50 protein-coding genes, 6 tRNA genes and 4 pseudogenes (1 of these 60 only partly in view) are annotated in these 57,006 nt (G+C 68.1%); 32 read left to right on the forward strand and 28 right to left on the reverse strand.

Annotated elements, in window-relative coordinates; genetic code table 11:
* The 8 genes and pseudogenes from EGT67_RS08890 to EGT67_RS08925 form a co-directional block, all read right to left on the reverse strand.
* Positions 1-166 (reverse strand): annotated as a pseudogene (locus EGT67_RS08890) (pyridoxal 5'-phosphate synthase lyase subunit PdxS); the annotation flags it as partial.
* A gap of 149 nt (positions 167-315) precedes the next feature.
* A complete protein-coding gene (locus tag EGT67_RS08895) occupies positions 316-1,332 on the reverse strand; it encodes an NUDIX hydrolase (protein ID WP_127915724.1) in 1,017 nt (338 codons plus the stop codon).
* Positions 1,329-2,456 carry a glycosyltransferase family 4 protein gene (locus EGT67_RS08900; RefSeq protein WP_127915725.1) on the reverse strand — a complete coding sequence of 376 codons (1,128 nt, stop codon included), beginning with the start codon at positions 2,454-2,456 and terminating at the stop codon, positions 1,329-1,331. Before EGT67_RS08900 ends, EGT67_RS08895 begins: the two co-directional genes overlap by 4 nt.
* A complete protein-coding gene (locus EGT67_RS08905) occupies positions 2,453-3,358 on the reverse strand; it encodes a phosphatidylinositol mannoside acyltransferase (RefSeq protein WP_127915726.1) in 906 nt (301 codons plus the stop codon). Before EGT67_RS08905 ends, EGT67_RS08900 begins: the two co-directional genes overlap by 4 nt.
* Positions 3,355-4,038 (reverse strand): phosphatidylinositol phosphate synthase, encoded by a 684-nt coding sequence (pgsA, locus tag EGT67_RS08910; RefSeq protein ID WP_127915727.1) that lies wholly within the window; start codon positions 4,036-4,038, stop codon positions 3,355-3,357. Before pgsA ends, EGT67_RS08905 begins: the two co-directional genes overlap by 4 nt.
* Positions 4,039-4,132: 94 nt before the next feature.
* Positions 4,133-4,693 carry an ATP adenylyltransferase gene (locus EGT67_RS08915; RefSeq protein WP_127915728.1) on the reverse strand — a complete coding sequence of 187 codons (561 nt, stop codon included), beginning with the start codon at positions 4,691-4,693 and terminating at the stop codon, positions 4,133-4,135.
* Positions 4,690-6,741 carry a threonine--tRNA ligase gene (gene thrS, locus EGT67_RS08920; RefSeq protein WP_127915729.1) on the reverse strand — a complete coding sequence of 684 codons (2,052 nt, stop codon included), beginning with the start codon at positions 6,739-6,741 and terminating at the stop codon, positions 4,690-4,692. The genes EGT67_RS08915 and thrS overlap by 4 nt, the downstream gene beginning before the upstream one ends.
* A 110-nt stretch (positions 6,742-6,851) precedes the next feature.
* Entirely contained in the window at positions 6,852-7,316 is a 465-nt protein-coding gene (locus EGT67_RS08925) for a TIGR02611 family protein (protein ID WP_421958109.1), read from the reverse strand.
* Positions 7,317-7,951: 635 nt separating this feature from the next.
* Between EGT67_RS08925 and EGT67_RS08930 the strand changes: the two genes are divergently transcribed.
* The 9 genes from EGT67_RS08930 to EGT67_RS08965 all read left to right on the forward strand — a co-directional run bounded on the left by EGT67_RS08930 (position 7,952) and on the right by EGT67_RS08965 (position 14,918).
* Positions 7,952-9,106, forward strand: coding sequence for a tyrosine-type recombinase/integrase (locus EGT67_RS08930; protein ID WP_127915730.1), 1,155 nt, complete (start codon positions 7,952-7,954; stop codon positions 9,104-9,106).
* A gap of 194 nt (positions 9,107-9,300) precedes the next feature.
* Entirely contained in the window at positions 9,301-9,522 is a 222-nt protein-coding gene (locus EGT67_RS08935) for a helix-turn-helix domain-containing protein (RefSeq protein WP_127915731.1), read from the forward strand.
* A 100-nt stretch (positions 9,523-9,622) separates the two neighbouring features.
* Entirely contained in the window at positions 9,623-9,769 is a 147-nt protein-coding gene (locus EGT67_RS25040) for a hypothetical protein (RefSeq protein WP_164877509.1), read from the forward strand.
* Positions 9,766-11,571, forward strand: a complete 1,806-nt coding sequence (locus tag EGT67_RS08940) for an AAA family ATPase (RefSeq protein ID WP_127915732.1) — start codon at positions 9,766-9,768, stop codon at positions 11,569-11,571. The genes EGT67_RS25040 and EGT67_RS08940 overlap by 4 nt, the downstream gene beginning before the upstream one ends.
* A 453-nt stretch (positions 11,572-12,024) precedes the next feature.
* Complete coding sequence (locus EGT67_RS08945; protein ID WP_127915733.1) at positions 12,025-12,333, forward strand: hypothetical protein; 309 nt, start codon at positions 12,025-12,027, stop codon at positions 12,331-12,333.
* Positions 12,334-12,378: 45 nt separating this feature from the next.
* A complete protein-coding gene (locus tag EGT67_RS08950) occupies positions 12,379-12,888 on the forward strand; it encodes a hypothetical protein (protein WP_127915734.1) in 510 nt (169 codons plus the stop codon).
* A complete protein-coding gene (locus EGT67_RS08955) occupies positions 12,885-13,550 on the forward strand; it encodes a hypothetical protein (RefSeq protein ID WP_127915735.1) in 666 nt (221 codons plus the stop codon). Before EGT67_RS08950 ends, EGT67_RS08955 begins: the two co-directional genes overlap by 4 nt.
* A gap of 148 nt (positions 13,551-13,698) precedes the next feature.
* Positions 13,699-14,337 carry a DUF4429 domain-containing protein gene (locus EGT67_RS08960; protein WP_127915736.1) on the forward strand — a complete coding sequence of 213 codons (639 nt, stop codon included), beginning with the start codon at positions 13,699-13,701 and terminating at the stop codon, positions 14,335-14,337.
* Between the two features lie 86 nt (positions 14,338-14,423).
* Positions 14,424-14,918 (forward strand): hypothetical protein, encoded by a 495-nt coding sequence (locus EGT67_RS08965; protein ID WP_127915737.1) that lies wholly within the window; start codon positions 14,424-14,426, stop codon positions 14,916-14,918.
* A gap of 151 nt (positions 14,919-15,069) precedes the next feature.
* Here the strand turns inward: EGT67_RS08965 and EGT67_RS08970 are convergent, their stop codons facing one another.
* Positions 15,070-15,705 carry a hypothetical protein gene (locus EGT67_RS08970; RefSeq protein WP_164877510.1) on the reverse strand — a complete coding sequence of 212 codons (636 nt, stop codon included), beginning with the start codon at positions 15,703-15,705 and terminating at the stop codon, positions 15,070-15,072.
* A 179-nt stretch (positions 15,706-15,884) separates the two neighbouring features.
* Positions 15,885-15,956: transfer RNA gene (locus tag EGT67_RS08975), tRNA-Val, on the reverse strand.
* Positions 15,957-16,540: 584 nt separating this feature from the next.
* On the opposite strand from EGT67_RS08975, the gene EGT67_RS08980 reads away from it, so the two are divergent.
* From EGT67_RS08980 to EGT67_RS09000, 5 genes are all read left to right on the forward strand, one after another.
* A tRNA-Gly gene (locus tag EGT67_RS08980) sits at positions 16,541-16,613 on the forward strand.
* 25 nt (positions 16,614-16,638) lie between these two features.
* Positions 16,639-16,709: transfer RNA gene (locus EGT67_RS08985), tRNA-Cys, on the forward strand.
* Between the two features lies 1 nt (position 16,710).
* Positions 16,711-16,785: transfer RNA gene (locus EGT67_RS08990), tRNA-Val, on the forward strand.
* Between the two features lie 44 nt (positions 16,786-16,829).
* A tRNA-Gly gene (locus EGT67_RS08995) sits at positions 16,830-16,905 on the forward strand.
* 64 nt (positions 16,906-16,969) lie between these two features.
* Positions 16,970-17,044 (forward strand) — tRNA-Val (locus EGT67_RS09000).
* A gap of 191 nt (positions 17,045-17,235) precedes the next feature.
* Here the strand turns inward: EGT67_RS09000 and EGT67_RS09005 are convergent.
* Complete coding sequence (locus EGT67_RS09005) at positions 17,236-18,621, reverse strand: GH1 family beta-glucosidase (RefSeq protein ID WP_127915739.1); 1,386 nt, start codon at positions 18,619-18,621, stop codon at positions 17,236-17,238.
* Positions 18,622-18,661: 40 nt separating this feature from the next.
* Here EGT67_RS09005 and EGT67_RS09010 point away from each other — a divergent pair, with 40 nt between their 5' ends.
* Positions 18,662-19,882, forward strand: a complete 1,221-nt coding sequence (locus EGT67_RS09010) for an MFS transporter (protein WP_127915740.1) — start codon at positions 18,662-18,664, stop codon at positions 19,880-19,882.
* A gap of 63 nt (positions 19,883-19,945) precedes the next feature.
* Positions 19,946-20,476, forward strand: a complete 531-nt coding sequence (locus EGT67_RS09015; protein WP_127915741.1) for a GNAT family N-acetyltransferase — start codon at positions 19,946-19,948, stop codon at positions 20,474-20,476.
* 27 nt (positions 20,477-20,503) lie between these two features.
* Here the strand turns inward: EGT67_RS09015 and zapE are convergent, their stop codons facing one another.
* Entirely contained in the window at positions 20,504-21,517 is a 1,014-nt protein-coding gene (gene zapE / locus EGT67_RS09020; protein WP_127915742.1) for a cell division protein ZapE, read from the reverse strand.
* Positions 21,518-21,539: 22 nt separating this feature from the next.
* Between zapE and EGT67_RS09025 the strand changes: the two genes are divergently transcribed.
* The 6 genes from EGT67_RS09025 (at position 21,540) to EGT67_RS09050 (ending at position 26,845) form a co-directional block, all read left to right on the forward strand.
* Positions 21,540-22,337, forward strand: a complete 798-nt coding sequence (locus tag EGT67_RS09025; protein WP_127915743.1) for a pyrimidine reductase family protein — start codon at positions 21,540-21,542, stop codon at positions 22,335-22,337.
* A complete protein-coding gene (locus EGT67_RS09030; protein ID WP_127915744.1) occupies positions 22,330-23,925 on the forward strand; it encodes an alpha/beta fold hydrolase in 1,596 nt (531 codons plus the stop codon). Before EGT67_RS09025 ends, EGT67_RS09030 begins: the two co-directional genes overlap by 8 nt.
* Before the next feature lie 51 nt (positions 23,926-23,976).
* The gene (locus tag EGT67_RS09035; RefSeq protein WP_241565952.1) at positions 23,977-25,227 is read left to right on the forward strand and encodes a glycosyltransferase family 87 protein; all 1,251 of its coding nucleotides are present in this window, start codon (positions 23,977-23,979) and stop codon (positions 25,225-25,227) included.
* A 34-nt stretch (positions 25,228-25,261) separates the two neighbouring features.
* The gene (gene msrB, locus EGT67_RS09040; protein ID WP_127915746.1) at positions 25,262-25,699 is read left to right on the forward strand and encodes a peptide-methionine (R)-S-oxide reductase MsrB; all 438 of its coding nucleotides are present in this window, start codon (positions 25,262-25,264) and stop codon (positions 25,697-25,699) included.
* 91 nt (positions 25,700-25,790) lie between these two features.
* On the forward strand, positions 25,791-26,153 hold the full coding sequence (locus EGT67_RS09045; RefSeq protein ID WP_127915747.1) for a PadR family transcriptional regulator: 363 nt from the start codon (positions 25,791-25,793) through the stop codon (positions 26,151-26,153).
* Positions 26,150-26,845, forward strand: a complete 696-nt coding sequence (locus EGT67_RS09050) for a hypothetical protein (RefSeq protein WP_127915748.1) — start codon at positions 26,150-26,152, stop codon at positions 26,843-26,845. The genes EGT67_RS09045 and EGT67_RS09050 overlap by 4 nt, the downstream gene beginning before the upstream one ends.
* Here the strand turns inward: EGT67_RS09050 and EGT67_RS09055 are convergent.
* Genes EGT67_RS09055 through EGT67_RS09065 form a run of 3 tightly spaced genes read right to left on the reverse strand, consistent with a single transcriptional unit; the run spans position 26,791 to position 30,452 of the window.
* Positions 26,791-27,798, reverse strand: coding sequence for a DUF1648 domain-containing protein (locus tag EGT67_RS09055; protein WP_127915749.1), 1,008 nt, complete (start codon positions 27,796-27,798; stop codon positions 26,791-26,793). The genes EGT67_RS09050 and EGT67_RS09055 overlap by 55 nt on opposite strands.
* The gene (locus EGT67_RS09060; RefSeq protein WP_127915750.1) at positions 27,795-28,145 is read right to left on the reverse strand and encodes a GntR family transcriptional regulator; all 351 of its coding nucleotides are present in this window, start codon (positions 28,143-28,145) and stop codon (positions 27,795-27,797) included. The genes EGT67_RS09055 and EGT67_RS09060 overlap by 4 nt, the downstream gene beginning before the upstream one ends.
* A gap of 36 nt (positions 28,146-28,181) precedes the next feature.
* Positions 28,182-30,452: a molybdopterin guanine dinucleotide-containing S/N-oxide reductase gene (locus EGT67_RS09065; RefSeq protein WP_127916051.1), complete on the reverse strand. Its 2,271-nt coding sequence runs from the start codon at positions 30,450-30,452 to the stop codon at positions 28,182-28,184.
* Between the two features lie 587 nt (positions 30,453-31,039).
* On the opposite strand from EGT67_RS09065, the gene EGT67_RS09070 reads away from it, so the two are divergent.
* The 3 genes and pseudogenes from EGT67_RS09070 to EGT67_RS25265 all read left to right on the forward strand — a co-directional run.
* On the forward strand, positions 31,040-31,555 hold the full coding sequence (locus EGT67_RS09070) for a hypothetical protein (RefSeq protein ID WP_127915751.1): 516 nt from the start codon (positions 31,040-31,042) through the stop codon (positions 31,553-31,555).
* 16 nt (positions 31,556-31,571) lie between these two features.
* Positions 31,572-33,197, forward strand: coding sequence for an ATP-binding protein (locus EGT67_RS09075; protein WP_164877511.1), 1,626 nt, complete (start codon positions 31,572-31,574; stop codon positions 33,195-33,197).
* A 409-nt stretch (positions 33,198-33,606) separates the two neighbouring features.
* A pseudogene (locus EGT67_RS25265) lies at positions 33,607-33,734 on the forward strand (ATP-binding protein); the annotation flags it as partial.
* An 82-nt stretch (positions 33,735-33,816) separates the two neighbouring features.
* Here the strand turns inward: EGT67_RS25265 and EGT67_RS09085 are convergent.
* The 5 genes and pseudogenes from EGT67_RS09085 to hemE form a co-directional block, all read right to left on the reverse strand.
* Positions 33,817-34,005: pseudogene (locus tag EGT67_RS09085) on the reverse strand (chlorite dismutase family protein); the annotation flags it as partial.
* 20 nt (positions 34,006-34,025) lie between these two features.
* On the reverse strand, positions 34,026-35,147 hold the full coding sequence (locus tag EGT67_RS09090) for an endonuclease/exonuclease/phosphatase family protein (RefSeq protein ID WP_164877512.1): 1,122 nt from the start codon (positions 35,145-35,147) through the stop codon (positions 34,026-34,028).
* A 113-nt stretch (positions 35,148-35,260) separates the two neighbouring features.
* The gene (gene hemQ / locus EGT67_RS09095; RefSeq protein WP_127915754.1) at positions 35,261-35,956 is read right to left on the reverse strand and encodes a hydrogen peroxide-dependent heme synthase; all 696 of its coding nucleotides are present in this window, start codon (positions 35,954-35,956) and stop codon (positions 35,261-35,263) included.
* A 4-nt stretch (positions 35,957-35,960) separates the two neighbouring features.
* Complete coding sequence (locus EGT67_RS09100; protein ID WP_127915755.1) at positions 35,961-37,325, reverse strand: protoporphyrinogen oxidase; 1,365 nt, start codon at positions 37,323-37,325, stop codon at positions 35,961-35,963.
* Positions 37,322-38,389 (reverse strand): uroporphyrinogen decarboxylase, encoded by a 1,068-nt coding sequence (gene hemE / locus EGT67_RS09105; RefSeq protein WP_206612329.1) that lies wholly within the window; start codon positions 38,387-38,389, stop codon positions 37,322-37,324. The genes EGT67_RS09100 and hemE overlap by 4 nt, the downstream gene beginning before the upstream one ends.
* Before the next feature lie 118 nt (positions 38,390-38,507).
* On the opposite strand from hemE, the gene EGT67_RS09110 reads away from it, so the two are divergent.
* Together EGT67_RS09110 and EGT67_RS09115 are read left to right on the forward strand one after the other, a co-directional pair.
* Positions 38,508-39,101: a DUF3000 domain-containing protein gene (locus EGT67_RS09110; protein ID WP_127915757.1), complete on the forward strand. Its 594-nt coding sequence runs from the start codon at positions 38,508-38,510 to the stop codon at positions 39,099-39,101.
* A 27-nt stretch (positions 39,102-39,128) separates the two neighbouring features.
* Positions 39,129-40,649, forward strand: coding sequence for a hypothetical protein (locus tag EGT67_RS09115; RefSeq protein WP_127915758.1), 1,521 nt, complete (start codon positions 39,129-39,131; stop codon positions 40,647-40,649).
* Here EGT67_RS09115 and EGT67_RS09120 read toward each other — a convergent pair.
* On the reverse strand, positions 40,646-41,905 hold the full coding sequence (locus EGT67_RS09120) for an alpha/beta hydrolase (protein ID WP_127915759.1): 1,260 nt from the start codon (positions 41,903-41,905) through the stop codon (positions 40,646-40,648). The genes EGT67_RS09115 and EGT67_RS09120 overlap by 4 nt on opposite strands.
* 69 nt (positions 41,906-41,974) lie before the next feature.
* On the opposite strand from EGT67_RS09120, the gene EGT67_RS09125 reads away from it, so the two are divergent.
* On the forward strand, positions 41,975-43,402 hold the full coding sequence (locus EGT67_RS09125; protein WP_164877513.1) for a WS/DGAT/MGAT family O-acyltransferase: 1,428 nt from the start codon (positions 41,975-41,977) through the stop codon (positions 43,400-43,402).
* Here EGT67_RS09125 and EGT67_RS09130 read toward each other — a convergent pair.
* The gene (locus tag EGT67_RS09130; RefSeq protein WP_127915760.1) at positions 43,347-44,198 is read right to left on the reverse strand and encodes an alpha/beta fold hydrolase; all 852 of its coding nucleotides are present in this window, start codon (positions 44,196-44,198) and stop codon (positions 43,347-43,349) included. The genes EGT67_RS09125 and EGT67_RS09130 overlap by 56 nt on opposite strands.
* 162 nt (positions 44,199-44,360) lie before the next feature.
* Here EGT67_RS09130 and EGT67_RS09135 point away from each other — a divergent pair, with 162 nt between their 5' ends.
* From EGT67_RS09135 to EGT67_RS09145, 3 genes are all read left to right on the forward strand, one after another.
* The gene (locus tag EGT67_RS09135) at positions 44,361-45,593 is read left to right on the forward strand and encodes a ribonuclease D (RefSeq protein ID WP_127915761.1); all 1,233 of its coding nucleotides are present in this window, start codon (positions 44,361-44,363) and stop codon (positions 45,591-45,593) included.
* Positions 45,594-45,714: 121 nt separating this feature from the next.
* Entirely contained in the window at positions 45,715-46,941 is a 1,227-nt protein-coding gene (locus EGT67_RS09140; protein WP_127915762.1) for a thiolase family protein, read from the forward strand.
* Complete coding sequence (locus tag EGT67_RS09145; protein ID WP_127915763.1) at positions 46,942-49,047, forward strand: 3-hydroxyacyl-CoA dehydrogenase NAD-binding domain-containing protein; 2,106 nt, start codon at positions 46,942-46,944, stop codon at positions 49,045-49,047. It abuts the gene before it with no gap.
* 192 nt (positions 49,048-49,239) lie between these two features.
* Here EGT67_RS09145 and EGT67_RS09150 read toward each other — a convergent pair.
* The 3 genes and pseudogenes from EGT67_RS09150 to EGT67_RS09160 form a co-directional block, all read right to left on the reverse strand.
* A pseudogene (locus EGT67_RS09150) lies at positions 49,240-51,394 on the reverse strand (MMPL family transporter); the annotation flags it as partial.
* Positions 51,395-51,581: 187 nt separating this feature from the next.
* Positions 51,582-53,033, reverse strand: a complete 1,452-nt coding sequence (locus tag EGT67_RS09155; RefSeq protein ID WP_241565954.1) for a lipase family protein — start codon at positions 53,031-53,033, stop codon at positions 51,582-51,584.
* Positions 53,033-54,316: a hypothetical protein gene (locus EGT67_RS09160; protein WP_421958110.1), complete on the reverse strand. Its 1,284-nt coding sequence runs from the start codon at positions 54,314-54,316 to the stop codon at positions 53,033-53,035. The genes EGT67_RS09155 and EGT67_RS09160 overlap by 1 nt, the downstream gene beginning before the upstream one ends.
* 231 nt (positions 54,317-54,547) lie before the next feature.
* Between EGT67_RS09160 and EGT67_RS09165 the strand changes: the two genes are divergently transcribed.
* Entirely contained in the window at positions 54,548-55,564 is a 1,017-nt protein-coding gene (locus EGT67_RS09165) for an iron-siderophore ABC transporter substrate-binding protein (RefSeq protein ID WP_127915764.1), read from the forward strand.
* Between the two features lie 90 nt (positions 55,565-55,654).
* Here EGT67_RS09165 and EGT67_RS09170 read toward each other — a convergent pair whose 3' ends face one another.
* From EGT67_RS09170 to EGT67_RS09180, 3 genes are all read right to left on the reverse strand, one after another.
* A complete protein-coding gene (locus EGT67_RS09170) occupies positions 55,655-56,353 on the reverse strand; it encodes a hypothetical protein (RefSeq protein WP_127915765.1) in 699 nt (232 codons plus the stop codon).
* A gap of 21 nt (positions 56,354-56,374) precedes the next feature.
* Entirely contained in the window at positions 56,375-56,671 is a 297-nt protein-coding gene (locus EGT67_RS09175) for a hypothetical protein (protein WP_127915766.1), read from the reverse strand.
* Positions 56,672-56,838: 167 nt separating this feature from the next.
* Positions 56,839-57,006, reverse strand: the 3' portion of a protein-coding gene (locus EGT67_RS09180) for a hypothetical protein (protein ID WP_127915767.1). 159 nt of this gene lie beyond the right edge of the window; 168 of the gene's 327 nt are visible here — the last part of the coding sequence; its start codon lies beyond the right edge, outside the window; its stop codon occupies positions 56,839-56,841.

The raw sequence follows: 57,006 nt of genomic DNA on the forward strand, positions 1-57,006 counted from the left end.
CCGGGACCCGCTCGAGGGCCATGACCGCGACGGCGCCGGCGTCCTCGGCGATCTTCGCCTGCTCGGCGGTGACCACGTCCATGATGACGCCGCCCTTGAGCATCTCGGCCATGCCCCGCTTCACGCGTGCAGTGCCGGTAGTGGGGGTGGTGTCGGGGGTGCTCACAGCAAACTCCTGGGTTCTCGCCGGCTTCGGATGATTATCTGGCGCACGCGAGCCTGACGGCACCGCAGCGCATTGGCAATTCTAGGACGACGCCGCAGCAGGCCCGATATCCAGTGCCCGATAGCTGGCCTGCTGTGGCAACCGTCATATCAACGGATCGCCCGGACCTCGGGTTCGTCCACCCGCACCACCGCCAGGTTCGCCTCCTCGAGGAGATCGGGCAGATCCTGCGGGTAGACCGCCTCGCCCGACTGCTGGATCGCGCGGATGTCCGACGCGGCGCACCAGCGGTGCTCGGTGATGACGCGCTGTTCGAATTCGGTGAAACCGCCGCCGTGCGGGACGAACTCGTCGGTACGGACCGCGAAGAACAACTCCTCGGACCGGATGAGCTCACCGGCGAACGGGAAGATCGCGACCCTGCGCCACAACGGGCCGCGCAACGCCTCGGGAGAAACCGTTCTTCCGGTCTCCTCCCGTACCTCACGCACCGCCGCGGCCCGGAGCGTCTCCCCCGTCTCGACGGCGCCACCGATCGTGAACCAGAACGTCGTCTCGGGCGTCGCCGGGTCGTGTCCCCGCATCAGCAGGACGCGGCCGCGCTCGTCGAGAATCACGACCCGCGCGGACGTCCGTACCTCGTCGAGTTGCAGCCCGGACGGCTCGGTCCGCTCCGCGATCTCGAAGTACGTCGGCAGCGGTGCGGTCCCGCCGAGGTGCAGCCACCGGACCGGGCGACGGGTTCGCAGCGCCAGCGTGTCGCGCACGGCATCGTTGTGGAAGCGCCGAGCGATCAGCACCCGGGCCTCGGCGTCGGCCAGTTCGGCCACCAACTGCGGTGGAAGCGTGTGGGTGTCGAGTGTCGTCAACGCACCCGACAGCGCGTTCTCCGCCGTCTCCCGATGCGCGCGGTCGGCCCGCTCGGCCTGGCCCGCGAGGACCGACAGCCGCTTGCTCTCCACCGACGTGGACGCCATCGCCGCCGCGATCGCCCGGACCACGACGGCGCGGCGCGCGAGCGCGGCGTCGAGTGCCTGCCACGACAGGTCGGAGCGCACGTGCAACCGGTCGAGCCGGTTCGCGGTGCCGTACGCCCAGGCCCCGATCGCCGCGATCACAGCCGCGACCAACGCGACGATCAGGATCGTCATTGCGGAGAAGGTCACGAACGCACCTCACGCACACCGGTGGAACCGACCGTAACGGTTTCGTAGACCCGCAAGATCTGCTCGGCGACGACCGGCCAGTCGTACTCGGCCACCACGGCACTCGCGACGTCGGTCAGCGCCCGGCGCCGGTCCTCGTCACCGAGCACCGCGTCGATCGCCTTCGCGAGGCCCGCCGAGTCACCGATCGGCACGAGCAGTCCCGCGGTGCCGTCGCGCAGGACCCGCCGGAAGGCGTCCAGCTCGCTGGCCACGACGGGCGCACCTGCCGCCATCGCCTCGACGAGCACGATGCCGAAACTCTCACCACCCAGGTTGGGCGCGCAGTACACATCGACGCTGCGCAGTGCGGACGCCTTCTCCTCGTCGCTCACCTGACCGAGAAGCCGCAGGTGGCGGGCGTGGCGCCCGGCCTCCTTGAGTAGCTTCTCCTCGTCTCCGCGACCCACCACCAGGATCTCGAGGTCCGGGTACTTCTCCACCAGCGCCGGCAGGGCGCCCAGCAGCACCGCCATGCCCTTCCGAGGCTCGTCGTAGCGCCCGAGGAACAACACCGTCTTGCCGGGGCGCGGATAGCCGGGCAGCGGCTCGGCCGTCGCGAACGCGGAAACGTCGACGCCGTTGGGGATCTCCACCGCGTCCGAGCCGAGCGACTCGACCTGCCAGCGCCGCGCCAACTCGGACACCGCGATCCGCCCGCTGATCTTCTCCAGATACGGCTGCAACACACCCTGGAAGGTGCTCAGTACCAACGATTTCGTCGTGGACGTGTGGAACGTTGCGACGATCGGCCCCTCGGCGATCTTCATGGCCAGCATCGACAGGCTCGGCGCGTTGGGCTCGTGGATGTGCAGGACGTCGAAGTCGTTCTCGGCGATCCAGCGCCGGGTCCGGGCGTACGAGACCGGGCCGAACGTCAGCCGCGCCACCGAACCGTTGTAGGGAATGGCGACGGCCCGACCGGCCGACACCACGAAGTCCGGCAGCTCGGTACCGTCCGACGCCGGCGCGAGAACGCTGACCTTGTGCCCCCGCTCGATGAAGACCTGTGCCAGCTCGACGACGTGCGCCTGCACGCCGCCCGGCACGTCGAAGGAGTACGGGCAGACCATGCCGATCTTCATCGCGACTCCATGCGCGCGCGACGGGCCTCGGACAGGTCGTCGAGCCACAGCGGCTGGAGCATGTGCCAGTCCGCGGGGTGGGCGGCGATGTTGGCCGCGAAGCGATCGGCCAGTGCCTGGGTGGCGCCGTCGACGCCGACCGCGACGTCGATCGGCGCGTCGATCGAGAATCCCCACCCGCCGTCGGTGAACCAGCAGTGGACGGGCAGAAGGGCGGCGCCGGTCTCGATCGCGAGTTTCGCTGGGCCGGCGGGCATCCGGGTGGGTTCGCCGAAGAACGTGACCGGCACGCCCTTGGCCGCCAGGTCACGCTCGCCGAGCAGGCACACGACCTTGTTCGCGCGCAGGCGCTTCGCCAGTTCCCCGAACGGCGGCACCTCGCCGCCGCTGAGGGGGAAGATCTCGAATCCGAGGCTCTCCCGGTAGGCGACGAACCGGCGGTACAGCGACTCGGGCTTCAGTCGTTCGGCGACGGTGGACAGTCCGCCCCACGTCCGCGTGCACCACACCCCCGCCATGTCCCAGTTGCCGCTGTGCGGCAACGCCAGGATCGCGCCCTTACCCTCGCCCATCGCCTTGTCGAGGTGTTCGGTTCCGGTCACCGTGCGGTCGACCTTCGCCTGGGTCTCCGCCAGGTCCATCGACGGCAGGCGGAAGGCCTCGCGCCAGTACCGGGCGTAGGAACGCAGCGAGTCCCGCACGAGGTCGTCGGGCACCTGTTCGGGCGGCACCCCGAGCACGCGAGCGAGGTTGCGGCGCAACTGCTGTGGGCCGCCACCACGCCGCGCCGCGAAGTCCGCGCCCGCATCGAAGATCGCGGTCGCCACCCGGTCCGGCAGCGCCCGCACGACGCGCCATCCGGTGGCGTACCCGAGGTCGGTCACCCGCTCCGAGATGTTCACGACGTCTCCCCCGCACCGTGGTTCTCCGTGGCGCGCGGCGCGATCGGCAGGAGGTCACGCGCGCCGGCCGAGTTGCGGACGGCGAGCACCCGCTGGAACACCGTGATGATGCTCGCGACCGCGAGGATCCACATGGCGACGTACACCGCCCAGTGCAGCCACCCGATGTCGAAATGCCCTGCGATACCGGTGAGCCCGGCGCCCACGAGCACGATGATCAATCGATCCGGACGCTCGATGAGGCCGCCGTCCGCGGACAGGCCGCTGGCCTCCGCACGAGCCTTGGCGTACGAGATCACCTGCGAGGTAACGAGACAGATCAGCGTCGCGACCAGCAGGCTCTTGCTGTTCTCGTGGTAGACGGCCCACCATGCGAGCCCCGCGAAGATCGCGCCGTCGGCGAGCCGATCGCACGTGGCGTCGAGCACCGCGCCGTACCGTGTGCCGCCCCCACGGGCCCGCGCCATCGCGCCGTCGAGCATGTCGAACATGACGAAGAACCAGATCAGCATGGTTCCCCAGAACAGATGCCCGGACGGGAAGAGCGTCAACGCACCCGCGATGCTCGCGACGGTGCCGATGATCGTGACCGCGTCCGGAGTCAGCCCCGTCTTGACCAAGGCGCGGCCCATCGGGGCCGTCACCTTGGACACCGAGGCGCGTCCGAAGAAACTCAGCATCCTGCTCCCCCCTCCCGCATCCGGTCGTGGTGCCGGGTCCTCTCGGACCCGGATACCGATCCTGCCATGGTGTGCCCCCGCCGACGTCGGCGAATCACTCGTTCCAGGCCCCCGCAAGCAGGGCCCGCGTCTCCCGGAGCAGCTGCGGCATCACCTTCGCTCCGCCGAGGATGGTGATGAAGTTCGCGTCACCGCCCCAGCGCGGAACGATGTGCTGATGCAGGTGCTCGGCCAGCGACCCGCCGGCCGCCGCCCCGAGGTTGAGCCCGACGTTGAACCCGTCCGGGCGGGAGACCCGCTTGATGACGCGGATCGCCTGCTGGGTGAACGCCATCAGCTCGGAACTCTCCTCCGGCGTCAGGTCCTCGAGCGCCGCGACGCGGCGGTACGGCACCACCATCAGATGACCCGGGTTGTACGGGTACAGGTTGAGCACCGCGTACACCGACTCGCCGCGTGCGACGATCAGCCCCTCCTCGTCGCTCATCTTCGGGATCTCGCTGAACGGACCCTCGCTCGAGCTCGACGTCTTGGGCGCCTCCGCGATGTACGACATCCGGTGCGGGGACCACAGCCGCTGCAGCCGGTCCGGATCACCCGGCCCGGTGTCCACGAGGGCGCCGTTGTCGTTGCTGCCGTTCACCTGATCGGTCACTGGGCACCGCCGAGTAGTTCGGCCGTGGGCGAGGCGTTGTCGCGCCGCGCGATCCACGACCCGATCGCCTCCACTGCGTCCTTCACGGGCACGCCGTTGATCTGGGTGCCGTCACGGAACCGGAAGCTCACCGCGCCCGCCTCGACGTCCCGCTCGCCCGCGAGGAGCATGAACGGCACCTTCTGCGTGGTGTGGTTCCGGATCTTCTTCTGCATGCGGTCGTCGCTGACGTCCACGTCGGCCCGCACGCCGATCGCCTTGAGCTGCTTGACGACGTCGAACAGGTGATCCTCGAACGCCTCGGCGACCGGGATGCCCACGACCTGGACGGGCGCCAGCCACGCCGGGAACGCGCCCGCGTAGTGCTCGGTGAGGACACCGAAGAACCGCTCGATCGAGCCGAACAGCGCGCGGTGGATCATCACCGGACGCTGCTTGGTGCCGTCGCTGCCGGTGTACTCGAGGTCGAAACGCTCGGGCAGGTTGAAGTCGAGCTGGATCGTCGACATCTGCCAGCTGCGGCCGAGCGCGTCCTGCACCTGCACCGAGATCTTGGGTCCGTAGAACGCGGCTCCGCCCGGATCCGGCACCAGGTTCAGCCCGGACGCCGCACCGACCTCGGCTAGCGTGTTGGTCGCCTCCTCCCAGAGCGCGTCGTCGCCCACGAACTTGTCGGGGTTCTTCGTCGACAGCTCGAGGTAGAAGTCGTCGAGGCCGTAGTCCTTGAGCAGGCCCAGCACGAACTGCAGCGTGGTGGTCAGCTCGTCGCGCATCTGCTCCTTGGTGCAGTAGATGTGCGCGTCGTCCTGCGTCATGCCGCGGACACGGGTCAGACCGTGCACGACGCCGGACTTCTCGTAGCGGTAGACCGAGCCGAACTCGAACAGCCGCAGCGGCAGCTCACGGTAGGAACGACCGCGCGACCCGAAGACCAGGTTGTGCATCGGGCAGTTCATCGGCTTGAGGTAGTAGTCCTGGCCCGGCTTGCGGACGGTGCCGTCCTCGTTCAGCTCCTCGTCGATGTGCATCGCCGGGAACATGCCGTCCTTGTACCAGTCGAGGTGACCGGAGACCTCGTACAGATGGCCCTTGGTGATGTGCGGCGAGTAGACGAACTCGTAGCCCTCCTCGACGTGCCGCTTGCGCGAGTAGTTCTCCATCTCCTGGCGGATGATGCCGCCCTTCGGGTGGAACACCGGCAGGCCCGAGCCGAGCTCGTCGGGGAACGAGAACAGGTCCAGTTCGGCGCCGAGCTTGCGGTGGTCGCGACGCTCGGCCTCAGCCAGCAGCTCGAGGTGCTTGTCGAGCGCCTCGGTCGACTCCCAGGCGGTGCCGTAGATGCGCTGCAGGTCCTCGCGGCTCTGGTCGCCGCGCCAGTAGGCGGCCGAGCTGCGCGTGATCTTGAACGCCGGGATGTACTTGGTGGTCGGAATGTGCGGACCCCGGCACAGGTCCTTCCAGATCACCTCGCCGGTGCGCGGGTTGAGGTTGTCGTAGATCGTCAGCTCACCGCCGCCGACCTCCATCACCTCGGGGTCGTCGATGCCGGACTTGTCGTCGATCAGCTCCAACTTGAACGGCTCGTTCGCCAGTTCGGTTCGAGCGTCGTCGAGGTCCTCGACGACACGACGCGAGAAGCGCTGCGCGTCCTTGACGATCTTCTTCATCCGCTTCTCGAGCTTCGCCAGATCCTCCGGGGTGAACGGGCGTTCCACCTGGAAGTCGTAGTAGAAGCCGTCCTTGATCGGCGGACCGATGCCGAGCTTCGCCTCGGGAAACTCCTGCTGGACGGCCTGCGCCAGGACGTGCGCGGCCGAGTGCCGGATCACGCTGCGGCCGTCCTCGGTGTCGGCGCCGACGGCCTCGACCTCGACGTCGACGTCCGGGGTCCAGGACAGGTCCCTCAGCTGGCCTTCCGCGTCACGGACGACGACGACGGCGTCGGGACCCTTGCCCGGCAGCCCCGCCTCGCGCACGGCCGTGCCCGCAGTAGTCCCGGCGGGCACTTGGACGCGTGCGGCTGGGGTAACGGATGCGGGCGTGGTCACGGCGATGCGCTCCTAGGTATGAGGGTGTGCCCCCGGATGAGGGGCGATCCCATGTTATCGGCACCGCGTCGCCATCAGTGGAGCCGTCCCGCCGTCGCGTCGGCCCGCAGCTACAGGGGGCTCTCCAGCCACGGCTGCTCGAGTCCCACCCACGTCCCGATCAGACCGAAGGTGCCGAGCACCCAGAGCGTCAGCACGACGACCACGGAGGTCAACAACACTCCGGCTCCCTTGACGACGCCGGACTGCCGGGAGAACCACACCATGAACCGGTCGTATCTCGCGCGCGCGAAGTGGAGCAGTCGATGTGCCCACGCGAACTCGGACGCCAGGATTCCCAGACCGGCGAACACGATCAACCAGCCGGGGCCCGGATAGGGAATGGTCACGATCCCGACGGCGAGGACGACGGCACCGATGATCCCGACACCGATTCGGTAGACGAGGTTCAACGAGGTGTTTCCGGCAATCCTCCGTCGCCAGCGGAGCCATCGGTTCTCGACTTCCTCGATCGGGTGGAAGCCGTCCTGGTGCGCCACCGCCGACCCGTCGGCGCCGACCGCACGACCACTCACCCTCCGGTCACCCACAATCTGCACCTGCTGTCGTGTCGACGTTCGTGTCGGTCCGCCGCCGACGATTCCCAGCGTACCGGCGTTCGCCGGCCTGCAACCGGACTCGCGACCTGCCCCGATGCCACTCGGGACGACGTCGTTCGGACGACTCGGGCACCAGGGCACGCGGTACCGCGACAGGGACGCCGGACACTCTCGCCCCTGGGGGTTCAGACGCAGGCGCCGGGCGCGAAGTCCGCACTCGAGTCGAACGCCCAGAAGACCACGGCACTGATCGACGCGTTGAAGGGCCGGGGAACCAACTGCGCGCGCAGGGCGCGGGCCCACGCCGTGCAGCAGCCGCAGGATCAGGCGAAACAGATCGCCGAGGCGGCCGGTGTGGAGCTCGGAGAACAGAGAAGGCCCCGTCCGATTTCTCGGACGGGGCCTTCTCGTGCGTGGTCCCGGCTGGGATCGAACCAGTCGTGAGCAATCCGAGTTCGAGCCTCCAACCTGCTCGGCGAGTGGCCGAAATCCCCGGTGAACGGGGATTATCGAGCATTCAATCGGTTCGATGTGTTCGATGTGTTGGGTACTGTGTTGCACGTAAGTTGCACGCAAGTTGCACGACGCGGCTCGACGACAGGACCCGAGACATGGCACGCACGCCGCAGCGCACACGACGATCGTTCGGACAGCTCCGCCAGCTCCCCTCGGGCCGCTGGCAGGCGAAGTACACCGGCCCCGACCTGGTGGTGCATCGGGCGCCGACGACGTTCGACGCCAAGGACTACGCCGAGGGCTGGCTGGCCGAGCAGCGTAAACAGATCGACCTCGGGACGTGGACCCCGCCGCGGGAGGCCGCGCAGCAGCGGGCCGAGCGGCTGCGGACGTTCGCCGAGTACGCCGAGCCGTGGCTAGAGCACCGACCGATCCGGCCGCGCACCCGCGAGAGCTACCGCTACCTGCTCGACACGCTGATCCTGCCCGTACTCGGCGACCGCGTCCTGAGTCAGATCACCGCCGCCGACGTCCGCGAATGGCACCACGGCCTCGGGACGCAGTACGCGACCCGCAACGCACGCGCCTACGGCGTGCTGACGGCCGTGTTCAACAGTGCCGTGGACGACGAGCTGATCGACCGCTCCCCCGCGCGGATCAAGGGTGCCGGACAGGTGAAGCACCGCCGCGAGATCGACGTCCTGTCCCCCGCCGAGCTGGCCGCGCTCGCCGACGCGATGCCCGACGAGCTGCGCCTGAGCATCCTGCTCGCCGCGTGGTGCGGGCTGCGCCGCGGCGAGACGTTCGAGCTGCGCCGTAAGGACCTGAGCGCCGACCGCTCGGTGCTGAGCATCACGCGCGGCGTGACCTACCGGGACCGGCAGTTCATCGTCGGCCCGCCAAAGACCAAGGAGTCGATCCGCAAGGTGACGATTCCGCCGCACCTGCACGCCGAGATCGAGCGCCACCTGGCCGAGCACGTCGGACCGGGCCGCGATGCCCTGCTGTTCCCTGACCCGGCCGGCGGTCACATGCGGGAGTGGACCTACCGCAAGCGGTTCGACGCCGCGACGGCCGAGATCGGCCGCGACGACCTGCACCTGCACGACCTGCGCCACTTCGGCGGCGTCATGGCCGCGCACGCCGGCGCCACGACCAAGGAGGTGATGGACCGCCTCGGGCACGTCACGTCCTCGGCCGCGATGCGCTACCAGCACACCGCCTCGGGCCGCGCCGAGTTGGTCGCCGACCGCCTGTCGGCACTAGCCGCCGGACAGTCCGAGCCGCGACACCTGCGCGCGGTGCAGTAGCACCAGACCCGAACTCGACGGCCGCCGGACACCAACCTGGCGGCCGTCGCCGTTCCCGCCACAACCCCCGACGATCGGGCAAAGTCGTTGTGTTTCAACGTGTTAGCACTTCTGGACAGCTGCACCCCCGTTCTCTACAGTCGCGGGCAGAACAGGCCGAACACGACGAACAACGAGCACCGCAGGAGGTACAGATGGCCGCGAAGGACTCGGCGCTGACCACGGCCCCGACCTATGTCTCGATGGCCGAGGCGGCCCGGATGATCGGGGTCAGCCGCGTCACGATCCACAAGCGCGTCCGGGATGGCGAACTGCCCGCTTTCCGCGTCGGCACCGGCCGCGGCGCTGCGGTGCGGATCAAGGTCTCCGATCTGGAGGCCCTGCTGCACCCGATCGCCGCGGGCACCGCCGACTGACACAGCCACCGACGGCAAAGACGACGCGGCACTGAGGCCGCGCGTATCGGGATCGAGCCCGCACACGACGTTTCGACGACGAGAGCGGGCGATACCCGAAATGACGACTGAGAACCGGGCCGCTCCCGGCCCGACCAAGGACACCGGGAGCGACCACCGAGGATGGGACGACGACAAGTCCCGCGACGCCGAGCCTAGCGCCGTCGCTGCGGCTGCGGCAGCCCCCGCCGAGGCGGTGACCGCGTGACCACCGACCCGTTCGGCCTCCCGGACGACGAGCTGTCCGCCGGCAGCGCTCCGAGCCGCGCCGATACGTCCCGGGACGACGCCCCCGCCGCGTGGCTCCACGGCGAGCACGTCGCGCACCTGGCCGATCTGGACCCCGACGCCGAGCTGCGCCAGGTGCTCGATACCGAGACCGCCAAGGCGGTCCGCGGATTCTGCCGCCGGTACGACCTCGACCCGCCGGAGACGCTGCGCGACTGCGCGGTGCTCCCGGCCGGGATCATCGAACATCTGATCGACGTCCCGACGCGGCAGGAGGTCGCCGAGGACGCCGCCAACCACGGCGAGGACGACCCGCACGACGTCGCGACCAGCCTGGTCGCCGAGCACGCAGCTCGACGACGTGAGCATGCCCGCGAGCGTGACGACCGCAAGACTGCTGAGAAGCAGCTGCGCCAGCACGCCACGCCGATCGACCCGGCCGCGCGGTTCACTGCCGCGATCCTCGAGCAGTACGCACGGGACGAGCCGGCCGCGGCCGAGTGGGTGCAGCGGGCCGTCGAGCAGATGAGCCACGAGAACAACATGGCTCGGCTACCGGGACCGGGCCGCGACCGCAAGGCGCCGACGCTCGGGTACACCGCGATCGAGTTGGTGCAGCGGTTCGGGGTGACGCCGGAGCAGGTCGCCGCGCTACCGCCCGCGACGCCGGCGGACCTGGCCGAGGCGGTCCGCCGCTACGGCACCGAACGCCGCGCCGAGCAGAACGCCGAGCAGCGCGGCGCCAAGCTGATCGAGGCCGAGCAGGCCGCGGCCGAGATCGAGCTGCCCGAACGGATCAACCTGGCCGAGTTCGTCCCGCCGGACGACCCGTGGCTGATCGACGAGCTGATGCGCCGCGAGTCCACCCTCGGGTTGTTCGCGCAGTTCAAGGCGGGCAAGACGACCGCCGTCCGCGAGATCGTCCGGTCGCTGCTCGACGGCGACAAGGTGTTCGGCCGGTTCCCGGTCAACGTGCCGCCGGGCACCGAGGTCGCGCTGTTCGACTCCGAGATGCCGCTCGACAACCTCAAGGAGGAGTACGAGAGGGCGGGCACGATCGGGCTCGACCGGCTCAACCTGCGCTCGATCAGGGGCGTCGAACGCAGCTTCGACGTCCGGGTGCCCGCGGTGCGGGAGCGGTGGGCGCAGCAGATCGCACCGGGGTCGGTCATCGTGTTCGACTGCCTGTACTCGGTCCTCGCCGCGCTCGGGATCAACGAGAACGACGACACGGTGGCCGCGCTGCTGCTCGGGCTGCGTGCACTGGCGACCGAGTGCCGGGCGCTCGGGACGATCGTGGTGCACCACCTCGGTAAGGACGACGAGCGCGGCGCACGCGGCCACAGCTCGATCGAAGGCTTCGCCGACGTGCTGTGCCGTATCCGCCTCGACGGCCCGCTCGGCTCGGACGCCGAACGCACCTTCACCGCCTACGGACGCGGCGTGGACGTCGAGCAGGGAGTGCTCGTGCTCGGCGACGATCACCGCCTGACGCTCGAGAGTCGGGCCGCGATGAAGGCCGAGAAGTCCGCCGCCCGCCGCACGTCTCGGGACACCGACGACGACGTGGCGGTGCTGGACCTGATTCGCCGCCACAGCGGTCTGACCGTGCGCGGCCTGATCGCCCGCAAGCCGGCGGGCATGTCCGATGCCAGGGTGCGCGCGGCCGTGCCCCGTCTGGAGGCGCAGCGGCTCGCCGAGAACCGCGGTGCCGGGTCCAAGCACGCCTGGCACGTGACCGACGAATCCGTGGACCGAGACCCCTTCTCGGCACCGCTCTGAGAGGGGTTCACAGGTGCCCGCCGAGCAGCGAGTGTGTCAAAACATAGTTGACACGCTATATATGCAGGTCGCAGCGTTTCTGCTGTTTCGGTCGAACCGAGTGTGTCAGCGCGTGTCAGAGCGTGTCGATTCTTCCCTGACACAGTCCCACCGCAGTTCACAGCATGTTTTCGACGCAGCGTGTCAGAGCGTGTCAACTTTTTACCTCCACTCGTGCGAACGAGCGTGTCAGTGTGTCAAACCCCCTATGGGGGTTGACGCATTGACACACGACGGGGCCGTGACACACATCGGCCGATCCGGGACCGAGCTGCGACTGCTGAACCGGCCGTGGCTGCGTGCCCGGCTGCGCCCGAAATAGGACCCGCTCAGCCCGTCTCCCGACGGCCTTACGGGAGACCGAGCCGCGCCCAACCGACCGAGATCGACGACGACGAACCGAGAGGCCCCACGATGACCAGTCCCACGACCGCCGACCCGTTCACTGCTCCCGGCCCGCTTGCGAAGCGGTACCGGATGCACGGATGCCACCGACTGCACCCGACCTACCGCTCGTGGGCGGTGTGCGCATGGCCGAGCGCCGCGTGGATCGCCGGAGAAGGCGGCTACGCCGTCGTGGCGCGGTGTCGCCGCGGTGCGCTGACGGTCACCCTGCACGCCGCCCTGACGGCCGCACAGGCCGCGTTCGACCGTGTCGGGCGTACGGGCTGCGGCGGCGTCTGCTGCGGCCGGCACGACCTGATCCAGATCGTCCACCCGTAACTCAACACACGAGCACTCAACAATCACCGACCCGAGGAGGTCACCATGCCCCGACCTGGACCCGCCGCCACGGCACAGCCCGACGACAGACTGCGACAGCAGCGATGCCTCGAGCTGCGATTGCAGGGCAAGACGTTGCAGGAGATCGCCGACGCCGAGGGATACAACGACCGGAGCGGTCCGCACCGTGCGATCCAGAGCCTGCTCGGCCGCGTCGAGACCGAAAAGGTGTCCGACTACCGCGAACTCGAATCCGCCCGTCTGGACGCACTCCAGGCCGCGCACTGGCCCGCCGCGATCAGCGGCGACGTCAAGGCCGCCGACTTCGTCCTGCGCGTCTCGGCGCGGCGGTCGAAGCTGCTCGGCCTCGACGTGCCCGAGAAGGTGATCGTCGCCGAGGCAAGCGCGATGTCCGATGAGGAGTACGCCGCCACCTTGGTCGGTCTCATGCGTGAGATCGGGGTGCAGCCGCCGGCCGAGTGGGACCGCTCCCACGACATCGACGCCGACGACTGGTGCAACATCGGCACCGAGACCGAGAGGACCGGGCAGTGATCACGACCGAACCGCAGCTGCGCCCGCACGACGTCCGGCAGCTGAGCCTGCCCGACCTCGACACGTTCTCGGTCGTCGATCGACTGGCCGCGATCCTCGGCGACGCCGACGAGAGCACGCGGGCGATCCTGTCCGACCTCGGCCACCTGTCCGTCCACGACGAGCGAGACGGCGCCGCGGCTGCGACCGCCCTCGGATCGCTGCTCGACTTGCTGCACGACCTGGAGGTCACCGCCCGCCGGGCACGCCGCGCGATCGACCAGGCCGAGCGACGCCGGCAGGCGTTCCACGCGGGCATCGAACGCCGCGACACCGAGGCCGAGCAGGCCGCCGCCGAGGCCGAGCAGCGTCGCCGGGAGGAGGCCGCGCAGCGGCAGCAGCTCGACGACCGGATCGCACGGGTGAAGCTGTGCGCGCAGCAGCACGGCCTGATCCTGGAGAAGGTGCCGAGCTACGACGCAATCGGCCCGCAGCTGTGGCGGCTGACGACCGACAACAAGGGCAACCGGTTCCTGCCGGGACCGTTCGACGACGCCGCGTGGCAGCAGGTCGAGACCATCCTGCGCGGCGCGCAGCCGACCCACGTCGTGCCCGGTGGTAGCGGCACCATCGGCCGGATCGAGAAGTGGCTCGAATACCATTGCCCGCCGTTCAAGCCCTGACGGAAGGTAACTTCCCTGGCGGATCGACACGAGCGGGATACCGCGGCCCTTACTGCCGCGGTGTCCCGCGTCCACCAGGGAGGGATCAGATTTGAGCGCATACGAGGGTTTCGGTTGCACGGCGACACTCGATGTCGAGGAGGGCACCGTGACGCTGGTGCACGCAGGTGTCACCGCGCCCAAACACAAGAAGGCAAGTTCGCCGCGGGTAATACCGCTCGGCGCGATCGAGGATGTCGACTACGTGCCCAAGACCCTGCTCAAGCGCGGCTACATCCGCCTACTCCTTCGAGGCCGCGCGGGCTATGACCCGATCGAGATCGAGGACGTGAACACGTTCCTGCTCAAGGGAAAGGGAGCTGATGAGTTCGTCGAGGCGGTCCGCGAGGCCGCTTCGAGCGCGTCCCCGGTCGAAGGGTTCGGTGCACCGGGCACGGATTCCGCGCACGCGCTCTCGGTGCGTGAACGGATGCAGGCGGCGAACGACCGGCTCGGCGAACTCGTCGAAGCCAATGACCGCGAGCGCGAGCTGTCGAAGACCCACAACTTCGCGTCGTTCGGTGTCCGAGAGAACGGGATCTGGCATGACGGCACGCAGTATGAGCTTGCCGGCGTACACGCCCGGATCGACGAGCCAGAGCCTGGCACGGCCGTTCTCGCCGTGCTGTTCCCGAACGGTGCTGTCCTGACGTACCCACTCAAGCCGAAGCAGGTCGAAGACGCCTCGCGTTTCGCCGAGCTGGTGAACGAACTCGCGCTGTCCCGAGAGCAGGCCGGCGCGCAATAGCAGCAAGGACGGGAGACCGAAAGGGTCGGGGATACAACCCGACCCTTTCGCATTCTTCAAGACATACCGTGTGGTTTCATGCCGAAATGTCCATCAAGTCCAAATCCTCAGTAATCGCGACCGCCGCAGTCGCCCTTGCACTGCTCGCGGGATGCTCCAGCAGCACGACCGAGGCGGCGTCCGACCCGACCACGACCACCGCAGCCGCCGCGACCTGCACAGCCACGCCGATCACCGATGAGGCGCTACAGAGCGCGGTCGCCGGGGCTGCTCTGCCCGAGGGCGTCGTTATCGTCTCGGGCGTCAACCAGAAGAACATCGAGCACCCCGGCACGCAGGACATCATCGTGCGCGTGTGTAAGCCCGGCCTGACCGGTAACGCGCTCAAGGACGTCGCCACCGAACTGGCACGCTCGATCAAGGCGTCGCCGCTCCAGGTGCAAACGATGCGGGTCACGAACACCGCCGAGGAGTCCTCGCCCGAGGGCAAGGTGCGCTGCGAGGACTTCCCTGCGCGTACGTTCAGCGCCGAAGCCGACCCCGGAGCTGTCCGGACGTCGTGGAAGTACCCGAGCCAGTAACCTCAACCACAACGGGCGGCACCGCGGTTATCCGCGTGCCGCCCGTTCGCGTTGCGCGATGTCGCCGGCGCTGTACCGATCACAGCCCGCCGTTCACGCCCTGACCACCGACCACACGGCGACGGCCGAGCATCCCGCTCGGCCGTCGTCGTCAGTTCGCGTACCAGTCCTCGGTGCCGTCCCAGGTAGGGAAGTGGCGTCGATCCATGTCGTCGGTCTCGACGCGCTTCCACCGGCCGAGTGGCTTCGGGACGCCACCGCCCCAGAAGGCGAACCTGGTCTGACGCTGCCACCCCTTGCGAAGCTGCGCGAAGCGGTACCAGCGCCAAACCTGAACTTCGTTCCGGCCGAGGTTTGATCGGACGAACTCACTCCGCACGTGATCTTTGTTCGTGGTGCCGGCGACCGAAGTCTCGTTGTAACCGAGCCCGAACCAGACCTGCTCGGCCTCGTCGTCGTAAATCTCGATCTCGCAGCTCAGTCGTCCGCTCGTGTTGTCGAACCGGTCAAGATTCTGCCTCTGGTCCTTCCACTTGAGTTCGACAAGGTCGTCTACCCAGAGGTAGGTCCGAACGTCGTAGCGCATGCCGGGGCCGGTTGCGGCTACTGACGGCGTGAACTTGCGCCGGGGTCGGTCTTGGTTCTCGATCGTGACGGTGCTGGACCGACCGGCTTGGAACATCAGCCCCAGGATGCTTGCGGATCGGCTCTGGCGGTGCTCCCAGATATCTCGGAACAAGGCGATCAGCGCGACGACAAGGGCTGCGAGCGCGACGACGAGCGACACGACCGCCACACCGTTCGTTGTCCCCAACACCTCGACGATCCACGACCCAAGACCCACGCTGCCCCCACCTCCGTCCGAAACGCAGAAATCGCCCCTCAACGAGGGGCGACTTTGCACGCTATTTGCACGAACCCGTGCAACAAGTCCAGGAAACCTACCCTGACCTGCATTTTCTTCTGTGGTCCCGGCTGGGATCGAACCAGCGACCTCCCCGGTGTGAACGGGACGCTCTTCCACTGAGCCACGGGACCGAACCGCGCTAACCACTCGCGGTCGAACGAGACGAAACACTAACACGCACTTGCGCCGAACACGAATCCCCTGGTTGTCATTCGTTTCGCAGGGACTCGGACCCGATCCCCGAGGGCGCGCACGGCAGTACGGCGGACGCTCCCCCACAACGCGTCCCCACTCGTCCACGCGCAAGAAGCGTCCCGAACCGAGCGCTCACGAATCGAGCGTCGGGGGGCCCGCGGCCGAACCACACTGCCGAGCGTGAGTACGGGCGATCCCGTAAGAGGCGGTCGCGGACGTCTCCACCACCGTCGCCGGCGTCTCGGATCCACGACGTTCGCGAGCACCGACGCCTGTGGGCACCTGGGAGCGCATCGAATCCTTCCGCTCGTGTTCATCGAGAGGCGAGGCCGACGCCGCCGAAACGACAGGTTTCGGCCCGACAGGTCGGTTATCGCAAGCAGTTGCCCCGAAATCAGCCTGGATACACCCGTCGGAGATCTTGGTTTTCGGCTCTGACCTGGCGATTTGTGCCTTTCTCAAATGGTCCGCTAATGTTCTCACCGCACCGGGGAAGCGGAAACGCCCCGCCGGAGCAAATGCGGATGTAGCGCAGCTGGTAGCGCATCACCTTGCCAAGGTGAGGGTCGCGGGTTCGAATCCCGTCATCCGCTCGAGAGGTTGGACTCGACCTTTTATGGTGGAGTGGCCGAGTGGTGAGGCAACGGCCTGCAAAGCCGTGCACACGGGTTCGATTCCCGTCTCCACCTCGCGCGATTAGCTCAGCGGGAGAGCGCTTCCCTGACACGGAAGAGGTCACTGGTTCAATCCCAGTATCGCGCACCAAGTTTCGAGGCAGTATGCTGCTGAAGAACTTGAGTGTTACACATGCGGATGTAGCGCAGCTGGTAGCGCATCACCTTGCCAAGGTGAGGGTCGCGGGTTCGAATCCCGTCATCCGCTCCACGATCGGCCCCTGTGGCCGGTCAGGAAACCCCGAGGACACTCGGGGTTTCCGATCTGAAGGCCCGCGCGATTAGCTCAGCGGGAGAGCGCTTCCCTGACACGGAAGAGGTCACTGGTTCAATCCCAGTATCGCGCACCACCGAGAAGAGGCACCTCCACACGGAGGTGCCTCTTCTCGTATTTCACGGCCGGTTCGTCCCGTCCGCTCGATTCGAACATGAGGGAATCCTCAGGTATCGTCGTTCCTGCCATCCCCCCGATGGTGTCGAGCCCCAGCCATGACCCCCCATCCACGGCTGGGGCTCCTTAATTTCCGCGGGTCCCGCGTCCTCAGTTCCGCTTTCGGGCGGCAAGCAATTCCTGGAACCAGAGGTACGAGTCCTTCGGCGTTCGCGCGAGGGTGTCGTAGTCCACATGGACGAGGCCGAAACGCTCCCGGTATCCGGCCGCCCACTCGAAGTTGTCGAGGATCGACCACACGAAGTAGCCCCGGACGTCGACGCCGGCATCCATCGCCGCTCGAACCGCGGCAAGGTGGTCGGCGTGGTACGCGATGCGACTCTCGTCACGAACGCGCCCCGAGGTGTCCGGGTCCGGGTCGTGGAACGAGCACCCGCTCTCGGTGATGTAGACCGGCGGCAATGCCGCGCCGAACCGGTCACGGAAGATAGTGAGGATCTCGCGCAGCCCGTCGGGGACGATCGGCCAGCCGAAGTCCGTCATCGGATACCCCTCCAGCGGGACCGGCGCGAACGGCATCCCCGGCGGCAGGTCGACCTCGAGGACACCGGCCGTCCCCTCCCCCTCCCGGGGCGCGGCGATGATGGTGGGCTCGTAGTAGTTGATCCCGAACCAGTCCAGAGGCTGCGTGATCACCCGCAGGTCGTCGTCGACCGGGCCGGTCAGCAGCGCCGCGAGCTCGTCGGCCGGGTACTTGCCGAGCAGGACGGGGTCCGCGAACGTCCAGTTCACGATGTGGTCGTAGATGTCCGCGGCCTCCACGTCCGCGTCGGCCTCAGTGGCGGCGTGCACCGGCGCGTGATTCGACGCGATGCCGATGTTGCCGCAGCCGGCGGACCGGAGCGCCTGCACGGACAGCCCGTGTCCGAGCAACTGGTGGTGCGCCGCCTGCAGCGCACCGAATCCGAGGGACAACCCGGGCGCGTGAACACCCAGGGCATGGCCGTAGAGCGTGTGGACGACGGGTTCGTTGAGCGGCATCCACATGCCGACCCTGTCGCCGAGCCGCTCCCCCACGATCGCGGCGTACTCCGCCAGGCGATACGACGTCTCCCTGTTCAGCCAGCCGCCCTCGTCCTGGAGCGTCTGCGGCAGGTCCCAGTGGAACAGGGTGACCGCCGGCGAGATGCCGGCGGAACACAGTTCGTCGATCAGCCGGTCGTAGAAGTCGAGGCCGGCGGCGTTGACGGCGCCCTTGCCGTCGGGCTGGATCCGGGGCCACGCCACCGAGAGCCGGTAGGAGTCGATGCCGAGGTCGCGCATCAGCGCGACGTCCTCGCGATAGCGGTGGTAGTGGTCGATCGCGACGTCGCCGGTCTCCCCACCGACGACCTTCCCGGGAACGGAACAGAATTCGTCCCAGATGGAACGGCCCCTGCCGTCCTCGGTCACCGCCCCCTCCACCTGGTACGCCGCTGCCGCGACACCGAAAAGGAAATCGTCAGGAAACTCTGGAATCGATCGCTGTACCGCCATGATGAGCAGTGAAGCAGAGAACGCCACGAAACGGAGCAGAATGTTGGACACTCGTCCAGTGATTCGAAACACGAAAACCCTTAGCGGGGCACGAGTCTCGGCCGCGGTCGCCTTCGGGCTCCAGGGATTCATGCTCGCAGCTCTGCTCACTCAGCTTCCGCAGTTCAAGGACGACCTCGGTTTCAGCGACAGCCTGGTGGTCGGCGCCGTCGTCGGGGTGTCCGTCGTGGCCGGCGTGGGCAGCGTGCTCGCGGAGCAACTCGCGAAGGCCACCTCGAGCCGAACGACCCTGCGCACCGGCCTTTTCGTCATCGCCGTAGCCGCGCTCGTGATCGCCCTCGCGTCGTCGACGGGCGCCTTCCTCGCCGCCTTCGCCTTCTACGGAATCGGGCTCGGCATGGTCGATGCGGCCGCCAACATGCAGGCGGTGTCGATCCAGCACGCGTACGGGCGGGTGATCCTGTCGTCGTTCCACGCGGCCTGGAGTGTCGGCGCGATCATCGGCGCGTTGTTCGTGTCCGCGTGTTCGGGTCTGAACCTGTCCGTCGAGACATGCGTGCTGATCGCGGCGGTGGTCGTCGCGGTGGGCTGCACGGCGATCGGGCCGCGCCTGCTGCGCACCGGCCACCAGCAGGCGGCCGAGACCTCGGCCACCCCGCTCGCGGTCCCGCTGTGGCCGTTCCTGGCGCTCGGTGCCGCGATGGTGCTGTTCTATGCGATCGATTTCGGGATCGGCAACTGGTCGGCGATGTATCTCAAGGAGGTGTTGCTGTCCGACGCGAGCACCGCCGCCCTCGCGATGGCCGCCTACCAGATCACCGCTCTGATCTCCCGTCTCACCGGGGACTACTGGGTGCGCCGGTTCGGCGAGATCACCGTGGTCCGCGCGGGCGCGGCGATCAGCGTCGTCGGACTGCTGGTGGTCGTGCTGGCGCAGACACCGGCCGTCGCCATCGCCGGGTTCTTCGTGGTGGGCCTCGGCGCGCCGGTCGTCGCGCCGATGTGTTTCAGCGCGGCCGGGCGACTGGCGCCGCCGGACCAGACCGACGCCGTCATCGCGCGGATCAACCTCTTCAACTACGCCGGAACCGTGATCGGCGGTGCGGTGATCGGCGGCATCGCGTGGGCCACCGATCTGCGGATCGGGTTCATCGCACCCCTGGTGTTCGCGGTGGGATTGTTCCTGCTCGCGCCCGCTTTCGCGCCGCGTCGCGTGTCGTCCGACAGCACCCCGACCGCGTCGGCGCCCACCGCCTCCTGATCGCGTCCGTCCCGGACAGTGGTGTACTTACCGGGACGGACACGACCTACGCGAGGTGAAGCTGTGACCATTTCCGTGGACCGCGCCGGACTGTGGGACGCCGAGGCGCTCGCCGACGTCGCGGCGGTGACCTTCCCGCTCGCGTGCCCGCCGCACGCGACCAAGGAGGACATCGCGGCCTTCATCGACGAGGTGCTCTCCGCGGAACGGTTCAGCGAGTACCTCACGGATCCGACGCGGACGGTCCTCAAGGCCACCCTGGGCGGCGAGATCGTCGGCTACGTGATGCTGGTCGACGGCGCGCCCGAGGACGACGAGGTCCGGTCCGCGGTCTCGCTGCACCCGACCACGGAGATCAGCAAGCTCTACGTGCTGCCGGATCGACACGGCTCGGGGGTGTCGGCGGCACTGATGGCCGCCGCCGTCGATCACGCCCGCAATGCGAACTGCGCGGGCGTGTGGCTCGGCGTGAACCAGTTGAACGAACGTGCGCAGCGGTTCTACGTCAAGAACGGCTTCGAGAAGGTCGGCACGAAGACCTTCCGGGTGGGCGGCCAGACCCACCACGACTTCGTGATGCAGCGCAGCGTCTGACCTGCCGCGCTGCATCACGGACGTGTGTCAGGCAGCGACCTCGAAGCGCGACAGTGCGAGCAGGCGGGACGTGGCGCGCAGGTACTTCTTGCGGTAGCCGCCGGCCACCATCTCGGGGGTGAAGATCTCGTCGAGCTTCGCGCCCGACACGGTCACCGGGATGCTGGCGTCGTACAGGCGGTCGGCCAGGACCACCAGGCGCAGGGCGACGGACTGGTCCGCGGCCGGGTGGACGCCCTTGATGAACACGGCGGGCACGCCCTCGACGAGCTTGCCGTAGCGGGAGGGGTGCAGCGTGCTCAGGTGCGCGCACAGCTCGTCGAAGTCGTCGAGCGTGGCGCCCTCGATCGCGTCGGCGCGCTCGAGCAGGTCGGCGTCGTCGGTCGGCTCGGGGGCGGGCGGCAGGTCGCGGTGACGGTAGTCGGGGCCGTCGACGCGGATGGTCTCGAAGATCGAGCCGAGCTTCTTGATCTCGCGCAGGAAGTCCTGCGCGGCGAAGCGGCCCTCGCCGAGCTGGCCGGGCAGGGTGTTCGACGTCGCGACGATCGACACCCCACGCGCCGACAGCTCGGTCAGCAGGCGGGACACCAGCATGGTGTCGCCCGGATCGTCGAGCTCGAACTCGTCGATGCACAGCACGCTGTGCGACGACAGCTCCTCGACCGCGCGGTTGAAGCCGAGCGCGCCGACGACGTGCGTCAGCTCGACGAACGTGCCGAACGCCTTGGGCGACGGGGAGCTGTGGAAGATCGAGGCGAGCAGGTGGGTCTTGCCGACACCGAATCCGCCGTCGAGGTACAGGCCGGCGCCCGTGGAGGGCGCCTTCTTGCCGAACAGGCCGCGGCGGCCACCGCCACGGATCTTGGCGACCTTCTGGGAGAACTCCTCGGCCTTGCGCACAGCGGCGGCCTGGCTGGGTTCCTTGGGGTCGGGAATGTAGGACGCGAAGCTGACCTCGTCGAACATCGCCGGGGGCACCATTTGAGCAATCAATTGATCGGCCGGCACCACCGGGTTGCGATCGACAAGACGTGCATGCATGCACTGAGCGTATCGACGTGCTGTGATCGAACACGTGCACCGTCTGGATTTTGCGACCTACCTCACACGCGACGCGGGCAGTGCCGGTCGGCCGCCGGAGTTGAGCGACGACGACCTGCGTTCACTGTACGGCTATCCGGCCGCGCTGGACCGCCCGTGGGTCCGTGTCAACTTCGTCTCGAGCATCGACGGTGCGGTGGCCGTCGACGGCGCCTCCGCCGGCCTCGGCACACCCGCGGACAAGCGGGTGTTCACGGTGCTGCGCGAACTCGCCGACGTGATCCTCGTGGGAGCCGGCACGGCGCGCACCGAGAACTACGGCGGCGCCCGCACCGACCCGACCCTGGCCCGTCGCCGACTCGGATCCGGGCTCTCCGAGGTCCCGCCGATCGCCGTCGTCACCGCGAGTGGTCGTGTCGACCCGACGTCGCGGCTGCTGACCGACACCGCCGTCCCGCCGCTGGTGCTCACCTCCACCCGCGCCGACGCCGATAACCTCGCCCGCCTGCGTGACGCGGGCGCCCGCGTCGAGATCGTCTCCGACGGCGACGTCACGGGAACCGCCGTCGTGGCGGCTCTGCGGCGCCGGGGGCTGCACCGGGTCCTGTGCGAGGGCGGGCCGGGCCTGTTCGGCACCCTGACCGCGGACGGCGCCGTCGACGAACTGTGCCTGACGACGTCCCCGCAGCTGGTGGCCGGCCGGAGCGGGCGGATCGCGGTCTCCCCCAACGCGAATCCGACGCCGATGACCCGCGCGCACGTGCTCGGCGACGACGACGGGACCCTCCTCACTCGCTGGGTGCGCACCCCCGATGAGTGACCGACCTGGCAGGCTGTCCGGCATGCAGTCGCGTGTGAGCAGGATCGGTGTCGCAGCGATCGCCGGGGCCGTTCTCGCCGCCGGCACGGCGTGCGGCGCCGGACCGTCCGACCGACCCGACATCGCGGTGGTCGAGCACGGTGGCGGTTCCGCGCCGACGTCCGACGCGGCGGACCGGATCCCGCCGCTGCAGACGCCGGTCCGGGACCTCGACTGGGTGGACTGCAAGGACACCACGCTCAGGGCGCTCGGGCTCGGATCGGGCCCGGAGGGGCTCTCGTTCGAGTGCGCCAGCCTGCTGGCGCCGATCGACAGCGTCAGCGGCGCGGCCGGCCCGATCGAGATCGGCGCCGCCCGGGCCAAGCTGCCGCAGACCCCCGCGGAAGCTGCTCCCCTGGTCCTGACGTCGGGATCCGACGTCGCGTCGACGAACACGCTGGCCGCGTTGGCGACCGGTCCGAGTTCGGGGCTGCTCGAACGACAGCCGATCGTCGCGGTGGACCGGCGCGGCATCGGCGCGTCGACGCCGATCGACTGTGGCCGGACGGCCGACCGCAGCGGCCTCGCCGATCTCGGACAGTTCACGCCCGGTGACGCGTCCGGCGTCGACGAGGTGGCCGCGCTGAGCCGCGACGTGACCGTGGCGTGCACCGACGCACTGCAGCCTCAGGAGTTGGCGTTCGACACCGCGCACGCCGCCGACGACCTCGAACAGCTGCGAAAGCTGTGGCAGGTGAACAGCCTCGGGCTGCTGGGCACCGGCAACGGCGCCGCGGTCGCGCTGGCGTACGCCGCGAAGTACCCGAGCGGCGTGGGCCGGCTGGTGCTGGACTCGCCCGCCGCGACCACCGCCGACGCGTCGACCGCCGCCGAGCAGCGCCTCCAGGGCCAGGAGGCGGCCCTCGCCGACTTCAGCCGCCGCTGCGCCGCGTTGGAGTGTTCGCTGGGTCCGGATCCGTCCGCGGCGATCGTGGCGTTGCGGGACCGCGCGGCCGCGGGTCAGCTCGGGACGGTGTCGTCGAGCGCGCTACTGGGCGCCGTCTCGGCGTTCCTCGGATCGCCGCGCGGCGACCAGGTGGACCGCGTGCGGGAACTGTCCGACGTGCTGGCCGCGGCCGGACGCGGCGACCTCGCACCTCTGCAGGGCCTGATCGGCGCGACGCGGGCAGCGGTCGGCACCGACGGCCAGTTCGTGGCGCGCTGCAGCGACGGCCAGCAGTGGCCGGGACCGGGGCGCGCCAAGGAACTGCAGCGGACCTGGGCCGACCGGTACCCGGTGTTCGGCGCCGACGCCGCCGTCGGGCTCATGCGGTGCTCGGCGTGGCCGACGATGTCGCCGCCGCCGCTCCCCAGCACCGTCCCGGTGCCGGTCCTCGTGTTCAACGGTGCCGCCGATCCCGTGGTCGGCAATGCCGGCGTCGCCACGGTCACCGGCACCCTCACGAGCGCGGACACCACGTGGTCGAACGTGGCATGGGCGGGTTACGGGCATCCGGTCACGACGCATTCGGACTGTGCGCGCCAATCCCTCGGCCGCTACCTGGATTCGGCGTCGTTGCCGGCGAACGGGAGCGTCTGCCCGGCGTGACGCTCGGGGTGGCCGCCCCGTCCGGACACCCCCGCGGTGTACCGTGCCGTAGTGTTCCTTCGACGATTCGAGCCGCGTACCGGCCGCACCACCGCCGAGGTCATCAACTTCGCGCTCTGGCCCCTCGCCGTGATGACGGTGATCCACCGAGTAGTCATCAAGGCGGTCAACGGATCCGTCACCGACGACTTCTCGCCCGTGTACCAGGCCGCGCTGGCGTTCCTCAATCGTCGTGAGGTCTACACCGCCAACTTCAATTCGGTGGATCCGCACTACCTGTATCCGCCGAGCGGAACGTTGCTCATGGCGCCGATCGCCATCATCGATCCCGAGAAGTCCCGCTGGCTGTTCATCCTCGTCAACGCGATCGCCGTCATCATCGCGCTGTACCTGCTGCTGAAGATGTTCAACCTGGCGCTGAACTCGATCGCCGCACCCATCCTGCTGTTCGCCGCGTTCTCCACCGAGACCGTGTCCAACACGCTGATCTTCTCCAACATCAACGGCCTCGTCCTGCTCGGCGAGATCGCGTTCCTGCTGCTGCTGTTGCGCCGCAAGGACCTGTGGTCGGGTGCCGCGATCGGCCTGACCTTCGCGGTGAAACCCATTCTCGCGCCGCTGCTGTTGCTGCCGCTGGTGCGCGGCCAGTGGAAGGTGTTCGTCACCGCGATCGGCATTCCGCTGATCCTGATGGCCGTGGCGTGGCCGCTGTCGGCAGACCCGATGGATTTCGTCCACCACACGCTGCCGTACCTGATGGAGTCGCGCGACTACTTCAACAGCTCGATCGTCGGCAACGGCACCTATTACGGCCTGCCCGTCGCGCTGATCTGGGCGCTGCGGATCGCATTCGCCGCCATGGTCGCGGTGTCGCTGTGGCTGCTGTACCGGTACTACCGCAACGACGAACTGTTCTTCGTCGCGACCGCGTCCGGTGTGCTGCTGGCGGGTTCCTTCCTGATCGGCTCCCTCGGCCAGCTGTACTACTCGATGCTGCTCTTCCCGCTCGTCATGACGGTCGTGCTGCGCAACTCGGTGATGCGCAACTGGCCGGCCTGGCTTGCCGTCTACGGGTTCCTCAGTGCCGACGACTGGATCTCGCACCGGTTCGTGGAGGCCGGACGCACCGCCGAGTACCTCAAGCCCACGATGGGCTGGAGCCTGCTGCTCATCGTCGTGTTCGCGGTGCTGGTCAACCGGTACCTCACCGCGAAGCGGGAGGGCCGCCTGGACCAGGGCATCGACCCGGACTTCCTCGTCGCCGACCGGGCCGCACCGGCCCCGACGCCGGCGAAGGTGTGACACGGATGCGGCCGCGTCGTACTAGCGTGGTGGCATGAGTTCCACACAGGATTCCGGTCTCCCCGAACCGAAGTTCCGCCTGGGCGACGGCGAGTGGCGCGCGCACCTGACGCCCGAGGAGTACCACGTGCTCCGTCAGGCCGGGACCGAGCCACCTCACGTCGGTGAGTACACGAACACCACGACCGAGGGCGTGTACTCGTGCCGGGCCTGCGGCGCCGAACTGTTCCGCAGCACCGAGAAGTTCGAATCGCACTGCGGGTGGCCGTCGTTCTTCGATCCGGCCGACTCCGACGCGGTGATCCTGCGCGCCGACGACTCGCTGGGCATGCGCCGCGTCGAGGTCCTGTGCAGCAACTGCCACAGCCACCTCGGCCACGTCTTCGAGGGCGAGGGCTACCCCACGCCGACGGACAAGCGCTACTGCATCAACAGCATCTCGCTCACGCTCCAGCCGGCCGACGGCTCCTAGAACGGAGGATTGCCCCGGCGACGCCGCCAGTCGCCGGGGCAGTTTCTCGTTTCACTACCTTGCTCACCAAGATACTGCTACCTTGCTGTGCATGAGTCCATCGGTCGAACGCCGCAGCCTGATCCTCCGGGGCGTGCTCGATATCTGCCTGCTCGCCCTGCTCCGGGAACAACCCGTCTACGGCTACGAACTCACCGAGAGACTGGCCGAGCGGGACCTACTGGTCGCGGGAGGTTCGTCCTACCCACTGCTCGCCCGCCTCGAGAAGGCCGGATTGGTCGAATCCGAGAGTCGCCGATCCGAATCGGGCCCGCCGAGGAAGTACTACTCGTTGTCCGCCGCCGGCCGCGAAGCCCTCGCGGAGGGCACCGCCGAATGGTTCACGGTGGCCAAGAGCGTCGCCGCACTACTTGATCCGATCTCGGAAACCACATCAGGGGAGGAATCAGCATGATCGAGGCAAGCATCGAACACACGGAACCGTCAGCGCCGGAAGACGGTCCGAAGATCCTGCGGGATGCCAAGCGCATCTGGCGCAGAGCGGGGGTTCGACGCGCCGACCGCCGCGCCCTGCTCACCGAACTGTCGGACGAACTCACCGCCGCCGACGCCGACGGCCTACCCACGAGCGCGGTGGTCGGCGAGAATCCGGAAGAGACGCTGCGGGCCTGGGCCGACGAGCGCGGGCTGTCCGGACGGGCCCTGCGACTCGGCGTCGTCCTGCCGGTAGCGTTCACCGGCATCGCCCTCGGTTTCGCGCTCCTAGCCGTGTTCCTGTTCATCGGGTTCACGAGGAAGAACGTCGCCATCGAACCCCCATACCTGATCCTCGGCCTGTATGCAGTGACGGCGCTGCTCGCGTATCTGCTCGCCGTCACAGGCACGTTCATCGTCCTGCGACAGGTAGGCGATCCGCGGTCGGGAAGCACCGCCCGGTGGCTCGCCGCCACCCTGCCCGCCGGCGCCGCGGTGGCAACGGCGGCGGGTGTCGGCGTCGCACGCCTTCTCGGATTCACGACCGAACCGGAAACGTTCGTCGCGACGATCGGCATCGTCTGCGTCGCGCTCGCCGTGACCGCAACCGTTGCCCGCTACTTGGCTACCCGCCCGCGCGCGGCGAGCGAGTTGAGCACGGCTGCCGCCTGATCCGCGCCGTCGACGGTGACGGTGAACTTGGATCCGTCACCGCGAGTCACGCGCAGCGCCGCGCCGGGGCGCACGAGCAGACCGACACCGTCGGGACCGACGCGGTAGCCGATGCCGCCGAAGCGGTTGATCAGCCCGATCTTCACGACGTCGGCGCGGGCGATCTCGTCGAGCGGGATCCGCCTGCGCCCGCCGGTGAGGACGTAGCGTGTCTCGAGCCCGCGGCCGTCCACCACGACGTGCACGGGCGCGAGGGCTAGCCCCATCAGCAGCGCGCCGACGACCGCGGCGACGAGCAGCATCGGCACCGCGTCCTCGGACGACGCCCAGACGACGGACACCACGATGACGATCGGCACCAGCGCGAGCACCACGGCGAGCCATCGCGGCATGGCCGCCGTTCCCGTCCACACGACGGTCTCCGTGTCGGCGAGATTCATCCGTGCCGCATCCGACGGCGGGGCCACTGCGACCGCCCCCACCGGATCGGGGCGCCCGACCAGAGCGGACCCGGCAACCGCCGCGACGATTCCGACGAGCACCGCCGGCACCAGCCACCATCCGGCGAACGAGGCCTCGGCCGCGTCGGTGAGTCCGCGCTGGGCGGCGAGCATGCCGACCGGCAGCACCGCGACCGCGGTGCCGGTACCGGACGCGATCGCGGCCCCCATCCGGGCCGCACGCACGTCGCGCCGCGTGAGCAGCAACAGAATTCCGCCGAGGAGCACCGCAAAGGCCAGACCCATCAGTGGCGACCACTGCGCCGCGGCGCGTGAGGCGAAACCGTCCGCGGCCCCACCCGGCCCGAAGTGGACGGCGACCGGATCGGGCAGGTCACCGGCCCATGCCGTGAGCACGGCGATCGCACCCGCCGCCGCCACGAGGGGCGCGCCCATCGCACCCGCGAACCCCCGCAACCACGAAACCCTCTGCGCCGGAATCGAGTCGGTCATGTCATCTCCCTCTTCACCAGGTCGAGCAGGTCGGCCGCGCTCATGCCGTGCCGCTTCGCTTCCGTGACGAGTCCACGGACCGCGTCCAGCAACCGACTCGTGGCGGAGGCGTCCGCGGCCACCACGGCGCCGCGACCGCGTCGCAGTTCGATCAGCCCCTCGTCGCGCAGCAGTTGGTACCCGCGGAGCACGGTGTGGACGTTGACGTCCAGCGACGCCGCTAGGTCGCGCGCGGAGGGCAACCGCTCCCCTGCCGTGACGGAACCGTCGGCGATCGCGCCGCGCACGGACGCGGCGAACTGCTCGTACAGCGGCACGGCGGACGACTGATCGATACGGATGAGCACACACCCACCATATTGTTCTAGTTCAAATAGAACAAGTCAGAGCGGAGGGTCGAACGCCTTGATCGGGGGCAGCGCGCCGTCGAAGTGCTCGATCTGCACCAGCACGTGCTGGCCGGTACAGCCGTGCGACAGCCGCGAACTCCCGATGTCGGCGGTGAGCACGTTGGGGTTGCCGTGCACGCACATCGAGTCGGGGTCGGACGGGTCGAGCGGGTCGTACCAGGCTCCGGTCGACAACTGCACCACCCCGGGGCGGACGCCGTCGTCGAGCACGACGCCGGCGAGGCAGGCTCCGCGGTCGTTGAACACCCGGACCACGTCGCCGGCCGCGAGACCCCGATCGGCGGCATCGTCGGGATGTATGCGGATCGGTTCGCGCCCGCGGATCTTCGACGCCTGACTGGTCGCGCCGTGGTCGAGTTGTCCGTGGAGGCGGGTCCGAGGTTGGTTCGCGATCAGGTGCAGCGGAAACTGCTGCGCGCGCTGCCCGCCCAGCCACTCGTCGGGTTCGTACCAGCGCGGGTGTCCGGCGCAGTCGTCGTAGCCGAACTGGTCGATGTCGGCTGAGAAGATCTCGATGCGCCCGCTCGGCGTGGTCAGGGGATTGCGCCGCGGGTCGTCCCGGAACTCCGAGAACAGCGACAGCCCGTCCTCGGTGCGCATCCGCACATGTCCGCGCCGCCAGAACTCGCCGAACGAGGGCGCCTCCAGGTGCGCCGGGTCCGTCCGCACGAATCCGCGCCACTGCTCGTACAGGTGCTCGATCCACTGCTGCGCGGTGCGGCCCTCGGTGAAGCGTTCCCCGAATCCCAACCGGTGCGCGAGCGCCGAAAACGTGTCGTAGTCGTCGCGCGCGTCGGCGTGCCGGGGCGCCGCCTGGTGCATGGCGACCAGCAGCGGATCGTTGCGGGTGCACGCGAGATCGTTGCGTTCGAGCGACGTGGTCGACGGGATCACGATGTCGGCGTGCCGGGCCATCGGCGTCCAGTACGGCTCGTGCACGACGATCGTGTCCGGTCGAGCCAGCGCCCGCCGCAGCCGGGCCAGGTCCTGGTGGTGGTGGAACGGATTGCCGCCGGCCCAGTAGACCAGGCGGGTGTCCGGGAAGGTGAGGCGCCGGCCGTCGAAGTCGAACTCCTCCCCCGGGTGCAGCAGCAGATCCGCGATCGCGGCCACCGGGATGAGGTCGGGCACCGGGTTGCTGCCCTGGAACAGCGTCGGCAGCGGGTACGGCACCGGGGCCAGTCCGGGCTCGTTCATCGACCCGTAGCCGTGGCCGAATCCGCCTCCGGGAAGCCCGATCTGGCCGAGCATCGCGGCGAGCGTCACACCCATCCACGGAGCCTGCTCGCCGTACCGGACGCGCTGCAGCGACCAGGTCACGGTGACCATCGTGCGACTGGCAGCCATCCGGCGGGCCAACGCGGTGATCTGCTCCGCCGGCACCCCCGACAGCGCCGACGCCCACTCCGGCGACTTGGGGACGCCGTCGTCGTCCCCGAGCAGGTAGCGCTCGAACCGGTCGTAGCCGACGCAGTACCGGTCGAGGAAGTCCTTGTCGTGCAGCCCCTCCGAGGCCAGGACGTGCGCGAGGCCGAGCATGATCGCGACGTCGGATCCCGGGATCGGCGCGATCCACTCGCACCGCCCGTGCACGTCGTCGCGCAGGGGGCTGATCGAGACCACCTCGCCGCCCCGCTCACGCAGCCGGTCGAGACCGCTGCGGGTCGGGTGTTCACTGGTACCGCCGCCGTTGACTGCGGTGTTCTTCAGCGGCACTCCGCCGAAGCACACCATCAGATCGGTGTGGGCGGCGATGACGTCCCAGTTGGTGGAGCGGGCGAACAGCTTCCAGTGCGTGCCCACGACGCGCGGCATGATCACGCCGGTCGCGCCGAGCGAATAGGTGTGCACCGAGCGGGTGTAGCCGCCGAGCATGTTGAGGAACCGGTGCACCTGACTCTGCGCGTGGTGGAACCGGCCCGCGCTGGCCCAGCCGTAGGAGCCGCCGAAGATCGCGCGGTTGCCGTGCTCATCGACGACGCGGCGAAGTTCCCGCGCCAGCAGGTCCAGCAGTTCGTCCCACGACACGGCCACGAACTCGTCGGCGCCGCGCAGGTCGGACGGGCCGGGGCCGGATTCGAGCCAGCCCCGCCGGACCGCCGGTCCGGTGATGCGGGAGCGGTGCCGCACCGACCCGGGCAGATTCCCCAGGATCGGCGACGGATCGGAGTCCCCCGCGTACGGATGTACGGCGCTCACGTCACCGTCGACGGACTCCACCTCGAACATGCCCCAGTGCGCCATGTGCTGGTACCGGCCCTCAGAACTCACGGGCACAAGTCTGCCAGCGGGACGCGGAGGCACGAGAAGAACGCCAACTCAGGCTATCGCCTGGCCTTCCGCCGTCGTGGGCGGCGGTTACTGGTCCGGTCTCGGTGAATGCACTGGCCGACTCGGCATACAGAATGGTGACGGTTCCCTACACGCCGGTCCCGACATTTCTCCAGTGCACCCGGCCCTTCCGTCAGTCCACCAATCGACAGGAACACCCACATGCGGAGCCGTGGGCTCCGACGCAAGCCGACCTCCCCGGGCAGTCTCTCACTGCCGAACACCGGAAGCGCTGCCGAAACAACCGATCCGATGTAGCCTAGGCCGACACGCCAGACGCGTGCAGAATCGACGCTAGGCACTTCTGGCTGATCACGCCAAGGCCCTCAGGGCGACACGTTAGAGCACTAACTGACATACACGATTTGCCGCCCGCACGCCCGGAGAAACATGTGGACCCATGCTGAAATCTGGGCGCTGCACATCCCGCGAACGATGCTGGTGTAAGTTCCCGTAGCGGCGCCGCGTCGGCGGTGCTGGACTTGAGAATCGGGGAGGGTATGCCGACGCTGTCGACCGCGGATGAACTGCTCTTGAGCATTGCTGGCGCAAAGTCAACCGCAATTTCAAGCATTCCGAACTTCATTGGAAAAGGATTCAATTCGGCCAAGCTAATCTCGCAGGTCACTTCAGACAGGTTCGACCTAGCGGGCGAGCACCTTCGGATCGGCGACTACTTCTTTAGGCAGGGGGAGTTCAGGGCTTCAATCAGCCGACATTACTACGCAATGTACCATTCCGCTCGAGCGGTGGTGTTTGCAGTAGTTCAGGGCGATGATTTTCAGCAGCACTCAGTTCTTCCAAACAATCTGCCCGGGGACTTACCCCCGTCGAAAGCTGCGGCGCCCTGGCGGGATGAGCTGACAAAGGCTCGGCTCACTCGAAATCAGGCGGACTACGACCTGTATCCACTATCGAAAGAAAAATGGGAGCACGACGCGCGAAATCTGGCTGCGATCGCCCCACTCTTCGTATCAGCATTTTCAGACTACGCATTGGATAAGGGTTTGGTTTAATATGTCAAGCAACTCGATGGATCTGATACGGCCGACACTCGACGGTGCCGGCATCGTCGCTTTGGAAATTCAGGAACGAGAGTTCCCAGGCGAGCACTGGGTAATTATTACGGTTGACCCCAAGTCAGTTGCACTCGGCCAAAGTCTTGCGGGAGAATTGGAAAAGCGACTTCTCCGTGGCGACGAATCATCGATTACCGTATTGTTCCGAGGGGCTATCCACGACTCTACCGATGCGGAAGATTCACAGTCTGGCGGTAAGCTGGCCGATCCTGCAGTCGATCGCCTAATTCAGCTTCTCGAAGCGCGTTCGCGCACCTCCGATGCTGTCCCCAGTTTGAAGTACATGGAGGACCCAAGGGCGAGTTTGCCGGCAATCGGATCTTCTAGACATCACCTTATCTATGGACGTCGCGGCGTGGGCAAGACTGCGCTCTTGCTTGAAGTTAAGCGGCAAGCCGAAGAAGCCGGCCATGTTGTGGTCTGGCTCAATTCACATACCATTCGGCGCCTAAATGCCGATGAGGCATTTTCGGTAGTCGTCGAATCGATTCTTGAGGCAGTGGTTATTCGAGCTGGCTCAAGTGAATCGTCGGCAATTTCCGTGTTGGACCAACTGCGGCAAACAATATCCGAATCCACCGATTCGGGGGCGACCGCCGTTAGCAAGATTCCCGAGATGAATCGAACCCTGCGCAGGGTGCTAAGAACTGATCTGCTGAGGCTGTTCGTCTTCCTGGATGATTTCTACTTGTTGGATTCGACAGTCCAGCCGTATCTACTGGACCACGTTGCTAGCGTATTGCGCGATTGTGATGCATGGATGAAAATCGCAAGCATCGAGCGTTTGACGCGCCCCTTCGAAGTATCGACTAAAGTCGGAATTGAATCGCCTCATGATGCACTGATTGTGGATCTCGACGTCACATTGGAGAACCCCAGCACTGCGCAAAACTTCCTTGAATCAGTACTTGAGTCGTACCTTTCCACTGCCGGCATTAAGTCGGCTAGGAAGATTGCAAAGATCCAGGCCCTGGGACGGCTGGTCCTCGCGTCGGGTGGCGTACCTCGAGACTACCTGAACCTGTTTTCTGCTTCGATTCTTGCTGCTCGCGACCGCAGCTCACAGGCGGCGGAAATCGGGAAAGAAGATGTTGCGGTTGCTGCAGGAAGGTACTCAAGAAGTAAGAAGCGCGACCTTGAACAGGATGTTATGGAAGAGAGTTCAGCGATCATCATCTCCGCTCTGGAGGATGTGAAATCTCAGGCGAAGGACTCGGGAACCACGTATTTCAAGGTTGATATTGCACAAAAGACGCATCCGGGGTATGAGATATTGGCCGATCTTGTGGATCTGAGATTTGCACACTTGGTTCAGTCATCGATTTCTGATCAGCATCGCGCTGGCGTGAAGTATGAGGCATATGTGCTTGCATTGAGTGAGTACACCGAGGTTAGACTTCATCGCGGCCTGGACATTCTCGATATCGAAAATGGGCAGTGGCTGTGGCAGAAGACAGGAAAGGCGGGTACGTCTACAAAACTTACAGCCACAAATTTTCGCGACAAGTTGCGCCTCGCTCCACTCCTCGATCTTGACCGACTTGCGAAGTTCGCTAATACCGTCGAAGAATCTCCGTAGTGGGGCTCTTCAAGAGTTGGAGCGAAGTTCACGGCGCGCGACTCCACCGCAGATCCGGACGGGTGTCGCTGCCCGGGGTGCGGCGCAGTCGGCCGGGATCGGCACACGATCGTGCGGGTAGTGACGGACCTGCCCGTGGTTGGACTCCCACCAATCCTACTGGTTAAGGCTCCAGCCTTCCACTGCGCGCATGCTTGGTGTGAGCGAGAAGCGTTCCCTTACAACACAGATCGGCTCGCCTCCACTGGGGCGTCGACCTCTCGGCGATATGTTCGTTATGTGCTGCGGCGGTTGATGGTCGACCGCACGTCGTCGCCGCTGTCGTCGCCAGGGAGCCCGGTGCGTCCTTGGACACATTCGACACGATCATGGTCGACGCCACCACAAGGATCGTCGGCATCCGCCCTGTTTTCAGGTTGTGGCGCAGTGCTATCTGAAGACCTCGATCGTGATCACTACCAACCGCGGCGTCGGCGAATGGAGCGACGTCCTCGGCGACACCACCGCGCTGCGGCCACGCTCGACCGACTCCCGCACGGTTGCGGACACCGACGAGTACCGCTGTACATACGAAAACACCCCACACCTCTCCGGTGCGGGGTGTTTTCGTATCGGATGAGGGCAGCGATTTGACCAACTGCTCGACGCTCACGCGTGGACCGCTGAAGAACGGGATCTCCTCGCGCACGTGCATGCGGGCCTCGGTGGCGCGCAGATCGCGCATGAGGTCGACGATGCGGTCCAGCTCGGAAGCCTCGAACGCGAGGATCCACTCGTAGTCGCCGAGCGTGAACGCGGGCACCGTGTCCCCGGTGGCCCCACCGGCCGCTACTTGAGCTTGAGCTCTGCCACCACACCGGCGTGATCCGACGCCCACAGCGGTGCTGGCGCCCCACGGAACGGGTTCGCGCCGACTTGCGTCGCCTTCTTGGCCTGCCAGTCACCCTTGGTCAACACCAGGTCGATTCGGGTGGCGTTCTCCGAGACCGGGTTGGTCAGCAGCTCGTTCTGGCAGCAGGTCGGCCCGGGCGCGTTGCGAGTGGCCGCGGGCCAGGCGTCGACGAGACCCCCGGCGACCAGGTTCGCGTAGGTCGGTGTGGTCGATCCGCCTGCGTCGGAGTTGAAGTCACCGACGGCGATCACCGGCAGCGGACTCGTGTTGACGATGGCCAGCGCCTCGGACCCCTGCGCGACCTGGATCGCCGGCGCCGGGGACTCGGTTTCGAGGTGGGTGTTGAAGAAACGGAACGACGCACCGTTGACGGTCGCGTCGACCGATGTCCAGCCGCGAGTGAACGTGACCGGCTGACCGGTCACCGTCGGCACGGTGAGCTGGGCGGCGTAGCGGCCGTCGGCCGGGTTCGAGGTAGTGACGCCGGCGCGCGCCAGGATCACGTCCCGGTCGGTGAGCCGGATGTCCGACAGCGGCAGCCCCACCGCCGGATTGACCGGCGCGGCCGGGTCCAGGTAGGGCGCCTCGACGTCCGCGTTCGTGGATGTCGAGACCACCGTGTAGTTCAGGCCGCGTTCGGCCAGCTCGCCCTGCAGGATCGTGAGGAAGTCCTGGAACACCGTGGTGGCGTTGGGGCCGGTGAGATCGGAGGGTGTCTGCGTCCGCCAGAGCGAGACCTCCTGCAGGCCAACCAGGTCCGGGCCGTTCGCGGCAATCTCGTCGGCCAGCGCCTCGGCACGGGCCGGGAAGTCAGTGGCGATCACGTTGGCCCGGGCCTGGGTGACGGCCTCGACGAACTGCTGGAAGGTCGTCGAGGTCACGATGTCGGTCAGTCCCGTACCCAGGTACAGGTTCCGGGTCATGACGGTGACCTTCTTGTTGTTCGGTTCGCCGCCCGGTTTCGCTCCCGCCGCGGGCAGTGCGACGCCGGCGAACAGGGCCAGGAACGCAAAAAGGACGGCGAGACGCCGTCCTGTGCTGGTGATGCGATTCGACATACTGGGTCCTCCCGTGCTGGTCGGTGACCTGAACATCACGAGGAGGTTCTCACATCGCGGGCGGTCGACGACCGGAAACGGATCGATCACGATCCGGCCGCCGACCGACGCGATCAGGGCAGGGAGTTCACCAGCTGCTCGACGCTCACGCGCGGACCCGTGAAGAACGGGGTCTCTTCGCGCACGTGCATGCGGGCCTCGGTGGCGCGCAGGTCGCGCATCAGGTCGACGATGCGGTCGAGCTTGGGGGCCTCGAACGCGAGGATCCACTCGTAGTCGCCGAGCGCGAACGCCGGGACGGTGTTGGCGCGGACGTCCGGGTAGGTGCGGCCGGCCATGCCGTGATCGGCGAGCATCTTGCGGCGGTCGGCGTCGGGCAGCAGGTACCACTCGTACGAGCGCACGAACGGGTACACGCAGATGTAGTCGCCCGGCTCCTCGCCGGCGATGAACGCCGGGACGTGGCTCTTGTTGAATTCGGCGGGACGGTGCAGCGCGACGTTGGACCACACCGGGTCGCTGGCCTGGCCGAGGTCGGTGGTACGGCGGAAGTCCGCGTACAGCTTCTGCAGATCCTCGAGGCGTTCCGCGTGCGTCCAGATCATGTAGTCGGCGTCGGCGCGGACACCCGCGACGTCGTAGATGCCGCGGACGACGGTGTCGGTGTCCTCGTAGGACGCGAAGAAGTCCTGCGCGTTCTTCACCGCGGCGGCGCGGTCCTCACCGAGGACGCCGGGCTGTGCCTGGAAGACCGAGAACATCGCGTAGCGAAGGGTGGAATTGAGCTTGTCGAAATCGAGGCGTGCCATGGCCTCATCCTGCCACTCGTGCCGCGAGCCGTGTCGCGGCCGTCGTCGCCGCCGCGACGCAGGCCGGAACCCCGACCCCGTGCAGGTAGGCGCCCGCCACCTCGAGGCCGTCGACGTCGGCGACCGCATCCTCGATCGCCGCGACCCGATCCAGGTGACCGGGCGCGTACTGCGGCAGCCCGCCGTGCCAGCGCTGGACGAACACGTCCACCGGTTCGGTCGACACACCGGTCACCGTCTCGAGGTCGGCGCGGGCCATGGCGATCAGGTCGGCATCCGGTGCGTCGACGACGGCGGCGTCCCCGAAGCGGCCGTACGACGCCCGTACCAGCGTGACTTCCCGCTCGGCCAGGTGCGGCCACTTGCGACTGGACAGCGTGAACGCCTTGGCACCCAGCGACTCCCCCGTCGCGACGAGGATGCCGGAGTTCTCCGGAACCCCGGTCTCGTCCGGCAACGCGAGTGCGACGACCGCGGACGAGGCGAGTTCGATGTCGCGCGCGGCGGCGGCCAGGTGCGGCGCCGCGTCGGCCACCAGGCCGACCATCTCCGGGGCGGGGGCGGCGACCACCACGCCGTCGACGTGTCCGACCGGGTCGAGCCACCAGCCGTCGCCGTCACGGCGCAGCCCGGTCGCCGGCGCGTCGAGGATGGTGCGCGGGTGGGCCGCCTCGCGCAGCGCCTCGAGCAGGGCGCCGTACCCGTCGCGCAGGGTCCCGAACACGGGGCCGGGCGACGGTGTCGGCAGCGCGGCCGTGACCGCGGCCGTGAGGCTGGTCGCGCCCGCGTCGAGCGCGGCGGCCAGTGCCGGCAGCGCGGCCCGGACGCCGATCGAATCGGACAGCCCCGAGTACACGCCGCCGAGCAGCGGGTCGACGCTCCGGCGCACCACCTGCTCGCCGAATCGGCCGCCGACGAGCGTCGCGACGTCGAGGTCCGCGGACGGATCCCAGTCCAGCGGCACCGACGGCTCGGCCGTGATGCGCGCGAGGGTGTCGGCGTCGACGAGTCCGGCCACGGACTGCGCGGTCGACGGGATGCCCATGAGCGTGCGGGTGGGCAGCGGGTGCAGCGCGCCCTCCGACCAGATGAGCGGCTGGCGCCCGGCGGGATGGACCAGCTGGTCCTCGAGCCCCAGTTCGACGATCAGGTCCGCGACCTCGGGCCGGCGGGCGATGAACGCCTCGGCGCCCACGTCGACCGGGCCGTCACCCAGGGGCACCGTCCGCAGCTTGCCGCCCAACCGGGACCCCGCCTCGACGACGGTGATCTCGGCGTCGGCACCGAGCTGCTGCCGCAGGCGGTACGCGGCGACCAGACCGGTGACGCCGCCACCGACGACCGCTACCGACACGCGCCGAGATGTCACAACGAATGCACCAGCTCCACCACATCGGTCAGGACGGCCGGATCGGTCTCCGGGAGCACGCCGTGTCCGAGGTTGAAGATGTGTCCGGTCGCGCCGGCCGCGACCGCGGCGTCCGCCTCGCGGCAGATGCGACGGACCTGCTTCTCGATCGCGTCCCAGCCCGCGAACAGCACCGCCGGGTCCAGGTTGCCCTGCAGCGCCTTGCCCGGTCCGACGCGGCGCGCGGCCACGTCGAGCGGAATGCGCCAGTCCACACCGACGACGTCGGCGCCGGCCTCGCCCATCGCGCCGAGCAGCTCGCCGGTGCCGACACCGAAGTGGATGCGTGGCACGCCCGCCGACTCGACCTCGACGAAGACGCGCTCGGAGTGTGGCAGCACGAACTCGCGGTACTCGGCCAGCGACAGCGCGCCCGCCCAGGAGTCGAACAGCTGCAATGCGTCGACACCCGCGTGCAGCTGCGCCTGCAGGAACCCGATCGTGATGTCGGTGATCCGGCCCAGGAGCGTGTGCCACGTCTTGGGGTCGGCGTGCATGAGCGCCTTGGTGCGCTCGTGGTTGCGGCTCGGGCCGCCCTCGACGAGGTACGACGCGAGCGTGAACGGCGCACCGGCGAAACCGATCAACGCCGTCTCGCCGAGTTCCGCGGTGAGCAGGCGCACGGCCTGCGCGACGGCACCGACCTCGTCGGGCACCAGCCGCGGCAGCGCCTCGACGTCGGACACCGTCCGCACCGGGTTCGCCACGACGGGGCCCACCCCCGCCACGATGTCGAGGTCGATACCGGCCGCCTTGAGCGGAACGACGATGTCGGAGAAAAGGATCGCCGCGTCGACCTTGTGCCGCCGGACAGGCTGCATCGTGATCTCGCAGACGAGCTCGGGGTCGAAGCAGGATTCGAGCATCCCGATTCCTGCCCGGATCTCCCGGTACTCCGGCAACGAGCGTCCGGCCTGACGCATGAACCACACGGGTCGATGCTTCACCGGACGGCCGGTGGCCGCCGCCAACAACGGTGCGTCGTCGAGCACCCGCCGAGCGGGGTATTCCGCGCGCCCGGTCATCCCTGCATTCGTATCTTCCAAGCCGCTCATCGGGCTCCATGCTGCCACGAGTTGGACGCCCCGCAGAATCGGCGCGCCTCCGACGCGCTACCAGGTGCGGCGTCTAACGTCCGCAGTTGTGACGACCCCGGGATTGCCGAAAGAACCAGCCCAGTTCCGCGCCGCTGTCGACGCGATGAACTCGGCTGCGGTTCACCCGGATATCGAACTCGGTCCCATCCGCCCGCCGCAACGACTCGCGCCCTTCAGCTACGCGCTCGGCGCCGAGGTGCGCCACGCCGAGACCGGCGCCGTCGCCGAGCACTCCGAGGGGGACGCGTTCGGCCGCCTGATCCTGCTGTACGACCCGGACGGCGACGAGGCGTGGAACGGCACCATGCGGCTGGTCGCGTACATCCAGGCAGACCTCGAGCCCGCGCTCGCCGCCGATCCGCTGCTACCGGAGGTCGCGTGGAGCTGGCTCGTCGACGCGCTCGACGAGAAGGCAAACGAGATCCTCGCGCTGGGCGGCACCGTCACCGCCACCAGTTCGGTGCGGTACGGCGACATCGCGGGCCCACCGCACGCGCACCAACTCGAGCTGCGGGCGTCGTGGACCGCGACGTCGACGGCCCTGGCCTCCCACGTCGAGGCGTTCTGCGACGTGCTCGCCTACGCGGCGGGCCTTCCGCCCGCGGGGATCACCAAACTCGGTCGTCGACCGAGGTCCTGAGGGACGCCCGCTCCGCCCTCGACCCCGATGCCGAACCGAACTCTCACCGTGTACGTCCCCGGTTGGATCATCGAGGACAGGTCGCTCGACCCGCCGTCGGTGGGGGCGGTGATGTCGGCACTCCTCCAGTTCGATCGGCGGCATCCGCGAGCTCCGCGCGAGGCTACGAGCGAACTCGTCGCGCTGGCGCGGCCCGTGTTCGGTAGGAATCCCGTCGTGTACCCCGACGGGACGACGCGCTGGCCGACGATCCTCCGAGGCGACGGGTGGAGCGCCGAGTGGGCGGCCGATCGACCGATGACCGGGTACGTGCGGCTGGCCGGAACGCTGTTCGCGCAACTCGATCTCACGGACACGCTCGCCGACCAAGGCGATCCGGTACGCGGCCTCGTCACCCGGGTCCGTGTGATCACTCGTCCGGACGATGGCCGCGAGCACGGCTACCTCGACGTCGACGTCTCACCGTCCCGGTTCGACGGGCACGACACGACCGGCGTACTGGTCGACCTCGACCTGGGCGCCGTTCCCAACCCGCCTCTACGACCAGCGCTGATACCCGCTTCGGTCAGCGCGCACGGAACCGACGTCTGGGTCCTGGACCGGGACCTGCCCGTACTCGTGCGCCTCGCGAACGCCACCACGAACCCCGTCGCCACCGAGCACGCACTGCCGGCGGCCATCCTGCGGCCGTCGGCGCCTCGCATGCGCCGGGTGCACGCCGACCGGACCGGCTGCTGGGTCACCGGCGCCGACGGGATCCTCCGGTGCACCCTCGAAGCCGACGGGTCGCTGTCGACCGCGTGGGTCGACGAAGGCGACGCCCGTACGTCGGACGGGTGTGACGACACAGTGTTGGCGATCGGACCGACACACCCCGGCATGCGTCTGGACCGCGACGCCGGCGTCGTCCCCATCGACCTGCCGAGCGAACCGGCTCGCCTCGTCCGTCCCGGATCGCTGCCGGTACCCGTCGCGCTGCCGCCGGGATCGGTCCAATCGACGACGTCGACCGCAGGCGGGTTCGCCCTCCTCATGTGGCGGTCGAAGGAGCGGGACTATCGGATCGTCACTGTCACACTCGACGGCACCGTGACGACCGGGGAACGACTCGTTTTCGACGAGGCGCATCCCTTCCCTCGCTTCGCGGGATCGGAGCACCTGGTCACCCGGAACGGCCTGTGGCGGGTCGACCGTGCCGGGGTCGAGAGGATCCGCCGGTTGGCGGCGATGCCACCGTCGTGCGGCGTAGCCGGAGACGCCCTGTGGCTGGTGATCGACCGCCGCCACCCGGGGCACGACGAAGCGGCGTGGCCGCTCGACCGGTCGACCGACGTACCGCCGCGTGGCGCGGGGCAGTACCTCCTCGCCATCGTCGACAAGGCCACGCTCGAGGTGCGGGTCAGCGTCCCGCGTGAGCACACGGATCCCGAACTCGCCGCCACCGACGACGGCACCCTGTGGATGGCGGGCGATGCGTTGGAGAAGGTCTCGGTGTCCGGGACAGTCGAGAAGCTTGATCTCGCAACCCTTCTCGCCTCGCCGGGCTAGCCCGCCGCCTCGGTGGAGGCCGCTTCACCCGAGTGCTGGCGGGCCCGCGTCCAGTCCAGGAAGTCGGCAACGCCTCGGGCGACGGCGGCGCTGCGGATCGACGGGAAGATGTCGAACGCGTGCTGAGCCCCGCGCAGTTCCGCGTAGGCGACGGCGTTCTCCGACACCTCGCGCAGCCGCCGGACGAACTCGCGCGCCTCGGCGACGGGGATGAACGAGTCGCTGGCCCCATGGACGACGAAGAACGGTGGCGCATCCGGCCGCAGATGGTTCAGCGGCGACGCCGCCTCGTAGTCCTCGGGGAACCGCGCGTTCTTGCCGAGCACCATCGGCATCAGCCCGGACTCCACCCGCTGGCGCGTGGCCTTGATCCCCGTCTCCCCCGCGAAGTCGTAGACGCCGTAGTGCGGGGCGCAGGCCTGGACCGAGGTGTCGGCGTCCTCGAACCCCGGTTGCAGGGTCGGGTCGCCCGCCGTGAGGGCGAGCATCGCCGCCAGATGGCCCCCGGCCGATCCGCCGGTGACGGCGACGAACCCGGGATCGCCGCCGTAGATCGACGCGTTGTCCCGCAGCCAGGCCACCGCCTGCTTGATCGCGATCAGGTGCGCCGGCCACACCGCCTTCGGCGAGAGCGGGTAGTTGACCGCGGCGCATACCCAGCCGCGCGAGGCCATCTCCAGCATGAGCGGGATCCCCTGGTGGTCCTTGCTGCCGATGACCCAGCCGCCGCCGTGGATCTGCAGGAGGATCGGCGCATTCACCGGGACGTCGCGGCGGTGGTAGACGTCGATCAGGAACCGTCGGCCGCCCGGCGCGTACTCGAGGTTCGGCACCCGCACGACGTCGGCGTGACGCATCCGGAACGGCAGCGCCAGCTGCTGCCACGGCACCCCGGCGACGGTCTCCGCCCGGCCGGCCACGGACCTGTAGTCGGATCCGAGGGCCGACGTGAGCGCGGCCTCGACCTCCGATCGCGCACCGCGCCCGGTCGCGATCACCGCGGCGAGACCCGCGGCCGACAACCCCGCGGCGGCGACGGCGGCGACGTCGCCGCCGGTGCGAACTCCCCGCCGCGCCACGTGGATTGCCGTGTCGGCCAGCGTGGCCGCGAGCAACTGTGGAGCAAGCTCGGCGGTGAGCCAACCGGAGACGAACGTCGGGACGGAGAGCGGCATCCCGGGGATCGGCCGCAGCGCATTCGCCGCCAATGCCGCAGTTGCTACTTGCCGTAACAGGAACCGGTTTCTGAACGTCATTAACCAATTCAACCATGACTTTTGTCACACGGCCTGCATCAATCTAGAACAGGTTCTACCGTTAGCTGCATGGAGAGACTAAGTGGAATGGACGCCAGCTTCCTCTACCTCGAGACCCCCACCCAGATGCTCCACGTGTGCGGCCTGATCATCCTCGACGGGTCCACGATCCCCGGTGGCTATTCTTTCGCGAAGTTGCGCGACGAACTCGCGATTCGCGTAAAAGCGATGCCGAGCTTCAAGCGACGCCTCAAGGACACCCGGTTCAACCTCGACCACCCGGTGTGGGTGGACGACACCGATTTCGACATCGAACGCCACTTCCACCGGATCGCCGTCCCCGCCCCCGGCGGCCGCGACGAGCTGTCGGAGTTGTGCAGCTCGATCGCCAGCCAGCCCATGGACCGGTCCCGCCCGCTGTGGGAGATGTTCGTCATCGAGGGCCTCGACGACGGCTCCGTCGCCGTCATGTCGAAGATGCATCACGCGAACGTCGACGGCGTCACCGGCTCGAATCTGATGTCCCAGCTGTGCGGCCTCGAACCCGACGCCCCCCGGCCCGAGTTCGACCAGCTCCCCGAAGGCGCCGGCCGCGCCAGTTCGCTCGACATCGCCGTCAACGGCCTGATGGAGTTCGCGTCGCGCCCGCTCAAGATGGTGAAGCTGCTGCCGGACAGCGTTGCGCTGCTCCCCCGGTGGATCGGCCGGGCCCGCAAGGGCGAGGCGATGCCGACTCCGTTCACTGCGCCGCGCACGTCGTTCAACGGTGCGATCACCGGTCGCCGCACCCTCGCGTACACCGAGCTGAGCCTCGACGACATCAAGTTCGTGAAGAACACGTTCGGCGTCAAGGTGAACGACGTCGTGCTGACGTTGTGCGCCGGGGCGCTCCGCCGGTATCTCGAGGACCGCGACGAACTCCCCGACACGTCACTCGTCGCGACGGTGCCGGTCTCCGTGCACGACAAGTCGGACCGGCCGGGGACCAATCAGATCTCGGTGATGTTCACCCAGATGGGTACCGACATCGCCGATCCGGTCGAGCGGCTGCACACCATCTCCGAGCTGAACACCATCAACAAGGACCACCACAACGAGGCGCTCGGCGCCACGCTGCTGCAGGACTGGGCGCAGTTCGCAGCGCCCGCCACGTTCGGCAGCGCGATGCGGGTGTACTCCAAGCTGAAGCTGGCCGAGCGTCACCCTGTGGTGCACAACCTGGTGGTCTCGAACGTGCCCGGCCCGCCGTTCCCGCTCTACTTCCTCGGCGCGCGCATCAAGCAGATGTACCCGCTGGGACCGGTCTTCCACGGCGCCGGACTGAACGTGACGGTGATGTCGCTCGAGAACCGCGTCGACGTCGGCCTCGTCTCGTGCAAGGAACTCGCCCCGCACCTGTGGGATCTCGCGGACGCGTTCCCCGAGGCCCTCGCCGAGCTCGTCAAGGCCGCACGCGCGCAAGCACGGAAGAAGAAGCAGCCAGCAGTCCCTCGGTGAACGGTCCGGCGTTCATGACGCACGACGCGTGACCGCAGTCCACCTCGTACGTTGCGGCACCGGCGATCTGGCGGGCGAGCCAGCGCTGGCGCCGCGGCGGGATGATCATGTCCCTGGTGGGCACCACGACGGCGGTCGGGACGTCGATGTCGCCCACCCAGGCGGTGGAGTCGAACTTGCCGATCTCGGCGGTCGCCCGGCCGATCGCGCCGTAGCTCGTCTCCCTGAACTGTGAGTAGGCCCATACCCGGTCGCCGCCGAGGACGGGACCACCGACCGGCACCGGACCGGGCCGCGGCTTGAGCGCGCCCAAGCTGTAACTGAGCGACTCGAGTGCGACCCGTTCCCGCGAGTTCCGCTTGAAATGCGCCGCGCCCGCGCACAGGACGAGGCCGGCGACCCGGTCGCGGTGCCGCTTCCACACGAGCTGCGAGACGAGCGAGCCCATCGAGTACCCGACCGGCACGACCTGGTCGATGCCCAGCACGTCGGCGAGCGCGACGACGTCGTCGGCGCAGTCCTCGAGGGTGAATCGCCGGGACCGGATCCCCCGCCCGTGCCACCGCTGGTCGAGAATCACCACCCGCGCCTTCCGGGCGAGCTTGTCGATCGCGGGGTACCACGTCAGCGTCCCGGTGCAGGCGAGCGCATGCAGGAGCACCAGTGTCGGCTTGCCCTCATGCTCCAGGGAGTCGCCGGTGTCGATGACGTACGTGGAGCCGCGGCCGGGCAGTTCCACCATCGATCCGACCGGGACTGCACCGACGGGAGCGACGGCGGGCGCGAGATTGAGCATCGAATTCCCCCATTCAGATCCGATCGTCGAGACGAGTGCCACCAGCGACGCCTCACGTGGCCTTGGTCACTTGTCCAACATTTGACACAATTGCCGGAATCCTCCCGAATGTCAACGCGAGATCGCATCCAGACCCCGCCCCCACCAGTAGAGTTGCGCCCTATGCCAGATACCCCCGAGCCCGCCTCCGCCCCCGTACCCCTCCTGGTCCCCGCCGACGGAGTTCCGCCGGTGATCGAGACCGCCGAGGGCGTGCGCGACGCGGCGGAGCGACTCGCCGCGGGCAGCGGTCCCCTCGCGGTGGACGCCGAGCGCGCATCAGGGTTCCGCTACTCCTCGCGCGCCTACCTCGTGCAGTTGCGCCGCGCCGGGGCCGGTTCGTTCCTGCTCGATCCCATCCCGACCGTCGACGACCTCGAGCCGCTGCGCGACGCGATCAACGACCTCGAGTGGGTACTGCACTCCGCCGACCAGGACCTTCCGTGCCTGGCCGAACTGGGACTCGCGCCCGCCAAGTTGTTCGACACCGAACTGGCCGGACGCCTGGCAGGCTTCGAGCGCGTGGGGCTGGCGGCGATCGTCGAGCGCACGCTCGGGCTGGAGCTGCGCAAGGGCCACGGTGCGGCCGACTGGTCCACCCGGCCTCTCCCGGACGCGTGGCTCAACTACGCCGCCCTGGACGTCGAGGTTCTCCTCGAACTGCGCGAGGCGATGGCGAAAGAGCTTGCCGCGCAGGGCAAGACCGAGTGGGCGGCACAGGAGTTCGAGCACGTCCGGTCGGCCGGCCCGCCCCAGCCCAAGCCCGACCGGTGGCGCCGCACCTCGCAGATCCACAGCCTCAAGAGTCCCCGCCAGCTCGCGGCGGTCCGCGAACTGTGGACCGCGCGCGACGAGGTGGCCCGCAAGCGCGACATCTCCCCCAGCCGGATCCTGCCCGACTCGGCGATCGTCGCGGCCGCGAGTGCCGACCCCAAGAGCATCGACACGCTGCGGGCGCTGCCCGTGTTCGGCGGCCCACGCCAGCGCCGGTCGTCACGGCTGTGGCTCTCGGCCCTCGAACGCGCCCGCACGCTGCCGCAGAGCGAGCTTCCGCCGGTGAACCAGCCGTTCACCGGACCGCCGCCGCCGAGTCGCTGGGCCAAGCGCGACCCCGAGGCCGCCGCCCGACTGACCGCGGCGAAGACGGGTATTGCCGACCTGAGCGAGCGGGTCCATGTGCCCGTCGAGAACCTGCTCAGCCCGGATCTGGTGCGCCGCGTGTGCTGGGAGCCGCCGGCCGCCGACGTGGACTCGGGGCCGGCGATCGACGGCCTTCTCGCCGCGACGGGCGCGCGCCCGTGGCAGCGCGAACTGACGGTGCCGATCCTCGCGGAGGCCGTCCACGCGCAGCCGTGAGCAGCGGAAACCCTCCGTCGGCCGCCCCATATGTTACTGGCGGGTAATTAGCGCTACAGTGGTGCCTGTCGGGTCTTGGCACCCGCCGTGACCGCATCTTTCCCGCCAGGAGGAATCCAGCGTGGCTGCTTCCGCTAATCAGAGAAACGTCGTCTTCGTCGACGGCATCCGCACGCCGTTCGGCAAGGCCGGCCCGAAGGGGATCTACGCCGAGACCCGCGCCGACGACCTGGTCGTCAAGGCCATCCGCGAGCTGCTGCGCCGCAACCCCCAGCTCGATCCCGCCAAGGTCGACGAGGTCGCGATCGCCGCGACCACGCAGACCGGCGACCAGGGGCTGACCATCGGCCGCACGTCGGCGATCCTCGCGGGCCTGCCCGAGACGGTCCCCGGCTTCGCGATCGACCGCATGTGCGCCGGCGCGATGACCGCCGTGACCACCACCGCGTCGGGCATCGGCTTCGGCCAGTACGACGTCGTCATCGCCGGCGGCGTCGAGCACATGGGTCGGCACCCGATGGGCCAGGGCGCCGACCCGAACCCGCGCTTCCTGGCCGACCGCCTGGTCGACCCGAGCGCGCTGGTGATGGGCAACACCGCCGAGAACCTGCACGACCGGTTCCCGTCGATCACGAAGGAGCGCACCGACGCCTACGCCGTCGCGTCGCAGAACAAGTACGAGGCCGCCAAGAAGGCCGGCTACATCGCCGACACCCTGGTGCCGGTCGCGACCCGCTCGGAGGCGGGTTGGGGCCTGGCCACCGAGGACGAGCCGCCGCGCCCGGGCACCACGCTCGAGGACCTCGCCAAGCTCAAGACCCCGTTCCGCCCCGCCGGCCGTATCACCGCCGGTAACGCCGCGGGCCTCAACGACGGTGCCACCGCCGCGATCCTCGCCGGTGAGGACACCGCCACCGAGCTGGGCCTGCCGATCGGCATGCGCATGGTCGGCTTCGCCTTCCAGGGCGTCGACCCCGCGGTCATGGGCATCGGCCCGGTCCCGGCCACCGAGAAGCTGCTGGCCCGGACGGGTCTGAAGATCGAGGACATCGGGCTGTTCGAGATCAACGAGGCGTTCGCCGTGCAGGTGCTCGCCTTCCTCGAGCACTTCGGCATCGCCGACGACGACCCCCGGGTCAACCAGTGGGGCGGCGCAATCGCGTGCGGCCACCCGCTCGCGTCGTCGGGCGTGCGCCTCATGACGCAGCTGTCGCGCCAGTTCGCGCAGAACCCGGGCGTCCGCTACGGCCTGACCACGATGTGCATCGGCCTCGGCATGGGCGGAACTGTCATCTGGGAGAACCCCAATCACAAGGACTACGCAGCTCACGAAGCGGGGGCCAAGTAAATGAGCGACATCGCAAACGCTTTCGCCGACGAGGTTGTCACGAACGCCTACACCAAGCTGATCTCGGTTCCCGGGATCGACGGCCCGGTCGCGCTGATCACCCTCGACAACGGCTTCGATCACACCAAGCCGAACTCGTTCGGCCCGCGCGGCCTGCACGCGTTCGACAAGGCCCTCGACGAGGCGTTCGCGGCCAACCCGGCCGCGGTCGCCGTCACCGGCAAGCCGTTCATCTTCGCGGCCGGCGCCGACCTCAAGGGCGTCCCGTCGATCACGTCCCGCGAGCAGGGTGTCGAGCTCGGTCAGCTGGGGCACAAGGTGTTCCGCCGCCTGCGCGAGTCCGAGGTGCCGACGTTCGCGTTCGTGAACGGCGTCGCGCTCGGCGGCGGCCTCGAGGTGGGTCTGCACTGCCACTACCGCACCTACGCGGACAACGTCGGCGCCCTCGGCCTGCCCGAGGCGATGCTGGGCCTGGTACCCGGCTGGGGCGGAACCCAGTTGCTGCCCAACCTGATCGGGCCGTCGAACGCCGTCACTGTCGCGATCGAGAACCCGCTCAACAACGGCAAGGTCGTCAACTCGAAGAAGGCACTCGAGCTCGGCATCGCCGACGTGGTGCTCGGTTCCGCCGACTTCATCGAGCAGTCCCTCGCGTGGGCGGCGAAGGTGATCGCCGGGGACATCACCCCGGCCCGCCCCGAGATCGACCGCGGCGCCGGCTGGGACGAGGCCATCGCCCGCGCCAAGGCGATCATCGAGGGCAAGACCAAGAACAACGCGCCGGGCGCGGTCCGCACGGTCGAGCTGCTCGAGCTGGCCCGCACCACGGACATCTCCGACTCGAAGTCCCTCGACGCCGGTTTCGCCGCCGAGGACGACGCGCTCGCCGACCTGCTGATGACCGACGAGCTGCGTGCCGGCCTGTACGCGTTCGACCTGGTGAACCGGCGGGCCAAGCGGCCGGCCGGCGCACCGGACAAGTCGCTGGCGCGCAAGATCTCCGGCGTCGGCATCGTCGGCGCGGGCCTGATGGCGAGCCAGTTGGCGATGCTGTTCGTCAAGCAGCTCAAGGTGCCGGTGATCCTCACCGACATCGACCAGGAGCGCATCGACAAGGGTGTCGGCTACGTCCACGGCGAGATCGACAAGCTGCTCGCGAAGGGCCGGCTGTCGCCGGACGGCGCGAACCGCCTCAAGGCACTCGTGTCCGGCTCGCTCGACAAGGCCGCGTTCGCGAAGACCGACTTCGTCATCGAGGCCGTCTTCGAGAACATGGACGTCAAGAAGAAGGTGTTCGCCGAGCTCGAGGAGCACATCTCCCCCGAGACCGTGCTGGCCACCAACACCTCGTCGCTGTCGATCACCGAGATGGCCGCGGACCTGAAGCACCCCGAGCGGGTGGTGGGCTTCCACTTCTTCAACCCGGTCGCGGTGCTCCCTCTGCTCGAGGTCATCAAGGGTGGGCAGACGGACGACGCCACGCTCGCAACGGCGTTCGCGACGGCGAAGGCGCTCAAGAAGTCGGCCGTCGGCTCCGCCGACCTGCCCGGCTTCGTCTTCAACCGCCTGCTCATCCGCGCCCTCGGCGAGGTCATGAACGCGGTCGACGAGGGCACCCCGTTCGACGTCGCCGACAACGCGATCGCCGAACTCGGCATGCCGATGACGCCGTTCACGCTGCTCGCGCTCGTCGGACCGGCCATCGCGCTGCACACCGGCGAGACCCTCAACGCCGCCTACCCGGAGCGGTTCAAGCCGTCGCCGGGACTCGAGGCGATCGTCGAGGCCCGCAAGCCCGGCGTGTGGACCTGGACCGACAAGGGCCAGGTCGTCGACCCCGATGTCGCCGCGCTGTGGCAGCAGGGTGACAAGCCGTCGACCTCCGAGGAGGTGCTCGAGCGCACCCGTCGTGCGTTCGCCGAGGAGATCCGGATCATGCTCGAGGAAGGCGTCGTCGCCGCCCCCGAGGACATCGATCTGTGCCTGATCCTGGGTGGTGGCTTCGGCTTCTGGAACGGCGGCATCACGCCGTACCTGGACCGCACCGGCACGTCGGAGGCCGTGAACGGCAAGCCGTTCCTGGCGAAGGGTGTCGCGAGCGTCTGACGCGACCCGCCGATCCGCGAAAAGGAGCGCGCCCCCGGATTTCCGGTGGCGTGCTCCTTTTCGCATCGACGGGTACCGGTCAGGGGATCGCATCCTCGGCTAGCGGCTCCCGTGTACGGGCCACTTCCGACGGGGAGGAATCCGCCGCGTCGACGGCGTCGGGGGCCGCCGGATCGCGCACGTCGTCCACAACCAGTTCGGACTCGAGGACCGGCTCACCGAGCCCGATCTTCTTCTGAATGCGCTTCATCCACGCCGGGGCCCACCAGCAGTCGTCGCCGAGGAGCGTCATCACCGCCGGGACGAGGAACATGCGGATCAGCGTCGCGTCGATGATGAGCGCCGCGATCATGCCGTACGCGATGTACTTCATCATCACCAGATCGGAGAACCCGAACGCGCCGGTGACCACGATCAGGATCAGAGCTGCAGCGGTGATGATGCGACCCGTGTGCGCGGTGCCGACTCGGATGGCCTCCGTCGTACTCGCTCCCCGCGCCCTGGCTTCGACCATGCGGGAGAGCAGGAACACCTCGTAGTCGATCGACAGGCCGTAGATGATCGCGACGATGAGGACGAGCATCGGTGATGTGATCGGCCCGGGGGTGAAATTCAACGCTCCGGCGCCGTGACCGTCGATGAAGATCCAGGTCAGGATGCCGAGCGTCGCGCCGAGTCCCAGCGCGCTCATCAGCACGGCCTTGATCGGCAGCACGAGCGACCCGAACGCCAGGAACATCAACAGGGTCGTCAGGGTCACGACCGTCACCACCATCAGCGGGAGGTTGTCGAGCAGGGCGCTGATGCTGTCCTGTTCGATCGCGGGTGTGCCGCCGACGAGGACCTGCACGCCGTCGGGGATGTCCATCGACCGCAGGTAGTCGATGGTCTCGGCGGAGTCGTTGCGGTCCACCAGGCCCGCCTTGAGGACCTGGACGCCGTTCTTCGCCGGTCCGGTGAGAGAGAACTTCTCGACCAGACCCGGTGCGCCGCTTGCCGCTTTGATGATCTGGCCCACCTGCGTGCCCTCGGCGTCTCGGATCACCAGCTTGACCGGCTCGGTGCGGCTGCCCGGGAACAGTTCGTCGAACTGCTCCTGCGCCACGCGGGTCGGGTTGTCGCTCGGCAGATACTCCTCGTTGATGCCACCGAACTTGATGCCCGTCAGCGGGGTCATCAGCAGCAACAGCCCGATCACGATGGGGATGGTGACCTTGAGCGGGTTGCGCATCACCCAGACCGTCAGCCGGCCCCACATGCCGGCCTCGATCTCGTCCGTGGACTTGATCTGACCGAATCGCCGGAGCCCGAACTTGTCGATCCAGCGGCCCAGGATGCCGAGGATCGCCGGCAGCACCGTCACCGACGCGAACGCCGCCAACAGCACCGTCGCGATCGCGCCGTATGCCATCGACTTCAGGAATCCCTGCGGGAACAACAGCAGCCCGCCGAGACTCGCGACGATCATCGTCGCGGAGAACAGCACCGTCCGGCCGGCCGTCATCACGGTTCGTCGAACGGCCGTGCGGGTGTCGTAGCCGTCGCCCAACTCCTCACGGAAACGACTCACGATGAACAGGCCGTAGTCGATCGCAAGACCCAGACCGATCAACGACACCACCGACTCGACGAACGAGTTGACCTCGGTGAAGTGCGTGAGGACCCGCACGATGCCGGTGGCGCCGACGATGGTCAGGCCGCCGACGATCAGCGGGAGCGCGGCAGCGATGACGCCACCGAACACGAAGAACAGCAGCACCGCGACCGCCGGGATCGCGAGAATCTCCATGCGGTGGATGTCACTCGCGATCGTGTCGTTGATGGCGCTCGCGACCGGCTGCATGCCGGCGAGCTGGACCTCGACGCCGTCGATGTGGAACGCGTCCCGGACCTCCCGGAAGTTGTTGGTGATCGCGGTGTCGTTGTCGCCTCTCAGCGCGATGCTCGCGAGCGCATGCGTGCGGTCCGCCGTCGCGAACGCCGGCAGTCGCGGCGTGTTCGGCACAGGAACGTAGCTGCCGTTGATCTTCGCGACCTGATCCGGATGATCCTGCAGCAGTCGCTGCAGACTGTCGGCGACCTTCGCTTGGAAGGCGGGATCGTCCACCGTCGTCCCGGCGGGAGCGGTGTACATCGCGACGACGTCACCCGTGGCGTCGCGGCCGAACGTGCCGTCCGCAAGCCGCGCCGCCGCTACCGACTCCGAACCGGGATCCTCCAGACCGCTCTGGCTGAGATGGGCACCCAGGCCGGAACCGTAGGCACCCAACGCCAACAGCCCGGCCACCATCACCGCGAGAACGGTGAAACGGGCCCGGTAGACCAGATCTCCCCAGCGAGCGAACACTAGTAACTCCTCAGCGCCCGAGATCGACGCAGACGGTGGACAACCGAGAACTCTCGGTCAGGAACCGAAGATGCGTCCGAAGGCTTCGAGAAATGCAACGGGCCCCAGGGAGAACATGTAGCTGCTCCCGGTGAACATGGCATCGATCACGTCGGTCACCTCCTCCCGTTCTCGTGGCGTGCGCGACTCATTCGGTGAAGTTCCGTTCGATCCAGTCGATGGTCTGCATCCCGAACAGGTCGGTGCCCCACCCGTAGAGGTCGGTGAGCATCCTCACCATGCCGCAGTCACTCGGCGCGTACGTCACGTCGGTTCCCCCGGCCCGATACTTGTCGGCGAGTTCCCGTGAGTCCTTCGCCGGCACAAGGGACATCGGTGAGTCGTCCTTGGCGCACGACGTGATGAGGACCTTCGACTTCGGAGCCTTGGTCCCGAGCAGGTTGTCGTCGTAGACGGGCTGGAAATCGGGGATGTCGGCCGGGCTCTGTCCACCGACGAACAACGTCTCGAGGGGGACGAACGGCGCCGTGAAGTACGCGGGCGTCTGGCACTGCGTTCGATACGCGGCCGCCAGCGCCTTGCCGACGGGGTTCAGCTTCTCGTCGATCCGCATCTGCGGGTACTTCGGCTCCAGGCCGAGCAGCGTGGCGAAGGCGAACCCGGAACCGATCGAACCGTCGGCCGTGCGCATGAAGTTGCGCTGGTTGACCACCATGCCCTCGAGGACGGTGGACCGGACGTTCAACTCCGGGGCGTACTGCGCCTGCGCCTCGGCCGCGAAGCCCGCACCGACGCCGCCCCCCGCGATGCCGAACAGCGAGACCGGGGCGTTTGCATCCAGGCCCGTGCTCGGGGTCGACAGGGCGGCTCGGACCGCGTCGATTTGGGCGTGGCCGGCGTACTTGCCGGCGAAGACGCCGTGCGGGTCCGGATCGGCGTCGTTGCCGACGTCGGAGATGACGACCGCGTAGCCCTTGCCGAACATCAGTGCCAAGGGCCCGAGCGCGGACCACGCGGACCCGTCGAGCGGATTTCGGCCCGTCCACTGGGTGCTCGGATGACAGTAGGCGCCGACGCTGTCGTTGGCCTCCTGGTAGCTGATCACCTTCTTCGCCGACGCGGGTGTGCCGTCGACCGGGATCATCACGATGCCGGTGCTGATCTCGGGGGTGGTCCCGTCGAGGCCGGTCGTCACGTACATCAACTTGTAGGCGTCGATCCGGCCCGGCTTGTAGCCGAGGAACATCACGTCGACCGGCTTGACCTTCAGCACGGTGCCGGGCGTCTCCGTTCCGGTCAACGGTGGTTCGGCGTAGAAGGGATCGCGCGCCGTCAGCGCCTGGAACGCCTCGACTCGCGATGCAGCCGTTCCGGCATCGAGTGCGCCGACGACGAATCCGTTGAACACCTCGTCGAGACGCGGGGTCCGCATGTCGGACTGGCCGTCTCCCGACGACGAGCTGCCGGCCGACGACGGCCCGTCAGCCGACAGCGACCCACCGGCCGATGACGACCCGTCGGCCGATTGGGCGGACGCGCCGACGGGGGCGACCATGATCGCGGCGGTGGCCACCGCCGCGCAGGACAGGACTCGTGTGGCGGCGCGGAGCCGGCGACGAAGCGTCACGCTGGATGCCATCAGGACACCGTCACTCTCGTGTTGAGCAGAGCGGACTGCATGATCTGGGGAACGTTGAGCAGCGGTCGATGCGTTTCGAGCTGCGTGTCGTAGGGCACACGAAGCTCGGATTCCAGTTGCGGCCAGTTGTTCTCGACCATGTTCTTGTACTTCGGCAGCAACTGGGTGGTGATGTAGTCCCACCGCTCCTCGTAGACGGACCAGTTCCATGCCGGCAGCGGGCTGGTGAGGGTGGCGGTGCGGCCGTCGGGCAGGCGCGTGCTGACCTCGATCGGACGGAACGAGCGTGGCGGCAGCACCCCGGCAACCGACGGCGATCCGGCGACGGTGGACAGATACGTGATGGCCCGGCCGACGGTGTCCTTGTAGTTGCGGACGGTGTCCCACTGCTCCCGGATGATGACCCCCTGCTCGCGCTGCAACAGCGCACCGTTGCCCCGCGCCATCCGGTCGGGGTCGTTCGACGCGATATCGCGCCACGCAGCCATGATGTCGTCACCGAAGAGCCCCGCGTGCTGCATCTCCTCGAGGGCGGGGAGCCCGCCGGTGACGTAGGCGCGGTGCATCGGCATCAGGTCGGAGAAGATGTTCTTCTGCATCACCATGATCATTCCGAGGATGAAATGCAGGTCCTCGCTGGTGATTTCGCTGCCGGCCTCGGCCAGCGCGCGCAGCCCGTCGGGGAGCGAGTCGACGATCCCCGGCCCCGCGATGTCGGTGGCGGTCGCGACGACGGCCCGGGCGGACTGCTGGAGTTGCGGGAAGTCGTAGGCGTCGGTCATGAGTTCGAAATCGATCAGCCCGCCGCCGAAGTCGGCTCCGACCATGCCGCCCATTCCCGCCCACTGCAGTTCCCGGCGCTCCAGTTGCAGGTCCTCGTAGAGGCGGTACGACTTGACCAGGTTCTCCCGGTTCACCGCCACCCCGGCACGCGGATCCCATTGGGCCAGATCGATTCCCGCGACGTCGGTGGCCTCCACCAGCCAGTACTGGAACAGCAAAGCCTGGTATTCGTGGGGCGCTGCGCCGCTCGCGCGGGCCTCGTCCAGGATTCGGGTGAGCGTCGCGCGATCGGTGGGCAGCGCCGGATTGACGCCACCCGGGCCGTGCGCGGCATCCCGGTTGATCATCGGTAGGTTCAGATATTGGTCGACGCCCGTCTCGGACGCGACCGCTGGTGTCGTCACCGCTCCCCCGATCGTCATCGCCGTTGCCGCCAGCACCCCCACCACGCCTGCGACGGACGCACGCGAAGTCCAGCGTTTCCCCAATCCAGCACTCATGTCGCCCCCACGGCTCACTCGAAAATGGCCACCCCGACATGCTCGATCTGCAGCGACAATACTTACCGGCCGGTTCGAATCGCCGGGAATCGTCGATACGCCCCGGCACAATCGGCCGGGTTCGCGACAAAGAGGACGAGTGCCCCACCCTGGTGCCCCACGCGGCCTCATTCACCATCGAGACTCGAATAGGTTAGGCTCACCTATCACTCGACCTCGAAGGAGTTCTCAGTGTTCGCTCTCACCACCCGCCGCAAGCTTGTGACGGCCGTCGCCGCCCTCGGCGCGACGGCACTGCTGGCGTCGTGCTCGTCGTCCGACTCGGACGCGTCGGCAGCGTCGTCGTCCGACGGCGCCTTCCCGGTCACGATCGCGAACACGTTCGGGTCCACCACCATCGAGTCGGCGCCCGAACGCCTCGTCACACTGGGCTGGAACGCGCAGGACGTCGTCTACGCGCTCGGCGAGACGCCCGTCGGCATGCCGAAGTACACCTACGGCGCCGAGGCCAACGGCGTGATGCCGTGGCTCCAGGGCAAGTTCGACCCGAGCCAGACCACGCTGCTCGACGCCGCGACGTCCACGCCGGTCGAGGCCATCGCAACCCTCTCGCCGGACGTGGTCCTCGCGCCCTACGAGGGCTTCGACAAGGCCACCTACGATCAGCTGTCCGCCGTCGCCCCGACCGTCGCCTACCCCGACAAGGCGTGGCAGACCACCTGGCAGGACCAGACCACGCTGATCGGCCAGGCGCTGGGCAAGTCCGACGAGGCCACCGAGCTGATCGACGGCATGAACACGATGTTGGCCGACACCGCGGCCGCCCACCCCGAGTACGCGGGCAAGACGTTGTCGGTGATCAACCTCGACACCACGAACGGCCAGGTCAATGTCTACAAGCCAACCGATCCGCGCGTCCAGATCCTCACCCAGCTGGGCTTCGTGAACTCCCCCGGCGTCGAGAAGCTGGCCGCGTCCAGCGACCCCGACAACTTCTTCGTCGACATCTCGTCCGAGCGGATCTCCGAGGTCGACGCCGACGTGGTCGTGGTGTTCGTGTCCGACACGGCCGAGGCCGAGAAGAACCCCGCCTACGCCTCCCTCGGCGCGGTCAAGCGCGGCACCGCGGTGGCCCTGTCCGATACCAAGATCATCGCCGGCCTGAGCCAGACCAGCGTCCTGGCGACCCCGTGGGTAATCGACCAGCTCACCCCCCAGCTGACGGCGGCGGCGAACAAGGTCGTGTAACGCCCCGCTTTCAACCGCCCAGCGGCACACCGTCAACCGATCGCCGGCACCGGATCCGATCCGGGGCCGGCGATCGGCCGTCGGATCGACCTACGGTGCCGTCCCTCCGTCGGACATCCAGCGTTCGACACCCGATTGAATCGCGTCGAGAGCCTGCTCGGCCGCATAGACATCGGTACCGACGACCCGATCGTCGAACGACCCGAACCCCCGAACGAGCATCGCGCCCTCGAGAACGAGCGGACAGAAATGCCGGACCAACGAGTTGCCGTCGGCAGAATCCCGGCGAACCCCTTCGATCAGTTGCTCGAGTTCATCGAGTGCGAATTCCTGGGGCAACAGAAGGCACACGGCTGGGCGGTCCCGACTGACCTCCACGGCCGCACCAAGATTGGCCGTGTCGGTCGTCAACCAGCCACCGAACTGCAGCAGGTCGTCCTCCCGATCCAACTGGAAGTCGTGCCGTTCTCCGGGCGGCAGCACTGCGCCATCCTTCTCCCATCGCTTCCATAGGGATTCACGTCTCATCGTGAGATCACCGAGTCGGTTGAGCGGAGCAAGGGGCTGAGATACCCCGACGAGGACCAGTCGACCCGCCAAAGCACAGGGAGCAGCGTGGCTCAGTGCGTTGGCGGAGACAGCGACCGCGGCGGGAATCGACTGTGATCCCCCTCGACGGACCTCGATACTTACAACACCGATCCGTGGACGGCGCTGAGCAAGATCAGCGAGAGCAGGGACGAATTCGGCCGACTCCCGATTCAGTGAGATTCTCTCGCCAGTAGTCATGATGATCGCCGTTGCTCTCTTCTAGATCTCTGTCGGGTACACCCGAGCACAGCCACCGACCACGCGAATCGACTCTCGTGCGACACCTGCATCGTGCGGGTTCGCGAGTTCGACCATCACGATCCCGGGATGCAGGTCCAGGATCAGGACCCCGTCAGCCGTAGTGTCCACAGCCTTGCCGACGAGCGTGGTTTGCCCGCCGACGGATTCGATCGAGATGGCCTCGTTCGAATCCGTCTCCCGGAGCGCGACAACCGAACCCGGCACCTCCACCTCCACGTCCAGCACCGCCCCGGACGCGATCGGATCGTCACCCATCCAGATGGCCTGGAAGGCACCCCGGGCACTGGATACCTCGATGCGATCGCCTTGGATACCACCGGCTTTCACGGCCACCTGCATCACTGCTCGCCCCTCGAAAGTGCGTCCCGAAGCGGACGCGCGCCCTGTAGATCACCAATTCAAGCCGGCCGATACAGCCACGATCAGGAAATCAACCTGAACAGTCCTTCGCTGTAATACTCGACTTTGGATCCACCCGACACCCCTTCAGCGATCTTGGAGGCGAGGATTCTCCCCTCCCGGTCCAACCGCTGGATCGCAGCCACCGAATCGGGATCGCGCCTGGCCTCGGCGGACAACTGGATGATCGA

Origin of the sequence: Prescottella agglutinans (assembly GCF_004011865.1) — a bacterium.
Lineage (GTDB): Bacteria > Actinomycetota > Actinomycetes > Mycobacteriales > Mycobacteriaceae > Prescottella > Prescottella agglutinans.

Bases quoted from the DNA above. Each gene is read 5' to 3' on its own strand.
- EGT67_RS09030 (WP_127915744.1), top strand. From the start codon at position 22,330: ATGAGTGACCGACCTGGCAGGCTGTCCGGCATGCAGTCGCGTGTGAGC.
- EGT67_RS09135 (WP_127915761.1), top strand. From the start codon at position 44,361: ATGCCAGATACCCCCGAGCCCGCCTCCGCCCCCGTACCCCTCCTGGTC.
- EGT67_RS08900 (WP_127915725.1), bottom strand. From the start codon at position 2,456: ATGAAGATCGGCATGGTCTGCCCGTACTCCTTCGACGTGCCGGGCGGC.
- zapE (WP_127915742.1), bottom strand. From the start codon at position 21,517: ATGCATGCACGTCTTGTCGATCGCAACCCGGTGGTGCCGGCCGATCAA.
- EGT67_RS09050 (WP_127915748.1), top strand. From the start codon at position 26,150: ATGATCGAGGCAAGCATCGAACACACGGAACCGTCAGCGCCGGAAGAC.
- hemE (WP_206612329.1), bottom strand. From the start codon at position 38,389: ATGACCGGGCGCGCGGAATACCCCGCTCGGCGGGTGCTCGACGACGCA.
- EGT67_RS09130 (WP_127915760.1), bottom strand. From the start codon at position 44,198: ATGCTCAATCTCGCGCCCGCCGTCGCTCCCGTCGGTGCAGTCCCGGTC.
- EGT67_RS09120 (WP_127915759.1), bottom strand. From the start codon at position 41,905: ATGACGTTCAGAAACCGGTTCCTGTTACGGCAAGTAGCAACTGCGGCA.
- EGT67_RS09090 (WP_164877512.1), bottom strand. From the start codon at position 35,147: ATGTCGAATCGCATCACCAGCACAGGACGGCGTCTCGCCGTCCTTTTT.
- EGT67_RS09075 (WP_164877511.1), top strand. From the start codon at position 31,572: ATGGATCTGATACGGCCGACACTCGACGGTGCCGGCATCGTCGCTTTG.
- EGT67_RS25040 (WP_164877509.1), top strand. From the start codon at position 9,623: ATGACGACTGAGAACCGGGCCGCTCCCGGCCCGACCAAGGACACCGGG.
- EGT67_RS08965 (WP_127915737.1), top strand. From the start codon at position 14,424: ATGTCCATCAAGTCCAAATCCTCAGTAATCGCGACCGCCGCAGTCGCC.
- hemQ (WP_127915754.1), bottom strand. From the start codon at position 35,956: ATGGCACGCCTCGATTTCGACAAGCTCAATTCCACCCTTCGCTACGCG.
- EGT67_RS09125 (WP_164877513.1), top strand. From the start codon at position 41,975: ATGGAGAGACTAAGTGGAATGGACGCCAGCTTCCTCTACCTCGAGACC.
- EGT67_RS09145 (WP_127915763.1), top strand. From the start codon at position 46,942: ATGAGCGACATCGCAAACGCTTTCGCCGACGAGGTTGTCACGAACGCC.
- EGT67_RS09160 (WP_421958110.1), bottom strand. From the start codon at position 54,316: ATGAGTGCTGGATTGGGGAAACGCTGGACTTCGCGTGCGTCCGTCGCA.
- EGT67_RS09055 (WP_127915749.1), bottom strand. From the start codon at position 27,798: ATGACCGACTCGATTCCGGCGCAGAGGGTTTCGTGGTTGCGGGGGTTC.
- EGT67_RS09115 (WP_127915758.1), top strand. From the start codon at position 39,129: ATGCCGAACCGAACTCTCACCGTGTACGTCCCCGGTTGGATCATCGAG.
- EGT67_RS08945 (WP_127915733.1), top strand. From the start codon at position 12,025: ATGACCAGTCCCACGACCGCCGACCCGTTCACTGCTCCCGGCCCGCTT.
- EGT67_RS09065 (WP_127916051.1), bottom strand. From the start codon at position 30,452: ATGGCGCACTGGGGCATGTTCGAGGTGGAGTCCGTCGACGGTGACGTG.
- EGT67_RS08950 (WP_127915734.1), top strand. From the start codon at position 12,379: ATGCCCCGACCTGGACCCGCCGCCACGGCACAGCCCGACGACAGACTG.
- EGT67_RS08935 (WP_127915731.1), top strand. From the start codon at position 9,301: ATGGCCGCGAAGGACTCGGCGCTGACCACGGCCCCGACCTATGTCTCG.
- EGT67_RS09170 (WP_127915765.1), bottom strand. From the start codon at position 56,353: ATGACTACTGGCGAGAGAATCTCACTGAATCGGGAGTCGGCCGAATTC.
- pgsA (WP_127915727.1), bottom strand. From the start codon at position 4,038: ATGCTGAGTTTCTTCGGACGCGCCTCGGTGTCCAAGGTGACGGCCCCG.
- EGT67_RS09070 (WP_127915751.1), top strand. From the start codon at position 31,040: ATGCCGACGCTGTCGACCGCGGATGAACTGCTCTTGAGCATTGCTGGC.
- EGT67_RS09005 (WP_127915739.1), bottom strand. From the start codon at position 18,621: ATGGCGGTACAGCGATCGATTCCAGAGTTTCCTGACGATTTCCTTTTC.
- EGT67_RS09155 (WP_241565954.1), bottom strand. From the start codon at position 53,033: ATGGCATCCAGCGTGACGCTTCGTCGCCGGCTCCGCGCCGCCACACGA.
- msrB (WP_127915746.1), top strand. From the start codon at position 25,262: ATGAGTTCCACACAGGATTCCGGTCTCCCCGAACCGAAGTTCCGCCTG.
- EGT67_RS08930 (WP_127915730.1), top strand. From the start codon at position 7,952: ATGGCACGCACGCCGCAGCGCACACGACGATCGTTCGGACAGCTCCGC.
- EGT67_RS09175 (WP_127915766.1), bottom strand. From the start codon at position 56,671: ATGGGTGACGATCCGATCGCGTCCGGGGCGGTGCTGGACGTGGAGGTG.
- EGT67_RS09010 (WP_127915740.1), top strand. From the start codon at position 18,662: ATGTTGGACACTCGTCCAGTGATTCGAAACACGAAAACCCTTAGCGGG.
- EGT67_RS09045 (WP_127915747.1), top strand. From the start codon at position 25,791: ATGAGTCCATCGGTCGAACGCCGCAGCCTGATCCTCCGGGGCGTGCTC.